At 41.8% G+C, this 57,671-nt stretch carries 51 protein-coding genes and 1 other RNA gene (2 of these 52 running past the window's edge); 27 read left to right on the top strand and 25 right to left on the bottom strand.

Annotated features, from left to right (window positions below; genetic code table 11):
• Nucleotides 1-619, top strand: the 3' portion of a protein-coding gene (locus tag MSG37_RS01035; protein ID WP_248468720.1) for a LysR family transcriptional regulator. The gene continues 305 nt to the left of window position 1, outside the view; only the last 619 of its 924 coding nucleotides appear in the window; its start codon lies beyond the left edge, outside the window; it ends in the stop codon at nucleotides 617-619.
• A 72-nt stretch (nucleotides 620-691) separates the two neighbouring features.
• Here the strand turns inward: MSG37_RS01035 and MSG37_RS01030 are convergent, their stop codons facing one another.
• From MSG37_RS01030 to MSG37_RS00995, 8 genes are all read right to left on the bottom strand, one after another.
• Nucleotides 692-1,207: a hypothetical protein gene (locus MSG37_RS01030; RefSeq protein ID WP_048617572.1), complete on the bottom strand. Its 516-nt coding sequence runs from the start codon at nucleotides 1,205-1,207 to the stop codon at nucleotides 692-694.
• Between the two features lie 511 nt (nucleotides 1,208-1,718).
• Nucleotides 1,719-3,956, bottom strand: a complete 2,238-nt coding sequence (locus MSG37_RS01025) for an acyl-CoA dehydrogenase (RefSeq protein WP_248468719.1) — start codon at nucleotides 3,954-3,956, stop codon at nucleotides 1,719-1,721.
• A gap of 439 nt (nucleotides 3,957-4,395) precedes the next feature.
• The gene (locus MSG37_RS01020) at nucleotides 4,396-6,135 is read right to left on the bottom strand and encodes an alkaline phosphatase family protein (protein WP_248468718.1); all 1,740 of its coding nucleotides are present in this window, start codon (nucleotides 6,133-6,135) and stop codon (nucleotides 4,396-4,398) included.
• A gap of 180 nt (nucleotides 6,136-6,315) precedes the next feature.
• On the bottom strand, nucleotides 6,316-7,446 hold the full coding sequence (gene rsgA, locus MSG37_RS01015) for a ribosome small subunit-dependent GTPase A (RefSeq protein WP_248468717.1): 1,131 nt from the start codon (nucleotides 7,444-7,446) through the stop codon (nucleotides 6,316-6,318).
• Nucleotides 7,447-7,943: 497 nt separating this feature from the next.
• Nucleotides 7,944-8,591, bottom strand: a complete 648-nt coding sequence (locus MSG37_RS01010; RefSeq protein ID WP_248468716.1) for an HAD family hydrolase — start codon at nucleotides 8,589-8,591, stop codon at nucleotides 7,944-7,946.
• 12 nt (nucleotides 8,592-8,603) lie between these two features.
• Entirely contained in the window at nucleotides 8,604-9,296 is a 693-nt protein-coding gene (locus tag MSG37_RS01005; RefSeq protein ID WP_248468715.1) for a CIA30 family protein, read from the bottom strand.
• Between the two features lie 535 nt (nucleotides 9,297-9,831).
• Complete coding sequence (locus MSG37_RS01000; RefSeq protein WP_248468714.1) at nucleotides 9,832-10,350, bottom strand: hypothetical protein; 519 nt, start codon at nucleotides 10,348-10,350, stop codon at nucleotides 9,832-9,834.
• Nucleotides 10,351-10,363: 13 nt separating this feature from the next.
• On the bottom strand, nucleotides 10,364-12,520 hold the full coding sequence (locus tag MSG37_RS00995) for an LruC domain-containing protein (RefSeq protein ID WP_248468713.1): 2,157 nt from the start codon (nucleotides 12,518-12,520) through the stop codon (nucleotides 10,364-10,366).
• Nucleotides 12,521-12,856: 336 nt separating this feature from the next.
• Between MSG37_RS00995 and bshA the strand changes: the two genes are divergently transcribed.
• From bshA to MSG37_RS00980, 3 genes are all read left to right on the top strand, one after another.
• The gene (gene bshA, locus MSG37_RS00990) at nucleotides 12,857-14,170 is read left to right on the top strand and encodes an N-acetyl-alpha-D-glucosaminyl L-malate synthase BshA (protein WP_248468712.1); all 1,314 of its coding nucleotides are present in this window, start codon (nucleotides 12,857-12,859) and stop codon (nucleotides 14,168-14,170) included.
• Nucleotides 14,163-16,373, top strand: a complete 2,211-nt coding sequence (locus MSG37_RS00985; RefSeq protein ID WP_248468711.1) for a cation:dicarboxylase symporter family transporter — start codon at nucleotides 14,163-14,165, stop codon at nucleotides 16,371-16,373. Before bshA ends, MSG37_RS00985 begins: the two co-directional genes overlap by 8 nt.
• An 80-nt stretch (nucleotides 16,374-16,453) precedes the next feature.
• Nucleotides 16,454-17,269: a hypothetical protein gene (locus MSG37_RS00980; RefSeq protein WP_248468710.1), complete on the top strand. Its 816-nt coding sequence runs from the start codon at nucleotides 16,454-16,456 to the stop codon at nucleotides 17,267-17,269.
• Nucleotides 17,270-17,289: 20 nt separating this feature from the next.
• Here the strand turns inward: MSG37_RS00980 and MSG37_RS00975 are convergent, their stop codons facing one another.
• Nucleotides 17,290-18,294, bottom strand: a complete 1,005-nt coding sequence (locus MSG37_RS00975; RefSeq protein WP_248468709.1) for a lipid A deacylase LpxR family protein — start codon at nucleotides 18,292-18,294, stop codon at nucleotides 17,290-17,292.
• A gap of 578 nt (nucleotides 18,295-18,872) precedes the next feature.
• On the opposite strand from MSG37_RS00975, the gene MSG37_RS00970 reads away from it, so the two are divergent.
• Entirely contained in the window at nucleotides 18,873-20,405 is a 1,533-nt protein-coding gene (locus tag MSG37_RS00970) for an EAL domain-containing protein (RefSeq protein WP_248468708.1), read from the top strand.
• A gap of 75 nt (nucleotides 20,406-20,480) precedes the next feature.
• Here MSG37_RS00970 and MSG37_RS00965 read toward each other — a convergent pair whose 3' ends face one another.
• Nucleotides 20,481-21,041: a CBS domain-containing protein gene (locus tag MSG37_RS00965; protein ID WP_248468707.1), complete on the bottom strand. Its 561-nt coding sequence runs from the start codon at nucleotides 21,039-21,041 to the stop codon at nucleotides 20,481-20,483.
• A gap of 311 nt (nucleotides 21,042-21,352) precedes the next feature.
• On the opposite strand from MSG37_RS00965, the gene nfsA reads away from it, so the two are divergent.
• The 4 genes from nfsA (at nucleotide 21,353) to MSG37_RS00945 (ending at nucleotide 24,503) form a co-directional block, all read left to right on the top strand.
• Nucleotides 21,353-22,075, top strand: coding sequence for an oxygen-insensitive NADPH nitroreductase (gene nfsA / locus MSG37_RS00960; RefSeq protein ID WP_248468706.1), 723 nt, complete (start codon nucleotides 21,353-21,355; stop codon nucleotides 22,073-22,075).
• Between the two features lie 229 nt (nucleotides 22,076-22,304).
• Entirely contained in the window at nucleotides 22,305-22,832 is a 528-nt protein-coding gene (locus MSG37_RS00955) for a YbhB/YbcL family Raf kinase inhibitor-like protein (protein WP_220782764.1), read from the top strand.
• Between the two features lie 109 nt (nucleotides 22,833-22,941).
• Nucleotides 22,942-23,751 carry an AraC family transcriptional regulator gene (locus MSG37_RS00950; RefSeq protein WP_248468705.1) on the top strand — a complete coding sequence of 270 codons (810 nt, stop codon included), beginning with the start codon at nucleotides 22,942-22,944 and terminating at the stop codon, nucleotides 23,749-23,751.
• A gap of 410 nt (nucleotides 23,752-24,161) precedes the next feature.
• Nucleotides 24,162-24,503: a zinc ribbon domain-containing protein YjdM gene (locus MSG37_RS00945; RefSeq protein WP_248468704.1), complete on the top strand. Its 342-nt coding sequence runs from the start codon at nucleotides 24,162-24,164 to the stop codon at nucleotides 24,501-24,503.
• A gap of 317 nt (nucleotides 24,504-24,820) precedes the next feature.
• On the opposite strand, the gene MSG37_RS00940 is transcribed toward MSG37_RS00945, so the two are convergent.
• The 6 genes from MSG37_RS00940 to smpB all read right to left on the bottom strand — a co-directional run bounded on the left by MSG37_RS00940 (nucleotide 24,821) and on the right by smpB (nucleotide 29,349).
• Nucleotides 24,821-25,594 (bottom strand): hypothetical protein, encoded by a 774-nt coding sequence (locus MSG37_RS00940; protein ID WP_248468703.1) that lies wholly within the window; start codon nucleotides 25,592-25,594, stop codon nucleotides 24,821-24,823.
• A complete protein-coding gene (locus tag MSG37_RS00935) occupies nucleotides 25,591-26,136 on the bottom strand; it encodes an integrase (RefSeq protein ID WP_248468702.1) in 546 nt (181 codons plus the stop codon). Before MSG37_RS00935 ends, MSG37_RS00940 begins: the two co-directional genes overlap by 4 nt.
• Before the next feature lie 2 nt (nucleotides 26,137-26,138).
• Nucleotides 26,139-26,795 carry a hypothetical protein gene (locus tag MSG37_RS00930; protein WP_248468701.1) on the bottom strand — a complete coding sequence of 219 codons (657 nt, stop codon included), beginning with the start codon at nucleotides 26,793-26,795 and terminating at the stop codon, nucleotides 26,139-26,141.
• 28 nt (nucleotides 26,796-26,823) lie between these two features.
• The gene (locus tag MSG37_RS00925; protein WP_248468700.1) at nucleotides 26,824-28,014 is read right to left on the bottom strand and encodes a BRCT domain-containing protein; all 1,191 of its coding nucleotides are present in this window, start codon (nucleotides 28,012-28,014) and stop codon (nucleotides 26,824-26,826) included.
• 374 nt (nucleotides 28,015-28,388) lie between these two features.
• Nucleotides 28,389-28,744, bottom strand: a transfer-messenger RNA (tmRNA) gene (gene ssrA / locus MSG37_RS00920).
• Nucleotides 28,745-28,854: 110 nt separating this feature from the next.
• Nucleotides 28,855-29,349: an SsrA-binding protein SmpB gene (gene smpB / locus MSG37_RS00915; protein WP_248468699.1), complete on the bottom strand. Its 495-nt coding sequence runs from the start codon at nucleotides 29,347-29,349 to the stop codon at nucleotides 28,855-28,857.
• Nucleotides 29,350-29,543: 194 nt separating this feature from the next.
• Here smpB and MSG37_RS00910 point away from each other — a divergent pair, with 194 nt between their 5' ends.
• Nucleotides 29,544-29,975 (top strand): SRPBCC family protein, encoded by a 432-nt coding sequence (locus MSG37_RS00910; RefSeq protein ID WP_248468698.1) that lies wholly within the window; start codon nucleotides 29,544-29,546, stop codon nucleotides 29,973-29,975.
• Nucleotides 29,972-30,304, top strand: coding sequence for an RnfH family protein (locus MSG37_RS00905; RefSeq protein WP_248468697.1), 333 nt, complete (start codon nucleotides 29,972-29,974; stop codon nucleotides 30,302-30,304). The genes MSG37_RS00910 and MSG37_RS00905 overlap by 4 nt, the downstream gene beginning before the upstream one ends.
• Before the next feature lie 124 nt (nucleotides 30,305-30,428).
• Here the strand turns inward: MSG37_RS00905 and bamE are convergent, their stop codons facing one another.
• Entirely contained in the window at nucleotides 30,429-30,923 is a 495-nt protein-coding gene (bamE, locus tag MSG37_RS00900; protein WP_248468696.1) for an outer membrane protein assembly factor BamE, read from the bottom strand.
• 416 nt (nucleotides 30,924-31,339) lie between these two features.
• On the opposite strand from bamE, the gene MSG37_RS00895 reads away from it, so the two are divergent.
• From MSG37_RS00895 to MSG37_RS00880, 4 genes are all read left to right on the top strand, one after another.
• Entirely contained in the window at nucleotides 31,340-32,146 is an 807-nt protein-coding gene (locus MSG37_RS00895) for an SAM-dependent methyltransferase (RefSeq protein WP_248468695.1), read from the top strand.
• A gap of 90 nt (nucleotides 32,147-32,236) precedes the next feature.
• On the top strand, nucleotides 32,237-32,449 hold the full coding sequence (locus MSG37_RS00890) for a hypothetical protein (RefSeq protein ID WP_248468694.1): 213 nt from the start codon (nucleotides 32,237-32,239) through the stop codon (nucleotides 32,447-32,449).
• Nucleotides 32,450-32,455: 6 nt separating this feature from the next.
• Nucleotides 32,456-34,243, top strand: a complete 1,788-nt coding sequence (locus MSG37_RS00885) for a GGDEF domain-containing protein (RefSeq protein ID WP_248468693.1) — start codon at nucleotides 32,456-32,458, stop codon at nucleotides 34,241-34,243.
• Nucleotides 34,244-35,956: 1,713 nt separating this feature from the next.
• Entirely contained in the window at nucleotides 35,957-37,276 is a 1,320-nt protein-coding gene (locus MSG37_RS00880; protein ID WP_248468692.1) for a malate synthase A, read from the top strand.
• A gap of 278 nt (nucleotides 37,277-37,554) precedes the next feature.
• On the opposite strand, the gene MSG37_RS00875 is transcribed toward MSG37_RS00880, so the two are convergent.
• The 4 genes from MSG37_RS00875 to MSG37_RS00860 form a co-directional block, all read right to left on the bottom strand.
• On the bottom strand, nucleotides 37,555-37,995 hold the full coding sequence (locus MSG37_RS00875; RefSeq protein ID WP_248469125.1) for a nuclear transport factor 2 family protein: 441 nt from the start codon (nucleotides 37,993-37,995) through the stop codon (nucleotides 37,555-37,557).
• 181 nt (nucleotides 37,996-38,176) lie between these two features.
• Nucleotides 38,177-39,001 carry a M90 family metallopeptidase gene (locus MSG37_RS00870; RefSeq protein WP_248468691.1) on the bottom strand — a complete coding sequence of 275 codons (825 nt, stop codon included), beginning with the start codon at nucleotides 38,999-39,001 and terminating at the stop codon, nucleotides 38,177-38,179.
• A 230-nt stretch (nucleotides 39,002-39,231) separates the two neighbouring features.
• Complete coding sequence (locus MSG37_RS00865; RefSeq protein WP_248468690.1) at nucleotides 39,232-39,675, bottom strand: CopG family transcriptional regulator; 444 nt, start codon at nucleotides 39,673-39,675, stop codon at nucleotides 39,232-39,234.
• Entirely contained in the window at nucleotides 39,635-40,378 is a 744-nt protein-coding gene (locus MSG37_RS00860) for an AAA family ATPase (RefSeq protein WP_248468689.1), read from the bottom strand. The genes MSG37_RS00865 and MSG37_RS00860 overlap by 41 nt, the downstream gene beginning before the upstream one ends.
• Nucleotides 40,379-40,973: 595 nt before the next feature.
• Between MSG37_RS00860 and MSG37_RS00855 the strand changes: the two genes are divergently transcribed.
• From MSG37_RS00855 to MSG37_RS00845, 3 genes are all read left to right on the top strand, one after another.
• The gene (locus MSG37_RS00855) at nucleotides 40,974-41,198 is read left to right on the top strand and encodes a DUF3820 family protein (RefSeq protein ID WP_108944029.1); all 225 of its coding nucleotides are present in this window, start codon (nucleotides 40,974-40,976) and stop codon (nucleotides 41,196-41,198) included.
• 170 nt (nucleotides 41,199-41,368) lie between these two features.
• The gene (locus MSG37_RS00850; RefSeq protein WP_248468688.1) at nucleotides 41,369-41,671 is read left to right on the top strand and encodes an NrfJ; all 303 of its coding nucleotides are present in this window, start codon (nucleotides 41,369-41,371) and stop codon (nucleotides 41,669-41,671) included.
• Between the two features lie 285 nt (nucleotides 41,672-41,956).
• The gene (locus MSG37_RS00845; protein ID WP_248468687.1) at nucleotides 41,957-42,457 is read left to right on the top strand and encodes a GNAT family N-acetyltransferase; all 501 of its coding nucleotides are present in this window, start codon (nucleotides 41,957-41,959) and stop codon (nucleotides 42,455-42,457) included.
• 27 nt (nucleotides 42,458-42,484) lie between these two features.
• Here MSG37_RS00845 and MSG37_RS00840 read toward each other — a convergent pair whose 3' ends face one another.
• Nucleotides 42,485-44,251 (bottom strand): bifunctional metallophosphatase/5'-nucleotidase, encoded by a 1,767-nt coding sequence (locus MSG37_RS00840; protein WP_248468686.1) that lies wholly within the window; start codon nucleotides 44,249-44,251, stop codon nucleotides 42,485-42,487.
• Nucleotides 44,252-44,434: 183 nt separating this feature from the next.
• Nucleotides 44,435-45,505, bottom strand: coding sequence for a hemolysin family protein (locus tag MSG37_RS00835; RefSeq protein ID WP_248468685.1), 1,071 nt, complete (start codon nucleotides 45,503-45,505; stop codon nucleotides 44,435-44,437).
• Between the two features lie 160 nt (nucleotides 45,506-45,665).
• Between MSG37_RS00835 and MSG37_RS00830 the strand changes: the two genes are divergently transcribed.
• From MSG37_RS00830 to der, 8 genes are all read left to right on the top strand, one after another.
• Nucleotides 45,666-46,787 carry a bifunctional tRNA (adenosine(37)-C2)-methyltransferase TrmG/ribosomal RNA large subunit methyltransferase RlmN gene (locus MSG37_RS00830; protein WP_248468684.1) on the top strand — a complete coding sequence of 374 codons (1,122 nt, stop codon included), beginning with the start codon at nucleotides 45,666-45,668 and terminating at the stop codon, nucleotides 46,785-46,787.
• Between the two features lie 32 nt (nucleotides 46,788-46,819).
• Nucleotides 46,820-47,608 carry a type IV pilus biogenesis/stability protein PilW gene (pilW, locus tag MSG37_RS00825; protein ID WP_248468683.1) on the top strand — a complete coding sequence of 263 codons (789 nt, stop codon included), beginning with the start codon at nucleotides 46,820-46,822 and terminating at the stop codon, nucleotides 47,606-47,608.
• Nucleotides 47,608-48,624, top strand: a complete 1,017-nt coding sequence (locus MSG37_RS00820; RefSeq protein WP_248468682.1) for a RodZ domain-containing protein — start codon at nucleotides 47,608-47,610, stop codon at nucleotides 48,622-48,624. The genes pilW and MSG37_RS00820 overlap by 1 nt, the downstream gene beginning before the upstream one ends.
• 14 nt (nucleotides 48,625-48,638) lie before the next feature.
• Entirely contained in the window at nucleotides 48,639-49,754 is a 1,116-nt protein-coding gene (ispG, locus tag MSG37_RS00815; RefSeq protein WP_248468681.1) for a flavodoxin-dependent (E)-4-hydroxy-3-methylbut-2-enyl-diphosphate synthase, read from the top strand.
• 137 nt (nucleotides 49,755-49,891) lie between these two features.
• On the top strand, nucleotides 49,892-51,166 hold the full coding sequence (gene hisS, locus MSG37_RS00810; RefSeq protein ID WP_248468680.1) for a histidine--tRNA ligase: 1,275 nt from the start codon (nucleotides 49,892-49,894) through the stop codon (nucleotides 51,164-51,166).
• A 15-nt stretch (nucleotides 51,167-51,181) separates the two neighbouring features.
• A complete protein-coding gene (locus MSG37_RS00805) occupies nucleotides 51,182-51,802 on the top strand; it encodes a tetratricopeptide repeat protein (protein WP_248468679.1) in 621 nt (206 codons plus the stop codon).
• An 11-nt stretch (nucleotides 51,803-51,813) separates the two neighbouring features.
• Nucleotides 51,814-53,001, top strand: coding sequence for an outer membrane protein assembly factor BamB (bamB, locus tag MSG37_RS00800; RefSeq protein WP_248468678.1), 1,188 nt, complete (start codon nucleotides 51,814-51,816; stop codon nucleotides 52,999-53,001).
• 85 nt (nucleotides 53,002-53,086) lie between these two features.
• Entirely contained in the window at nucleotides 53,087-54,559 is a 1,473-nt protein-coding gene (der, locus tag MSG37_RS00795; protein WP_248468677.1) for a ribosome biogenesis GTPase Der, read from the top strand.
• Between the two features lie 87 nt (nucleotides 54,560-54,646).
• Here der and MSG37_RS00790 read toward each other — a convergent pair whose 3' ends face one another.
• Both MSG37_RS00790 and xseA read right to left on the bottom strand, forming a co-directional pair.
• Nucleotides 54,647-55,321, bottom strand: a complete 675-nt coding sequence (locus MSG37_RS00790; protein ID WP_248468676.1) for a hypothetical protein — start codon at nucleotides 55,319-55,321, stop codon at nucleotides 54,647-54,649.
• A gap of 186 nt (nucleotides 55,322-55,507) precedes the next feature.
• A complete protein-coding gene (gene xseA / locus MSG37_RS00785) occupies nucleotides 55,508-56,845 on the bottom strand; it encodes an exodeoxyribonuclease VII large subunit (RefSeq protein ID WP_248468675.1) in 1,338 nt (445 codons plus the stop codon).
• A gap of 120 nt (nucleotides 56,846-56,965) precedes the next feature.
• Between xseA and guaB the strand changes: the two genes are divergently transcribed.
• Nucleotides 56,966-57,671 carry the beginning of an IMP dehydrogenase gene (gene guaB / locus MSG37_RS00780; RefSeq protein ID WP_220781142.1) on the top strand. The gene runs 767 nt beyond the window's last position, so 706 of the gene's 1,473 nt are visible here — the first part of the coding sequence; the start codon lies at nucleotides 56,966-56,968; its stop codon lies beyond the right edge, outside the window.

Raw genomic sequence — 57,671 nt, 5'->3', positions numbered from 1 at the left:
GCCATTTGCTGATAATTTTCTGCAAAAGATGGCAATTGAGTTTATGCAGCTTCACCCAGAGGTCACCGTCACCATTCAATTTAGCGCAGGAACAGAGCGTTTCTTTGATGAGCAGATTGACCTTGCGATTGTGACGACCCCACCTCATGCCAATCATTTAATACAGCGTCAGTTGTTTGAATCATCATTAATGCTAGCGGCATCACCCAGCTATATCGAAAAACATGGTCAGCCAGAACGAGCAGAAGAGTTAATTAACCATCAGCTACTCTCAGGTAATAACTTGCCATATTGGGAGCTAAAAGAAGATGGCAAGGCGATCCGCATTCCCTATCAGCCTCGTTACTCAATCAGCAGCCTGCGTTTAAATATTGATGCGACAATAGCAGGAGCAGGGATCTGCATGATGCCAAGAGCAGCCTTTGAAAAGCATGCAGAAAGAAAAGAGTTAATAGAGGTATTACCAGAGGTTGAATGCCCAACGGGTAAAGCATTTTTGGTGTGGGCAGACAGAAAATTGATAGCAACCAGAGTGGTCGCCTTTAGGGACATGATTTTTGAACAGTTTGGTCAGTCGGCAGAATTTTTGGCTTCAATTCACTCAGAGCGAAACTCGTAGTTATTGTATTTATGAAATGAAAAACGCCAGACTAGACGAACTAATCTGGCGTTTACTTTGTAACTTTAACGATTACTTTTTACGAATATATAGGAATGCATTTAACCAAGCTAACCCAAGAATGATCAGTGTCATTACCGGTGGTTTAGACTGAAGCGGTAGCACTTCGGCCGGCACACTTGGCAATAGGTGAACATACACCGCGACGATCATAATTGCGGTCGTTAATAGCGTTGATAATTGCATCGCTTTATCTTTAATCGGTGCTGCGAGCGCCTTATCACCAATCATCACCACCAGTAGCAGTAAACCTGCAAAAATCTCACCTAATTGACCCGCCCAACGAGACAAAGTTGGGAAAGGCAGTTCGCTCAGTGCAATTTGTTTTGCAAACATAGTCGTGAACGGGTCAAAGAATTTTACCGTTCCCGCCATCACCATAAAGGCACCAAGAAGACCCGTTAAGATCTTTTGAACTTTCGTCCCTACGCCATCGGTTTTGTCATAGCTACGGACCAAAAAAACACCCGTAACGAGTAGCATTGTGCCGATAAGAGATAGCTCAAGAATTAGTTGTGATGTGCTCATAGGAAACCTTCATTATGTGTTAGCAAGTTGATGGCGCTATTCTACGAAACACAATAGAGTTCAAAAATAGACAGGCTTGATTCTTATTCATTCAAAAATGAAAGGTTGAATTGGTTATATATTTACTTCCTAGACCGTTTTGGGGCATTTTCTAGTTAGAAACTAAACCTCTCAGCCGAGTGAGTACACCAATTATCCCGTGTAGATACGGATGCGGGCTTCGGTTTCAGGGATGAAACCGCAGAGCGTATAGGGACACTTTTCCATTATAAAGAAGTACAGCGTCTCGCAGCTGTGTCTGCACATACGGTCGTTCCTTCACATCCATGTGATCACGACATTCGGACATCCTGTCCAGCACCCGCTGCCGGCGATTAATCACGCTAAAACGTCAGTTTAGAGCTCATTGCCATATAACACCGAGTAAAAACAAAAAATTCAATTAGCTTATTTCGAAGCTAAAAAAACCACCTTGCGGTGGCTTTTTAGTGGCTACTTGTAGCCTTATCGATTAGTTAGCGATTTTAAGCTCTGCTCGGTCGCTAATTAGATTTAAGTCAAAATCAAACTCATCGATGCGGATGGCACGTTCACGCTTAAGATTATAATCTTGTAGCAATTTATGCTCAGTATCGCTAATGACCTTAGCCTCAAGTGCGGCATCTAAGGTGAGTGCAAAACGAACGCCTGGCTTAAATGTCTTGGCTCGAATCGCTTTTTTAACCTTAGCGAGTAAAGGCAAACACTCGATTTTAGCAAGGTAAGCTTGCTCGTTAATGTCGTTACCGTCGCCAGCCGTTGGTTTAACCAGATGCGTTAGATGTTTCTTAAACTCAGTATTAAGCTGCGCTTGCTCGGCTAACTCACGTACTAGGTCATCGTTGATTTTTGGCATCTTGGCTGAGTAAGTCACCGTGATTAAACGCATAAACTTACGTGTCGCTGAAGATGGGAAGTTATCTAAAAAGTCTAGTAACGCTTTTTCAGCTTGGCACAGTGACCAGCGGGTCGCGTAATGGAAATATGGCGCGGCTTCTTTTCGCTCGGCAGCAGTTAGCTTTTGCTCGTAGTAACGAATTGACGCCATAGCAGCATATAAGTAGCTCATTACATCACCTAGACGGGCTGACAGCATCTCTGCTTGTTTCAGTTTGCCGCCAAGTACCAGTAACGAGAAGTCGGCATAGACAGCAAGCTTAGAAGCTAGCTTATGTACTGATTGCTCGTAAGGTTTTACTTCGGCAAGCGTTGATGCTGCTGAAGCGGTAAATGGTAATAGACCCAGCTTAAAGGCGCGTAGGCTGTTACCCACACTGTAACCAACCGTTTTACGTAAAATGCCATTAAAGACTTTATCGGCACTTTTCTCGTTTGAGTGGATAGACTCCACCATAGACTGCAAGTATGGGTGACAACGCATTACACCTTGACCGAAAATCATTAGGTTACGGGTAAGAATGTTGGCGCCCTCTACGGTGATCGCAATCGGCTGCGCTACGTAACCTGAAGCTAAGGTATTTTGTGGACCGCATTGAATCGCTTTACCGGCTTGAATGTCCATGGCTGAATCGAGTACATCGCGGCCAAGCTCTGTCATGTGGTATTTAGCAATAGCGGTTACAACAGATGGCTTCAAGCCAAGGCCGAGACCTTCGGTTGTCAGTACGCGCATCGCTTCTTGCAAATAAGTTTTACCGGCAATATCGGCAAGCTTTTCTTGAATACCTTCAAACTTACCAATCGATAAACCAAACTGCTCACGCACTGCGGCGTACTCTGCTGATGATTTAAATGATGCTTGGCTGACTGATACGCCCAGTGCTGGCAGTGAAATACCGCGACCGGCACCAAGACAAGCCACTAGCATTGCCCAGCCGCGACCGATATTCTTTTGGCCACCAATGATAAAGTCCATCGGGATAAATACGTTTTCGCCGCGAGTAGTACCGTTATAAAAACGAATACCCATAGGGTCGTGACGATTACCTAGCTGCACACCTGGGTGCGACTTTGGAATAAGGGCGCAGGTGATACCAAGTTGCTCTTTACCGCCCAGTAGGCCATTTGGATCTTCTACTTTAAAGGCTAAACCTAATACGCTGGCAATCGGGGCGAGGGTAATGTAACGCTTGTCCCAAGTTACGCTTAAACCTAATACTTGCTCACCTTGGTATTCACCCATGGTAACGGTACCAATGTCTGGAATACCGCCGGCATCTGAACCTGCCTCTGGGCTGGTGAGTGCAAAACATGGGATCTCTTGCCCGTTAGCTAAGCGTGGTAGCCAGTAATTTTGCTGCTCTGAGGTACCGTAATGCATGAGTAGCTCACCCGGGCCGAGTGAGTTTGGTACCATTACGGTAACTGCTACTGCTGAACTTTTAGCGGCGATAGTCCCCACGATAGTTGAGTTGGCGTAAGGGCTGAACTCAAGACCACCAAAAGATTTTGGAATGATTAATGAGAAGAACTTATGCTCTTTTAAGAAATTAAGAATGTTATCTGGCAGATGCTTGCTGCGCTGAATTTCAAAGTCATCGACCATGTCGAGTAGGGTGGCAACGGGGCCATCTAAGAAGGCTTGCTCATCAGCTGTTAGGCTTGCTAACGGAATATCACGTAGGGCTGCAAAGTCTGGTACACCTTGGTAAATCGAACCTTCTAACCACACATCACCGGCATCGAGTGCCTCTTGCTCTGTAGTAGAAATGCTTGGCAGTACTTTTTTTAGTTTAGTTCTAATGCTCATATCAATGCTCGTCCGACCAGAAGTTATGCTTCACATTACGTCACAAAATGAGTCACAGATCAAATTTTCAAACGATAAATTTAAACGCTTGTTTGGATTTTGTTTTGCTCGGTGTTTAGTTTTGCGCTTTTAGGGTAAAAATTTCATAAGCTTACGCGTGTACGCTTAAATGAATTTAATTTTTTAGTTCAATGGATTAGTAAAGCTAAATTCACCGTAATTTTGCTTATAGGCAAAAATAAAGCAGGGAGGCTAGTGCAATATAAGTGCAATGTTAGAGCGATATTTAGGGTGATAGTTATTGCTGTAGTAAGTGTGATAGTTATTGAAGTTTTAGTGCGATAAGGGCAAATAAAAACGCTGCTAAATATACATTAACAGCGTTAACGATGAACTCAATTTTTAATGAGCCCTAAGTGATCTAGGGCTTGGTTAATAGCTACTCTAAGACTTCGGTTAGTACTTTTCCGTCGCTGCCAGATGGTTGTTTTGTTCCTGCTATCGTAGCGAGTGTGGTAGCAATATCCACGGTTTCCACTGCCCGAGCTACTGTTTGTGATTCAATATTTTTGCCAGCGAAAATTAACGGCACAAGTGTATCGTAACGCCAGGGGGAACCATGGCTTGAAGCGACACTTAAACCGTCAAATTCATTAATAAAATAGTGAGGTTTAAACACGATATAAATGTCACCAGAACGCTGTGGATGATGGTTGTTAGCAACTAATTTGGCGACATGAGTATTGGGCAATAAGCTTTGGTTTATATCGCTGCTGGTGGCGCTAAATGCTACCCCTTCAAGTTTAGCTATTTCATCTGCTACGGCGGTTTGCACTTGCTCAGTGTTAAGTTGATATTTGGCGATTGTGTCGCTGTTTAAGTACAAATACGGCGTTTGAAACTTATTAATAAGCGGGTCTTTCTCGTCAATCTTAAAGCGCTGCTTTATTTTCTCGATTGCGGCGTTGCTGTGCCACTCTTTTGGATGCACGTATTGGGCATCAATTCCCATTGCGCGCAAATACTCTGGAGACTCTGGGCTGCCGTGATCAGCGGATAAAACAATGACAGTGTTATCTAAGCCGACTTTGTCGTCAATAAAGCTAAGCAAATCGGCTAAGGTGCTATCAAGATGAAGCAGATTATCTTCGGCTTCTAGACTCGATGGGCCAAAAATATGGCCGACGTAGTCGGTAGATGAAAAGCTTACCGAAAGGTAATCGGTGATCTCGTCTTGGCCAATGGCTTCATTCTCAATCAGCTTCTTGGCAAAGTCAGCAGTTAACTCATCACCGGCGGGGCTCAGGGTTAAAAATGTTGTGAAGTATTTACCATCTCTTGCACCATATTGATGGGGAAAGACTCGGCCAAAGCCGGGAAAGGCGACTTCCCATTCTTGGTCATCGTTGTCGGCAAAAAGGTAACTGGCTTGAGGCTTAGCAAGCTGCCATACTTGGTTGGCATATTGCGCTGTGGGCTCACCTGCATTATACCGTTTTACCCAATCTGGATAGTCTTGATAGTAAAACGCTGAGGTGACAAATTCCCCTGACTTTTTGGAAAACCAGAATGCTTTACCAGCATGACCGGCCATAGCGACTGCGCCTCTGTCTTTTACCGAAACGCCGAACACTTTGGCTTTGCCGTTATGGGTTAACGCTAGCTCGTCACTAAAGGTTGAAACGAGAATGTTCATCGGCGACCGACCGGAACTGCTGGCAGTTTTTTGGGTGGGATCGATTTCTGTTTTTTTGTTCACATCGCCATCGGCAGACAGCAAGGGATAGCGCGCATCTTCAATGTTATAAACTGAGTGACCTAAACTGCGGTCAAACCAAACATTACCCACCATGCCATGGTTGGCAGGGTAAGCGCCGGTTGATAAGGTGGTATGGCCGACAATAGTTTCGGTGTTGGCATGGGCATGCTGTGCATTTTTATAGACCACACCGTTATTAAGTAGATAGTTAAAGCCGTCTTTAGCAAATCTATGTTGATAGCGGTTCAGCATATCGCCGCGTAATTGATCTACCGTGATCTGTAAGATAAGTTTGGGTGTTTCTTGCTCTGAGCTGGCCACAGCGCTTAATGGCATTAACATTACACCTAAGCCAAGAGTCAGTGTTTTTAGTCGAGAAGCTGTGTTGATGCAACGCACGCAGTCTTGCAATGTTAGCATTTGAATTCCTTATCTTTGTGCTACTGATGACAATTTAATAAGCTTACTCTATGAGCAAATAATTGCTTATATAAATAGTGAGATGCAATAAATAATAGCCATAAAAAAAGGGCAATGATTGCCCTTTAATATTGTTAATAATCTTTATGATATAAAGTCCGGTTGCATGATATATCCAGCTTAGCCGCGTTTGTTAGCGCGAGCATTTCCTTGAACGCGTTTATACATCTTGCTCAAGCTTTTACCTTTAGCTCTTTTCTCTGCAATGCTTGCTCCATTGAGCGCTTGTTCACGCATCAACTTTTGAAAGCTTTGCAAACGTCGCTCGGTTAGCAAGCCTGCTTCAATGGCTGCTTGCACGGCACAGCCAGGCTCTTGTTCATGTTGGCAGTCGATAAACTTACACTGCTGCGCATACTCAACTAAGTCGGCGAAAGTTTCGTTTAATCCCTCTTCACAATCAGCAAGTTGTAGCTCACGCATACCTGGGGTATCGAGCAACAAACCACCACTGGCGGTGATATGCAGCGAACGGCTGGTAGTTGTATGACGGCCTTTGCTGTCATCTTGGCGAATAGCCGAAGTTAACTGGCTTGCGTCGCCAAGCATGGCGTTAACTAAGGTAGATTTACCTACACCCGATGAGCCGATAAAGGCAACAGTTTTGCCGTCAACGCAATAGCTGCTTAAAGCCTTTGTACTTTCACTATCTAGACCGTTAACGGTTTCAATAAGCAGGTTGGCGTCTAGTTCTCGCAGCGCTTCAATAAATGGACTTAAGTCATCGCATAAATCGACTTTAGTTAACACGATAACGGGCGTGACTTTAGCCTCATTCACTAGGGCTAAATAACGCTCGATACGGTTTACATTAAAGTCATCATTTAGTGATGAAACGATAAATACCCAATCTAGGTTAGCGGCGATAAGCTGTTGCTCGACCTTTGAACCTGCAGCCTTTCGACTAAAGAGTGAACTGCGCTCAAGTAGTGATACAAAGTTATGTTGCTCATCTACAAGTACCCAGTCGCCTACTGTCATTTCTGGCATAGCTTGATGGATAGCTAGGCTTGTTTCACCGTTCTCGGTTAGCAGTTGATATTGACTACGGTGGTGAGCACTTACTCGTGCAACATAGGCATATGCTAGCGACTCTGTAATAAGCTGCTGCTGAAAAAATCCGTTCCAGCCCATTTGCTTTAAGCTTCTTAATGGCGCTGTTGATTGAGCTTGTGCAGGTGTACTGCTAGCGGCAGTTGTTTTGGTAAGAGTGTTAGATTTTAAGTGGTTAAAACGATTTGATTTGGTCATGTAAACCCCAGCGCAAAACGCCTGAATATTGATTCTGGGGGACTTTAAATAGATAAGTTCCCGGTATTGTTGTGCGGTACCGGGCAAAGCGCTTTATTGGAGACAAATTTTAAAAGGCGAATAATTGGTTGTCGCTCAATTTAAAATATAGCAGGTGCTAAACGGCTTTTAAGTTTAGCAAAAGTGGACCGTTAAAGTGCTGAAGCTGCCCAGTAAGGGGTTAATACAATCATCAAGTTCTCCATGTTTATTTTAGATTAGCTATAAATACAGTGCGGTTTTTGTTTCGAGGTAATTTAGCAATTACTTAGTCAAATGACCACAATATCCGCACTGAAGCGCAAGGATTTGTGGTCATTCTCACATATCTTATTGGCAGTATGATTACAGAGCTTTGATTATTCAGTAAAGAGCGTTCAGCAAAGATGACTCAGCAAAGAGCATTCAGTTAACCGATTTCATTTTAGCTGATTGAGCCAAAGCGATTTACCACAAGCCTACGCCTTGGTTGCTTGGGTGAGTTGCGCTTGAAAATAATCGATAAGCGCTAGGTAGCAGCCACAAACGATATTGGCAGTTGCGCCATATTCAGGTGTGATATTTGGGCTATAAAGTACGCTTTTGGTGCCAGCATTATTGGCTGTTTGTAAGTCAAACAGATAATCACCAATAAATAGAATACTATCTGCATCGACTTGCCATTGTTTACAAATTAACTCTACGCCTTCAGGGTGAGGTTTGGCCTTGGCATCAAAGCGGGTTAGCAATGGGTCAATATCAACACCGATTGAGATCCCTAGATTGGCCAAAGTGATATTGGCAGCTTCTGGCATGTTGCGAGTTAATATTGCTTGCGGTAGCTGTAGCTGTTTAAAAAAGCTAATTAGCTGCTCAGCGCCAATAATCCATTTTGCATTGTGCGAGCTTTCAAGCTCGTAGCGCGAAACCACAGCTTGAGTCTGTTTTGCTAGCGTAGGATCGATAATGGATTCAACATAGGCCAAAATATCGGTGGCAGGCTTTATGCCAAGCTCAGTTCTTAAGCCCTCAAAGTTGGGGTTTGAGTTGGCGAGGGTGCCGTCTAAATCAAAAATTACCCCTTTAATTTGGCTAAAATCAAAATCACTATTAATGGTAATGCTCACTCGAGTTTGTCCTTAATCTGCGGAAATGAAATTGATATCTTTAAATGATAGTTCGAAGGCGCCAGCCTGCTTATCGGCAAGTAAAAAGCCCAGTTGTTTTACATTTTCAAAGTTGAGCTCTGGAGCATTAACACTGCGTCCTCGATAAACTGCAGTAAAGTCGTCACGACTAAACTCAATATTTATCCAGCTATCCTTTTGAGTGCTGAAGTTCGCCGAGTAGGCGTAGGAGTCCCACTGGTTATCGGTTCTAAGCCTTAGTTGATAGTCTCTGCCGTCTCCTTTCACCTGCAATCTAATCAAGTCGATATTTTTTGCTAATGGCTCATTAATTGAAGTGCGAGTTGAAGCAAAACCGCCATTTTGCTCTAGCGATAAGTTGCCATAAAATCTAGCGACATTATTATCGCCACTGTTATCGGAACTGTTATCACCGCTGTTATCGGCATTGTTATCAATGGATACTTGGCTAGCGGAAATCCCGCCCATAACAGTATCATTGATTGTGCGCCAATCTTGTGTTGCAACATTCAAGGGGTGAGTATTGCTTTGTATTTGATTATCGGCAAATTGTTGTGCGATAGCTTGATGGTTTAGCGGCATAATTAGAATACTCATACTGAAATTGATAATAATCGCAAAGGCAAAACTTGTTAGCAGCGCAAGAGACTGCTGCTTAACTAGGTTAGGTGAGTGAGTCATCATAGCGCGTATTTTTGGACTTGTACTTATTGATACTAGTTTGTTTTTATTGTGCTTATTACTAACGCGGCTTTGGAAACGAGAGAGCTTTAGCCTGCACATAGTTTAGCCCTTGATATCATCGTAAATTAACTAATACGTGGTAGATATAGCTTTGGATTACTGTTCAGACTTTTTCGAGATAGTAAAACGTGGCTGTAAAAGTGAACGGGTAAAAAAAAGCAGCGGTAAATGGAGAAGTTCACCGCTGCTAAATAGGTATAGTTATCCTCTTTGCTAACTTATATTGCAGCGCTAACTTATATTGCTGCTTAGCCCCTAGCGAGGTTAGCGTTAACAATTGCTCAATTATGCAAACTGTTGTGGCTTAGATTAGTTAGGCTCTTGGTCAGTGGCCCAACTAAGCTTGGCGATTCACTTTATTTTCTACCTCCTGATTATCTCTATCTATAATTTTCAGTATTTAAGTTTTTGCATCGCCGCATGATTAATGATTTTGAAAATCATGCGGCGTACAATTAACTTAATTGGGCTCGCATTAGTTCATTGTGAGGATCTGTGTTTCAGCATCCTGCTTATATTGCCACTCGGTATATTGCGGTGCCTGACCGTCATAAAACCAAATTACCGCAATTAGCTGGCTTTCATGGTTGGCGACCTTCACATCTTTAGACAATTTACCGTCGGTTAATGGTCCTCTAAATAAACACGAGTTGAAGTTAACGTTATAGCCACCACCATTGGCTTGGTAATCATCGCAAAGCGAGAAGTAGCCGCGATTACTGTTACCCTTATTTACATCGACTGTTAAGGTGTACGCTGATTGCAATTTGTTATCTGCATCAACCACTAAGTCGTCCAATGATGTTGGATCGGGTGCAGGATCAGGATCCGGCGTTGTGGTCGCAGGTGGTGGTGTCGTCGCTGCTGGTGCAGAGGTTACTGGTGTTGCAGGAGCACCGTCATCGCCACCACCGCCACATGCTGTCATTAGAAAAGCGAAACATACCATCATGCTAGCTGGGCGATTAAGCAAAGTGTTATTTTGAATATTCATAGTATGCTCCAGATTAGTTATTGAAAATTAGTGAGTCGTCGGCATTTTCATACCAAGTCGGGTTAGTGTTACCTGTGCTGTCAGCTGCAAAGTCAACAAACTCGGTATAGGCATTATCTAAACGCTCTTTTTCTTTAGGGTGCTTCCAATCAACTGGGATCTCGATTGCCCAAGCCATACCGTTTTCATCTTGGAAGTATTGTCCCGCGCCAGGATTTGACGAATCGTCACGAGCACCAAAGTAGTTGGTTGAGAATTTGTCTGTAGGTGCTTGGTTCTTTAAGTGGATTTCAAGCTGTCTACCAGGATTGGCGCCCACTACGTTTTTAGCCGCTAAACCATGGTCTGTATTTGGCGTTGCGAAAATAAACGGATCGTAAGGGAATGCTGGCACTAAGCTCTCATCTACAGGGCTTTCAAATGGAATATCAAATGACCAGGTGGTTCTAAATGCTGATTCACAGCCGGTTTCGGTACGTAAATATTCACAGCCTTGCTCAAGGGTGACAAAGTCAGACAGATCTTGAGTAAACACGAATACCGCATTAGTTTGCCCAGTTTCTAAAGGTGACTCTGTTTGTTGGATATTATCAATCGACCAACTGATAAGAGACTCTTTGATTTTATTACGGCTAACACCAGGTAAATGCACTGCAAAACCATTATGGTAAGCGGCGCCCATTGCTGCGAGTTGAGCATCAAAGCCAATGCGTCTTACCTTGTTGTTCTTAACATATTCAATGATACGTAGCTGGACTACAACGTCATTCATATCAAAGTCACCTTGGTCGGGATAAAGATCCTCATACGCCAGCGTGGTAAATGTAGATGATGATGGGTAGTAGTTAATCGTAACGCCAGTTTCGGTTAAGGTGACTTGGTAATCCTCTACCTCACCATCGCCGACACCACCAGTTGGTGCAATATCACGTTGAGTACTTAGGCGGAAACGTGCCCATGTTGGCCCAGGTGTTGCCCAACTTGGCACTTCAATGCTGATGGTGTTCTGGCCATCATCGATGCGCTCGCCAAGAATAATTTGTTCTTCTAAATCAAAGGTGCCGTTTTGGTTCCAATCAAACCAAGCATTAAGGAAGCCATCGCCACCAGTTGCGTTAACGAGCAAGATAGCACTTTCACCAAGCTCAAAACCTGTTGGCATTGAAATACCATCTTCATCATCTGAGGTATCGCTTGCGTCATCAGATAACGGTGACGCGTAACCATCTGATTCGTTATCAACGCTGCTACCAAGATATAGATTGTTGCTAATAGTATGTCGTGCGCCGTTCGAATCTAACAGCGTACCGTAAGAGTCTGGTGCATCACCAAAGTCGACTGTGTCGCCAACAACAACCTCTGCGAGGGCGCAGCGGGCACCGTCATTACTTGAAGAGGCAGGACCATAGGCAAATAGCACTGCAGTAGGTGATGCAGAGTCAACATTGACTTTGTAGATATTACCGTTGCTGTTGTTGCTCACATATAAGTTGCCGTCGGGATCAAAGAACTGTGCGCCAAAGATAAAGTTGCCTGAAGTAGAGGTGATAACGGCACCTAAATCAGTTGCTTCTGCTGAGGTTGGGTCAATTCGCAGAAGCTTACCGGTAGAGCCATTGCTGATACTGTACATGTAGCCGTCGGTTGGGTGAAAGGCTAAATCGGTAATGTTGTAGGTGGCATTATCCTTACTACCAGGCACTAATGTCATATTATAGCTAGCGGGATTATCAAGAGGGATTTTGAATAGGCCCTTACCCTTACGGTAGCCGTACCAAGTGTTCTCGCTAATCGCGACATCACCGACATAAAAGTTGCCCGCTGTTGCTGCTGATGCGTCTTTGTTAACGGTGAGAGCAACAATTTGATAGTCATCACCTGTACGGCCTAATGAGCCAGAGGCGTAATCCCATCCGTATAAGTAATTATCATGGTAGTTAAACCCTACACCGTTATAGCCGTTGCCCGTGCCCATATCATTAGAAAGCACCACGTAGCTACCGGTAGCTAAATTCACACCATAGCTTTTGGGCGTATTAGATTGCTTTTGAATCACAAACGCTTCAGTTGGACACGAACTAAAGGGATCGGATGCACTAACATTGGCTGAGATCAGTACGCTTAAAATCAAAGGGGAGCAGCTTAATGGAATAGTTTTGGATATTTTCATAATGCATCTCTCACTGTCACGTTATTAATATATCCAGATAAAGCATAAGCTGTGCCATAAAATATTAACCTTTATTATCAGTGGTATAGGTGTTTTTGTGTTTGTATCTATCGTGAGCTATTTGCATTTTGCAAATCAAATCCCAGCTCCATAGCTAACGCTATAAAGTGTTTTGCTTGATAAAACTCAAGTAAAAGAGCAATTGGCTATGAGCCAAATAAACCCGTTTTAGCTTATTAAATGATTAACTTGGTTTAGTTGATTAATAGTGCTAAGTTTTCATGGGTTTAACATTCTTTTAACTGTTGTCGTAATAGTGAGGGATTTATGTTGAAAATGCGCATAGGGATAGTGTGTCATCCCAGTATTGGTGGTTCAGGATTGGTGGCTACAGAGTTAGGACTAGGCCTTGCTAAACTCGGTCATGAAGTCCACTTCATCTCAAGCGTACGACCATTTAAATTGATTGAAGATTCAGAACGGCTATTTTTTCATTCCGTTGAAGCCATTAATTATCCTTTATTTTCAGACCCCCTTTATACCTTTGCTCTTACCGCCAAAATTGTTGAAGTCGTTGAGCAGTATCAACTTGATATTGTTCATGCTCATTACTCGATCCCGCATTCGCTATGTGCGTATCTCGCGGGAGAAATTACCGAACATAAGTTCCCTACTATTACGACGATTCATGGCACCGATGTGACGATTGTTGGACAAGATAAACCCTTATACCCGCTTAACCGATTTAGCATACATAAAAGCAGTAAAGTCACGACTGTGTCTAAGTACCAACGTAACTATATTTATAGTCATTTTGATAAGAGTAAAACCATTGAAGTTATCCATAACTTTATTGATTTAGATGTGTTTTCGCCAAAGTTAGCTGATATTGAAATGCGCCGTAAAATGGCTAAAGACGATGAAAAAATCGTTATGCACGCCTCTAATTTCAGGGCACTAAAAAATAGCGATACTGTGATCCGCTCATTCTATCTATTACTTAAAAAAGTTAACGCACGTTTGGTGTTACTCGGCAGTGGGCCAGAGGTTGAACCGATTAAAAAGTTATGTGACAAGCTTGGTATTTTAAAACAGGTCACCTTTATGGGAGATGTTACCCATGTTGAGCATTACCTGCCGAATGCTGATTGCATTATTCAACCCAGTTATCGTGAATCATTCAGTATGGTGTTGCTTGAAGCGATGGCTTGCAGTGTACCCACGGTGAGTAGCAACATTGACGGCATACCTGAAGTGGTAGCGCAGGGTGAAACAGGCTTTATGTTTGACCCTGATGACGCCCTTGGTATGAGTTTGGCGATGGAGCAGATATTAACTGAGCCGTTAACTCAAAAACGTATGGGCGAGGCTGGCCGCGAAAGAGCTGCAAAGCTATTTAATCCGCAAGATAAGATATTGCAATACCTTGCTTGTTACCGCGATGCGATTAAAGAGAATACCGGTATCAGCCGTGACAATATTCAAACTACCCCTTCTCCAGCTGCAAAGATGGCTGCGACAGCAAAAGGAACTTGCCAATTAGCGGACATTGAATCAAGAGACATTCACCAAACAGGGATTCAACAAACAAGCAATGAACAAATTGCATTGAATAAAGAGACATTGAGCAAGGAGGCATTCAATGAGTAATAACACAGATGCGGTAGAATCGGATGCCGTAGTTGAGGCAACTAAACAAGCCAAACCTAAGATGAGCATGTCGACGTTGGTTTTGCTTTCTTTCGCTGCCGGAATTGCTGCAGGGCTGTTTTTTGGTGAAATGCTTGCCTGGATGTCAGTGATTGGTGATGCATTTATCAAGTTACTACAGATGACCATTATTCCTTATATCATTGTCTCGCTTATTTCCAGCTTGGGTAGTTTGAGCATGGAGCAAGCTAAGTCACTGGGGGTAAAAGTTGGTAAGCTCATGCTGGTGATCTGGGCCTTAGGCTTACTCACTATGTTTTTAATTAAGTACACTTTTCCTGATTGGCAAGCGGGGGAATTTTTTAGCCTTACAGCTCTAGAAGATCCTAACTCGGTTAATCTGCTTGATGTCTATATTCCATCGAACCCATTCTTCTCTTTATCAAATAGTTATATCCCTGCCATTGTTCTATTTTGTGTTGCGACCGGTATTGCGTTGATTTCAATTGATAATAAAGAGTCATTGATGAAGCCTATGCAATTGTTAGGGGAGTCTTTTAATAAGGTTACCCAAAGCATTGTAAAGCTGATGCCCATTGGCATTTTTGCTATGACGGCAGCCACTGCTGGCACCATGGATTTTGATGAGTTTCAAAAGCTACAGGTATATTTTGTCGCGCATGTAGTGATGACGATATTACTGACATATTGGGTGTTACCCGCAATTTTAGCGGCAATAACCCCATTTTCTTACCGAGATATTAGCGGTATAGCTAAAGACGCAATGATCACCGCTTTTGCGGCTGGTAATATTTTTATTGTTATTCCAATACTGATTGAGCGCACTAAAGAGCTGTTTCATAAATATAACCTTGGCAGTAAGCAAAGTGATGATTACGCCAATATCATTATTCCAGTCGTGTTTAGCTTTCCTAATTTGGGTAAATTGCTAACCATAGTATTCGTGCTGTTTGCTGCGTGGTTTTCTGGTAAAGACATCGACTTTTTAACCTATTTGCCCATGTCGCTAAATGGATTGGTCAGTTTGTTTGGCAGTGTCTATTTAACCATTCCCATGTTACTTGACTCACTTGAGTTGTCGTCAGATCTGTTTCAGCTGTATATGGTTTCAAGTTTGTTTACCAGCCGTTTTACTTCGTTATTAGCGGCGATGAATATTTTTATTCTTGCCGTTGGTGGCACCGCAATGCTGGTGGGCATAGCAAAGATTAGTGTTAAGCGATTACTGGTTTATAGCGCACTCACCCCTGTGGTATTCGGTGTTAGTTTGCTCGCTGCGAGTTGGTTGTTAAGTTCGATTGTAAATACTGACTATGAGATGGATGAAGTTGTGGCGCAAATGAGCGCTGCAGAAAAGTTACCGACCCAAGTTACTGAATATAATTGGCAGGATTTAGCGACAGTTACCGGTCCTCGCACTGTTGAGCAAATTCGTCAAAGCGGCGTATTAAGAGTCGGCTATAACCCCATTCAAGTGCCTTTTTCGTTTTTTAATGCTGAGCAAGAACTCGTTGGTTTTGACGTTGAATTAATGAAAAAACTTGCTTTAGAAATGGATCTAAAAATTGCCTTTGTGCCTTATACATTTAATAACGTGTTAGAGGGTATAAATCAGGGACAGTTTGATATTGTAATATCTGGCCTGCAGATGACCACTCAGCGTATAGAAAAGGTGGGGTTCACGACACCTGTGCTCGATTTGCACTATGCATTTGTGGTTAAAGACCACCGCGCCGATGAATTTAAAACCGACAAACAAATACGCGAGGCTGAAACAATCCGCATAGCATCGGTAGGTCGTTACTCAATTATTCCTCACTTAGAGGAGAAGTTTCCTAATATTGCTTTTGAAACGATTGAGTCTGACCGTTTATTTTTTGAAGATGATGGCGATAATTGGGATGGCTTAATGATTAGCCTCGAAGCAGGCAAAACCTGGACAATCTTATATCCAGAATACACCACGCTTTATAACCGTGAAGAGATTAAATCTTTTCCTGCCTCTTATGCGATTGCTCGCGATAACATTTCATTGCAATCATTTCTGAATAGTTGGTTAGCGATTCAAAAGTCATCAGGCTATGTGGATAAACTCTATAACTATTGGATTTTAGGAGAAAATGCTAAACCGAAACAACCTCGTTGGTCGGTAATAAAAGACGTGTTACATTGGGTTGAATGACATTAATAATCATAGTCTTACATGGTTAGTTTACAGTGAGTTTTTTGTAGATTTTCAGTATAAGACAAGGAGTATTGTTGGTGAAAAAACTAAGCTTACTGTTAGTTTCAATGTTTGCGAGTACGATGGCCTATGCGCAAACTGAATATGACATTGGCCCAGACACCTATGAGCAAGACGATTGGAACTACTTAATTGCATTTCCTATGGTTTGGGCGCCGGATATATCGGGCTCTATACAGGCCGATACTGAAAGGCTCGATATTGATGTACCGTTTAAAAATATTATCGACAACCTTAACTTTGGCGTGATTGGTGAGTTATATGCGCAGAAAGGTGATTGGTTATACAGTTTGCGCATCAATTATCTAAGAATAAAAAGTGACAGCAATACAGAGGGGCTAATTGGGCCGATAACCGGCGGTGTTATCTCTCCGGGGCACAATATTGAAACCGATATGCACCTTGCGGTAAACGATTTTCTAGCCGGATATGAAGTTGCACCGGGCTTACGCTTGTTTACAGGAGTACGGCACGTATTTAGTAAAATTGATTTAAATATTAAGCCGCTTAAAGATGATGGCCTAATCAATATCAATGCCCAAGTGCCTATTGCTGACGAGCACCTGTTTGACTGGCTGGTGGGAGCGACTTATCGCCACTGGTTTACTGAGTCTTGGGGCGTATCTGTAGGTGCTGATACTAAGATCTACGGAGATAACGACAGAGACTTTGGCTTTAATGCATCGGCTTTATATCGTTTTGGTGATTTGCATAATGTATGGATTGGTTACCGTTATTTGCAAATAGGTAATGATTCCGAAGTTGAGGGCGTAAAATATGAAATGGACTTTATTGAAAAAGGCCCGCAAATAGGCTGGGCCTTTAGCTTTTAATGTTTACCGCGAGTGTTGAGCTATAGCATCATGCTGTAGTTCAGCACGCCGTAGCCATGCCAACTATCTGGATCTGACTGATACTCTTTTGTGTATAGATTAAAACTCCAACTGACCGACCAAGTGGGAAACGCCCAAATCACCCCTGTGCTGGCTTGGGCTTGAAGGTGATTAATGGCAACGTAAGATTGGTAGGGCAGATCGCCATCAATTGTGAGGTCATTAAAACGGTAACCAGCTTGAGCCCTTGCATACACTAACCAATTACCATGTTTACTCGCGTTGGCACTATATTGGCCAAAATGGCCTGGCTGATTACTTAGCTGACCAAATGATGAGGCTAAGTTATCCCCCCAACGCAGTGTCATTCCTAAGTTAGTTTCTGAGCGGAAATTGCCGATAGCGCTATAACTATGGCCGCTGATCTCCCACTGTTGATTCGAGCCGCTTTGCCAGCGGTTGAGTAATGTATCTATTTCATAGGCAAACTGAGCGGTAAATTGATTTTCGACTTGATATTCCCAACCGTTTGGTGATGTTGACGGAGTGATTTTGTGCACCAGTTCTTGCATGGCTTGTGCACCCGATGCTGGACCAATAACACCGATACTAAACCAGTTTTTTTGGGCTAAGGTATCGCTAAAGTGGCCTGTAAAACTCTCTAACTCCAATAGCCCTGCATATGGTCTGTCATAAGGTTGCGGCTGATCGGCTTCGATTGCGATAGGCGTCCACATTCTTTGGTAAACCTTTGCCCCCCATTGGCTTGTTTGTTCACCTGTTGCAATAGGTAATGTCAGCATTTTTTGCCAATTGAATAGCCATGTCGCGTCACTAAAGTCAGCTTGCGGTACTGGCTGCCAACCAAGTGCGACTCCATTGGAGTAATCACCATCTTGACCAATGACCACATCATTATCGAAGCTTAAATACCATTGTGAAGCGAAAGATTGAGTTGGAATACATAACAAAGCAGCTAAAACGCTGAATGGCTTGAGGGCGCTACGCGAAGATAGGAAGGTCAATGTGTGACTCCTTTGCAGTTAGGTGTATCTATGATTTCAGGCAAAATATACATAGATCTAACCCTTTCAGCATAGCGGTAAACCTTTTGTTTACGCAAACATAAATAACGGTGTTTTGTGATTTTTTGTTGTCTATATAACGGTTGTTTGAGTCATTTAATTTGGCCATTGCTAATTTTCAGCGTGTTGGCTTTTTTGTGTTTAATTCTCATTTAAAGTGCTGTTTGGAGCTTTTAGCTGTTCACAATGACTGGTTTGTCCGAATTATCGTGTTGTTGCTCTATTTTTATACAAATTTATATTGACCTACATTTTAAACAGGCGTAAATTCGCGCTCCCTTGAATTGGCTAATTTTTGACTTGTATTGTTTGAATCAAATTAGCATTGAAATTATTGATTTAACAGATGCTTATATTGATCTCATTAAGTGGCAAAAGGCGCCTCATTGGATTGAAGTTAAGCGACGTGTAGAAAGCATAAACAGGTACCTTTTTATGGGTATCTTTTGTGGCTAGTTTCAAGCGCCTCTCTAAGTGGCACTTGGTAGACATTAAACTATTTTATTTGGCACCGCTTAATGCTCAAGTTTGACCATGCTGCTAAAAAGAAAGATCTTCCATGGCTTATCTTTGTCATGGTTTTGTTTTGCCTAGTTATTTCTTATTACCTAGTTCACTACCGCGTGTTTACGACCTTTTCTGCAAAGGTCATCAAGCTTGATAATCTTTATGTTGAAGGTTTAGCGACAGCGAATAAAAATTTGTTATCTATTCAAGATGAACTTGAAGCAATAGAAACAGAAGCTTGCTCTGCAGAAACGGTGAATGTGCTTCGTAATCACATTCTAACCTCTACTGAGCAAGATATTGTTTGGATTAAGTTTATTGATGAAAAACTGATATGTTCAGCGTTAGGTGCAACTGAAGTTAATGGACCGAACTACTTTAGAATTGATGAATCTAAAGAGCATGGTTTACATATTTACCAACAAGGTAACTGCAGTAACAGTGAGGCACTGTGGCCGATATACGTTGCTCGGATGACCAGTCAGTATCAACTGTTTGTAGGTGTTGATGCTGTGCAGGATATGGCCGATATTTTACCTTATGCGACATTGTCTGATGGTTTAAGTATTGATTTGGACAATGGTAATAACCTATTGAGAATTGATCATGGCGATCCAGACTCAGAGACAATGAAGTTTCATTCGCGGGTAACGGATTTGCGTTATTGCTTTTCAATCGACTCACTCGCTAAGAATTTGCTTTGGTTGAATTACTTTCTATTTTCAATGCTAGCTTATGCGTTAGTTTTGTTTATTGGCTATTTTCTGCGAGGAGCGGCGAAGCAAATATACTTGAATCGATCTTTTAGGCAGGCATTGAGAAAAGAGGCGTTCTTTTTAGCGTATCAACCCATAGTCGATACCTGTGAAGATAAGGTTTTTGGTGTAGAAGTATTGCTAAGGTGGCGCAATGCAGATGATAGTATTCGCAATACTGGCGATTTTATTGGTCAGTTGGAACTGTCTCCGGTTATGCCAGAAGTTACCCGCTGGATTATGCTAACGGCACTTAATGAGCTAAGAGGTTTGCTAAAGCAGCAAATGATTGCTTGGTGCAGTATTAATATTAGTGCCAAAGAGATTGAGCAAGGGTTAATGCATCAGTTTCTACTCGAACTCGCGGAGCAGGGTTACCCAGTTGAATATTTAAGTTTTGAATTAACTGAGCGCATCCCGATTTCTGACTGGGACAAGCTCAAACAATTTGTAGATGTTTGCCAACAGCTTGGTTGCAAAATAGAGCTTGATGATGTGGGGACTGGCTACGGCGGAAACCTGTGGTTGCAGAATTTAGATTTTGACTATCTTAAGATTGATCAGCAGTTTGTTAGCCGGCTCGGTAAGCCTGGGAATAAGCTATCGCTAATTTTATCTTATATGGCTATTGCTGAAGAGCTAAATATTAGTGTGATAGCTGAGGGGGTTGAAACCCAAGCTCAAGCGGATATTTTAAACTCATTAGGCGTTAATCTACATCAAGGTTGGTTGTATTCAAAAGCGTTACCAGCACTTGAGTTAGAGCAATACTTATATGACAACCGATAAGGTGCTAGCCTTTTAAATATTGAGCCCCTGCGACTTGTATGTTGCTGGGGCTTTTTAATGTAAAGCTGATTGGTATTAACGTGTTGCTTTAAATATTTGTGAGAAAGAGGGTGGCTGATGAATATCAATTGGCACATTTAGTTTTCTGGCAATATCGTTGGCGGCAATGAGGCCGCGTATATGATGAAGCTCGTGGTCAATCACCAGCATATGGTGTAAGCCGTTCTCTTGTAATGCTCTGACGATATCGCTGACATTGGCGGTAGCCACTTGATGATAATCTAGTGCCATAAGCTCATTTTTAGGTACCATGAGTTCGGTAACTTGAATATCGTTGATATGGGTTGAATTTTTAGCAGCAAGTTTCATCATCTTGCTGTGGGACAGTTCGTATTGAGTAATAATGCCCAAGAAGCGATTGGTTTTATCAACGACAAGACGCATAAAAGCGTGGGTTTTTACCATGATTTCTGCGGTATCAACAGCGCTGGCTGACGAGTCGATAACCATAGGTTGGGAGTGGTCAAAGTCGGTGAAGATAGATAGAGCAGGTGAGTCGAGGTTTGCTGAATACTCTTTTTGTGACCACATTAAGTGATCGATTGACGCTGTGCTAAATAGTTCTAGGTTTCTCATCAGAATACTCCATGAATATTAATGGCTGACGGAGATGGCGAAATGTGATCTCTGTACCAGATATTTATTAACCTATTCCTGTAGTAGGTGATGGTCAATAAAGATGAATTACATTTAATTTTAGCTAAGCCTGCGACTGGTCCGTTTGTTTTTTGTTCGCAATTCGCGATTTGTACTAGCCGTATTCATTTCGCTACCAAGATTATCTAGCTGTATTTTTAACTAAAAAATCTTTATTTTTAATCGATTAGCTTGCGACAGTGTTTTAAGGTAAGTAGGCTGTTATTCAAAACACTGCCAGTAGGTCAATCATGAATCACACCATAAAAACCATACTTCAGCACCGCTCTATTCGTCAGTTTACCGAGCAAGAAATTGAGCAAGATAAACTGGAGTTAATTTTACAGTGCGCAAATGCAGCCTCCAGTTCCAGTTTTATCCAATGTAGCAGCATTATTCGGGTAACCAATTCCGAAACTCGAGCGCAGATTGCCGAGCTCGCTGGTGGGCAAAGTTATGTTGAAACCGCAGCTGAGTTTTTAGTCTTCTGCGCTGATTTTAATCGTCATTTACAAGTAAGTCCCAATGCGCAATTGGGCTTTACCGAGCAAACGCTAATAGGTGCGATTGATACCGGCTTGATGGGCCAGAATGCATTGCTGGCTGCAGAATCTATGGGGCTTGGTGGCGTCTATATTGGCGGGATCCGTAATAATCCAGATAAGATGACTTCATTATTAGGACTACCTAAGTATGTTGTACCTTTGTTTGGTATGTGCCTTGGTTATCCTGCGAAACTTCCTGAAACTAAACCGCGTCTACCTTTAAGTATTTTGGTGCATCAAGAGCGCTATCAGGCAATCGACAGTGATGAACTCGCGCAATATGATCAGCATATCCGTGAATATTATGCTGCAAGGAGCAGTAATAATAAGCAAATTTCATGGTCTGAACAGATAAGTGCAACACTCAATAAAGAGTCGCGACCTTTTATGCAGGCATATTTAAAGGGCCAAGGCTTTAGTACTCGATAACTACGGTTTGCAACTTGAGTAAAGGCCCGCGCTAAGGCGAGGTTAAGCGTATTTTTGCTAACGACTTATCAGCATCAATAGTTGCAAGGAGCAATGCGTTTAACTGTTAAAATAAACTGTAACTATCAAAATGGATGTTGAATAAGCTTATTATGATAGTTTTGGGTAACTTTTATATTGTTGATTAACTAAACTAGATGTACATTCACAAAGACATCTAGGATCCATTATGAAGCACATCGGTTTATCTATCGCGTTACTGGCGTTTTCGGCTCACAGCTATGCGTTAGAGCTAACGAGTAATGACATCAACGAAGGGCAGTTGATGTCATCTAAGTTTGAATATAATGGTATGGGTTGTAGTGGTGGCAATTTATCGCCGCAGTTGTCTTGGAAAAATGCCCCTAAAGGCACTAAGAGCTTTGCGATAACCGCTTTTGATCCTGATGCACCCACAGGCAGTGGCTGGTGGCATTGGACGGTACTTAATATTCCAGCAGACACCACATCAGTTGCGCAAGGCGCATCTGGTAAAGTCAATATTGGCCTTGAAACAAGAACCGATTATGGTAAGCCGGGTTACGGTGGAGTTTGCCCGCCTGAAGGTGATGGCATGCACCGTTATCAATTTACGATTTGGGCATTACCACAAGCTAAAATCGATTTACCTAGCGACATATCTCCTGCTGTAGTTGGCTTTACATTGAATAAAATGGCAATAGATAAAGCTGTATTAACAGCAACCTATGTACGTTAAGTTAGTATCTTAGTTAATGCAGCATGAGCTAGATAAGCCTAAGCGAAATCAACCTGATTTCGCTTAGGCAGTTTAATGATAAATGTTAGCTTGCAGTTGAGGAATAATAGTGAGTTCACTGCTGAGAATTGATCGTTACTTTGGTCATAAGGCGCAGCCGCTGCGTAATGTGCCAGTATTAACCCCCAGTATTATTGTCGTGACCGCAGGCGTTAAATATCTGCAGTGGCAAGGTGAGGCAATAGCCTTTAATCGTCATAACTGGTTACTTGCGGCAGAAAACCAACCATTGACCTTTATCAATGAGCCTAGCCAAGATAAGTTTCAGTCAATTCAGATTTCATTTAAATCTTTGCCGTCAGAAGCACTGCTTAAACAGTTATCTGCAGCGGCTATAGAACAAAGCGATTTACTCAATCCGCCAAGCCTTGCTGTTAATGATAGCCTTAATTTTGCGTTGTCGCAGTTGATTGCCATGGCAGAATTGCCATTAAGCACTGCTGCACAGCAATGTTACCTTGACGGATTTTACCAACAGCTATTTGAAGCAGGGGCTTTGTCGCAACTGTTTGCCCATCGGCAATTATCCTTGCGACAAAAACTCAGTCGTTATCTTGCTATTGATCCAGCGAGCAACCACAGCATTGAAAATACTTGTGGGCGATTTGCCATGAGCCAAGCAACCTTTATGCGTCATTTAAGTAAAGAGGGCACCTCGTTTAGAGAAGTATTAGCCGAGGTTAGAATGTTAAATGCCATTAGTGTGATGCAAACCGTTAATGCACGTAATGAGCAGCCGCTTACGCAGCTTGAATTGGCATTTCGCTGCGGATATCAATCTGAAAGTCGATTCAGTCAGCGCTTTAAGACCCAATTTGGGATCTCTTTAAAACAATATGCGCAAACTATCACATGTTAAAACTATCACTCGTTAAAAGTACTTAGTGCTTTGTTCTTGGCTAGTGAGTGCTAGATACAGTTGTAATCGCTTTTATTGGCTGAATGACTACACCGTAATATTAGCGAGAGCTGTATCAAGCTCTAGCGCTTGCTGTGATCAAAGTGGATATATCAAATGGGTAATAAGATTCACTACGCTAAAACTGTAAGAAATCGCTGGTATTGTGTGCGATTTGACTGGTGTTTTGTTATCAAGATCAAATGCTGAAAATAGCAAAGACTAGTGGGTTCACAAGACGGCTTTTTGAACCTAGCTGATAATAGAAAATTTTATTATAATATGTCTTTAAAAGGTGGATCGTTTAATGGTCGTTAAAAACGGCGCATTGAGTACGATCCAACAATTTATCTATTCAAAGAGAAAATGCCATGAGCGCTATCCCACCATGCCCAAAATGTGAGTCTATCTATGTATACGAAGACGGTACAAACCTAGTTTGTCCTGAGTGTGCTCACGAATGGAATCCAAATGAAGTTATCGTAGATCCAGATGCGATTATTCTAAAAGATGCAGTGGGTAACTTGCTAGCCGAAGAAGACAAAGTTACGCTAATCAAAGACCTTAAAGTTAAAGGTACCTCGCTAGTACTTAAAGTTGGTACTAAAGCGGTAATTAAGCGTTTTGTTGATGCTGACCACGATATCGACTGTAAAGTTGATGGTCACGGCCAAATGATGCTTAAATCTAAGTTTGTTAGAAAGCAAAACTAATCAACTGACTTTGAAGTATAAGCTGCTTTAAAACATAAGTTGATATGAAGAAACCTGCCAAGTGCAGGTTTTTTTGTACCTGAATATCTATGTGAGATTAAGTTCGGTAAACAACAGATACCAAAAAGCCGCTAAATCCACCTGGTTAGGATTTAGCGGCCTTTGAAGGTTATTGCTAACCTCGTGTTGGTGGGATGTTGTCCTGACGGGGCTCGAACCCGCGTCCAAAAAGCTTACATCCTACACGCCACCTATATTTTCAATGGTTTACATTCATTTCAAAGAGTTACATGCGCATAGCTATACGTATCTACACATCACTGTTGGGCTGTGTGGGCATTAGTGTGTTGAACTAAAGACCAATAGAAGTTTTTATAGTGATTTTCAAAACCTAGATAGTGCTCAGATAGTTCACTGGTAAATGAATTATTTTCAGAGTTTAATTCAAATGCATCTAGGGCAAACTCGAGAATTGTGTCTTTCTGGAATCTATTTACTGAACTTGGTCTTAAGTTGGTTGCAGCTGTTAGATATCGAGTGTTTAGTGTAATTAAATTATTCACCATTTTTTGGTCGTAGTAGCCGAGCAGACGACATTTTTCTATTTTACTTTTCATTTCAGTAAATAGTTTGTAGCTTTCTTTCGCTCTAGCTTCAAGTAGCACTTCCCAATATTCTTCGCTACCCTGACGATACCATTTATAAAAGTCTTGGTACTCAGTGACCTTACCACCGTTTAGAGAGTCTCTATTGAAAGTTATATAACTATGCCATGTGGCCGCTGCTTGTAGAGCCTCTAATATAGAGGTTGTCGCCAAGTCTTGATGTTTTTGTTCCCGCCATTGATTTGCAGACTGTTCTGCTGATTTAGCTGATTTTTCCGCTGAATGTGCAGACTTTCTTGCAAACCAAGCTGTAAAAGCTGTAACCAAAAAGACCATAGCCGTAACAACAGTGTTTAATCTGGTTAGGAGATCTTCCGGCAGAAAAAATATCATAGCTAGTATAAAAATTGACGTAAATAGTGCGTAAACAAAGCCTAGATATACTGCTGTTACAATGTCTGATTTAGATAGCTTAAGTATCTTCATTTCTTTGAAAAATCCATATTCGCTATTGGTTTTTTGGTGATTGCGTCGTCCAGGTGAGCGGGTGCGAAGTGGCCGTAACGCATGGTGTCTTTGATATCGGAGTGGCCGAGTATCTGTTTCTTCTCTTTATTGAAAAGAATAATATTGCCGCTGTTCATCATAAAGTAGCTGGCGAATGTGTGGCGTAAAATGTGGGTCATCTGTTGATAATTGGCAAAGTCATTAACGGTGCTCTTGCTGGCAATCGGGTAATCCATGCCGTTGCAAATCAAATCTAGCTTTCGTTGTCGTTGTTCTGGGTGAGTTAGTTGTTGGCCATGGAGTTCGTGCCAGCGTTTAATTAACTCTGATAAGCGGCGGTTATCAACCTTTTCACCCAGCCAATGTTTATCATCGACCTTTTTTATGGTGAATAATTCAAAGGCGGTAGCTTCACCGCGCGTGGCAAACTTTTTACGTATACGTTTACCGTTGCGGCCATTAGGGTAGCATTCGCAAAGGCAGAGTTTGTTGCTGCTGTCTTTTATGTTACGAATAGACACTTCTACATCACACTTCTTAGTGAGTCTGCTGTTAATGCAATGACTTCAACTCCAGGGAAATAGCTAGGGAATTTAACAAGTATCAGTAGAACATAAAAAGCAACAATAAAAGCTCCAATGCAGAATTTGCCTAAATACTTAAAGTTCCTATATCGCCTTTCCCCAAGTTTAACTCGCTCCCATTCAGATTTTAGGATTGAGTGGCTTTCTGATTCTATTAATTTATAAATTTTAGAAACATCTTTAAAATGAGTAGTGTATTTTTTCTCATGGTTAACGCTTTTGCCAACAAGCTCTAGAGCGGAGTTAAGTGTTGATATGAATCTTTTATCTTTTTCTGGGTTAAGCTTTAATTTTATCAGAATTACCTTTAACTCGAATTCAGCGAAAGCATCATTGCTTAGCTCTATATGCTCATTAGCTTTATCTAAATCTAGTTTCTGTTTAATAGCTTGTGATTTATGAAAGCTAGACGTGAAAGCATGTTTTAATGCTAAGGCTATATCGATTTTGAATTCATTAATCCAAGCTTGCCTGAACTCAGATATTTTTTGTTCTTTGGCTATAGTTGCAGTTGCAACAGCAACTATCAAACCTATGATGGATGCTGTTACTACAGCAACCGCACCTATGACGGCAACAGGTACATCTGCTGACATGGTTTATTCCTACTTCAATTTTTATTATTTAGATAGCCGTTAACCACTGTTCTTCAGATATGACATAAATTTTATGCCCCTTTTCTTTTAGTGACATAGCCTTTTCAATTTTTCGGCCATGGCTTAGGTACTTCCAATCTCTGCTGGCTAGAGTACCAATGACTACAAACTGAGTAGAGAGCAGCACACCTTTACTTGTAATAGCACCAAGACTTTGAGCTTTAGACTCTACAGTTTTACGGCTACCAGATTTAAACTTTCCAGTGAAACAAAAACCAATGTTATCGTGCGGGATCTCGCTTATATCATCAAAGCATTCGGTAGTGGTGTCTGTTACATCACCCGTTTCACAGAAACGATTACCAGTGACTTTCTGCACTGTTAGCAATAAGTCTTTCTTTTCATCTTCGGTGATGATGCCATCTTCAAAAATTTGACATAGTTTTGATGTAACAACATTAGCAGGCCACTTATCTAGGATTTGATGATTCTCATCTAGCCAAACAGCTAGCGCATCAATTTCTTTTTCGTTGATTTCGTTATCAGCTGAAATTCCCTGAAGTAGGCCAAGTAGTTGGTTTACCTGGTTATGGCTACTTGGTTCATTGAATCCGCGTACATTATTCACATCATTTATTAAGCAGAATAAATCATCATGTTCATCTTCATCAATAATTCCATCCTCTAATACGTCATTTAGCACATCGACGATATCAACCATATCTGGATCATCTGAAACTTCGCCATGAGTTCTTAACCACAAATCGAGGAAGGCATGTTCGGCTGGCTTAAGTTTGCTATCGGCAGTGATCCCTAGCAAAATTCCATGTAGCGAAGCAATCGCTTTTTCGATATTAGCAGCTTGATTAAAGCGGCCATACGGCTGGGCATCCTTGTTTAAAAGGACATCATTAGGTTTTTGTTGCTTAGCTTTAATGGGAGTTCTGGATTCAACTAGGTTTAGTATTTGTTCTACTGTAGTTTGTGGGAGTTCACCAGTTTCAGCGAAATGTACAAATTGAGATTTGTCGATAATTACCGAACCGCCTTCGCGAGCTTTATCTATTTTACTGGGGCCAGCGTTCTCACCAATACAAAGAATATGAAGATTCTTGGTTACGCTTTTTTTGACCGATAGACCTACCAATTCAGCTTGTGTTTCTAACTCATTTCGTTCAACAGCGTTAAAACCCGTAAAACAAATTTCAAATGCTTTCATAACCAATCCCTTTAATTATTTATGCATGATGCGTTATCTGCGATTACCTTCGTATCTGGTTAGATGCTTACTATTGATACGACTTAGTGTGAGGCTAGAATTTCCTCAGAGGCGTAACTCTATATAAGGTGGGTATTGTCATCCATAACAACTTATTAATTTATTGAGTAATATAACAATTCTTTGATTTGGTGCAATCTTTAGCGGCATAAAGTTAAAGGTTTTGAATTTTGGGAATGGCTGTAAAGATAAATTTTGGTCAGCAAAAAGGATAGGTATGAGGCTGCAGAATCAAAAGTTGCAGATACAAAAAAGCCGCTAAATCCACCTGGTTAGGATTTAGCGGCCTTTGAAGGTTATTGCTAACCTTGTGTTGGTGGAGGCGGCGGGGCTCGAACCCGCGTCCAAAAAGCCTACATCCAAGGCGCTACATGCTTAGTCTCTCTTTTGGTTAACCAAGTACACTCCGAAAGACAGGATTGTAATTGGCGAGTCCAGTACTGTTTCGCGGTTCACCCCTGAACGTGGTTCCCTCGCTATCAAATGTAAAGGTGACCATCTTATTACTCTGCCCATTTGAGAAACGTGAGCAAGATGGCTAGCTAGCCTAAGCTGCTAGAGCGTAGTTATCGTCGTTTGCAACTATAACTTTGCGGCTTTTTACGAGGCCAACCGCCCCTCGGCATGCTCCCAGGGTTTCGAGAATCTTGTCGAATCCAGAATCGCCCCCAAGTACAATTTGATTGTAACGCGTCATATCTTGTTTTAACAAGGATAAAAACCACATTACGAATCGATTGTTCGTTATACGACCATTATCAGTAAGAAGTTTGTGCTAACTTACTGTTGAACAGCCTTTTTCATTGTGCGAGATTTTTCAATCTGCCATTCACGGTCTTTGGTATCTTCACGTTTATCGTGATCTTTCTTACCTTTACCTAAACCAATTTGGATTTTAACCCACGCACCTTTTTGCCAATACATCGAAATTGGTACGATTGAGTAACCTTTACGGTCTACCAAACCTTGTAACTTATCGAGTTCTTTACGTTTTAATAGTAGCTTACGTGAACGCATAGGATCACAGACTACATGGGTTGATGCTGTATTGAGTGGTGCGATAGTGCAACCATACAAGAAAGCTTCGCCTTCTCTAAGGAAAACGTAACTTTCTGACAAGTTGACCTTGCCCATACGAATAGACTTAACTTCCCATCCCATTAAAGACAGGCCGGCTTCTAGCTTCTCTTCAAACTTATAGTCGAAGTTAGCACGTTTATTACGTGCAATAGTCGCTGAATCGTTTTTTGAATTTTTTGCGTTTTTCTTAGCCATAGGACAGTCATTATACTCACGCCGGGTAAATATGGAATTGGCGATATCAATTTATTAGGTGTTTTCTATTGTAATTAGGCGAGTTTGTTTGCTTTTTAGTCGCTTAATGCCAGTCTATTGTATCAAAGATGCGTTTTTTTGTGTTCATGCTAAAATCGACTTTTCGAATTTAATTTATCGAGTACCTACCGTCAATGCCGCAAATTTCTCGCAGTGTCTTAGTTCGCTTTAGTGCGATGCAGATGTATGACTTAGTCAATGATGTTGAGTCTTATAAAGAGTTTTTACCTGGTTGCGTGGGTGGCAAGGTTATTGAGTTTGATGGCAAGACCATGGTTGCCTCGGTAGATGTCGCCAAAGCTGGGATAAGCAAAACCTTTACTACTCGTAATCAAGTGGTTCCGGGCAAGAGTATTCAATTACAGCTTGAAAATGGTCCTTTTAAAGAGTTATTTGGTGAGTGGAAATTTACTGAACTTACTGAAGATGCTTGTAAGGTTGAGTTTGAACTCAGTTTTGAATTTTCTAGCTCTATTGCCGATCTTGCGTTTGGTAAAGTGTTTAAAGAATTGATGGCGTCGATGGTGACAGCATTTACTAATCGAGCAAAGGTGATTTACAAATGAGTACTGAACAAAGTGGTTTTTTAGTTGAAGTCATTTATGCCTTACCTAAACAGCAAAAGCTTATTAAAGTCCATGTACCACCAAAAACAACTTGCATCGAAGCTGTAAAATTGAGTGATATGCAGCAATACTTTCCTGAAATTGACTTAGATACAGTGAAGTTGGGCATTTTTAGTCGTTTGGTTAAACATGATGAAGTGCTTTTGCCTGGTCAGCGAGTTGAAATATATCGACCTTTGATTGCCGACCCTAAAGATGTGCGTCGTAAGCGTGCTGAAAAAGCAAAAGAAGACGGTCGAATTAATAAGATAACTGGCGGCAAGCTATAACATATTTGAAATGGATGATTCATAAGTAGTGGCTATAAACATAACTGTTCAGCTATTTTATCCATAAAAAAGGCGAGTAACCTAAGCGGTTCTCGCCATTTTTTTACACTAGAATAAGTGTCAATTATTCAAACTTTTCAGATAACGTTTCTGGTTGAGTTTCTTTCTCTTCAACTAACGGCTCTGCTTCTGGGCGTTGCTCAGGAATGAGCGGGTCATCCTCAGGAATATTCACTTCAGGCAAACGGCTTTGTTCTAGCGGCGTATTAAAGTCACCGCTTAGCTCGTAATCACCGCTTACTTCTGTCAGCTTGTCACCATCGAAGTTTAGGATCAGTTCTTTATGAATGATGCTGGCGTCACGTCCACTCTTATAGTGATAAACATAATACCAAGTATCGTCAGAAAAACTGTCACGAAGTACTGGACGACCTAAAACGTATTCAACCTGTTCTTTGGTCATGTCGATACGGAGTTTTTCGACTTGTTGTTTTTCCATATAGTTACCCTGAGGGATATCAGGTTTATAGATTAAATAGTCAAAAACACCACAACCAGTGATTGATAACGAGAGCGCAGCAGCGCCCAAAAGGGTAAGACTTTTCTTTTTAATTGTCATTGAATGCGCTACTTCATAAAAATCTGTCGGTCATAATACCCAAGCAGTCCCCCTTATGACAAGGGCAATTGCGTTAAGGTGTGCTTGGGTCATGATTCTATACATTAATTACAGGATTTAACATTAATCTCTGCGTGTAAATCTATTGAGTCTAAAAAACGCATTTAGTTCAGTGAGTAAAGTTAAATGCTTTGTAGGAGAGGGCGTAGTGAACATCATTATGCTTTAACTGTTTAGTTTTAACGTATTTCATTGCTATTGAAAATGCCTAATAGAGGCATGAATTTTAAATGTATCTTATTGTTTGTATTTTAGTTGTTCAAATGTTGTGTTAACTTGGCACTACTTTGTGCAGCTACTCAATAGTGCCAAGTGTTAAGGTCATGACAATAAATGAGAACATAGGTAGTTAAGCAATGAATGCGGATTGTAAAGGGACTTTAGTGTGCGTCGGTACAGGCCTAAATTTAGCTGGCCAAATAAGCGTATTGAGTAAAAGTTACATAGAGCATGCCGACGTGGTGTTTTCTTTGATGCCTGATGGATTTGCTCAGCACTGGCTTGAGTCACTTAATAAAGATGTGCGTAGCCTTCAACCTTATTATGCACAAGATGGCGAAGTAAAAAATCGTCGTGACACTTATAAGCAGATGGTAGAGGCTATTTTAGAGCAAGTGCATCTAGGCAAAAAAGTGGTTTGCGCACTTTATGGGCATCCCGGTGTATTTGCCTGTGTGTCTCACTTTGCTATTAAGCAAGCTAAAGAAGAAGGCTACTCGGCGCATATGGAGCCGGGAATTTCTGCTGAGGCTTGTTTATGGGCCGATATCGGTATTGATCCAGGAGCTTCTGGCCATCAAAGCTTCGAAGCGAGTCAATTTATGTTTTATAAGCATACACCAGACCCAACAACCCACCTTTTACTGTGGCAAATAGGTGTTGCAGGTGAGCACACCTTGACTGAATTTCATACCTCATCTGATAGGTTGCAAGTATTAGTGGAACAACTAAACGAGTGGTACCCGCTGGAGCATGAGATTATTTTATATGAGGCACCGAATTTACCGACTCAAACGCCTAGAATCGATCGTATTTCACTAAAAGAACTGCCATTTTCACAGTTGTCTTCAATCACTACTTTGCTCATTCCGCCGTCGCGGGAGCTTGAGTTTAATCATCAAATATTGGCTAAGCTTGGGATCACCGTTGAAGATTTAGGATAATCAAGCACTAGATTGTCTAAGAGTAGATTAATGCCAGGAGCTGGCTAAATAAAACCAACCAAAGATGTTCTTTAATTTAAGGGAGTAAAAATGTCAAAATTTAATGATTTTTTCGAAAAGTTAGGCTCAGATGCAAGACTGTTAGAGGAATATAAGCAAGATCCTCAAGGTGTAATGCAGGCTCATGGTTTAAGCGAAGATGAAATCAAGGCTGTAATATCTGGTGATGCTAGCAAGCTTAAGTCATTGTCTAAGGGACAAAACTATAATTCACTTGTTCTAGTTTGGGCATCAGATAAGTAATTATTTATGAAGACTGGTATTTTCTTGCTGTTGTTTTTTATATTCTCTCCAGTATTAGCGAGTGAAAATAAATACGATCTTGCTCTGGCAGAAATAGAAAAGTCATTAAGCTCTTCGCCGCAGCAAGTTGATAGTTTACTTGCTGACTTGTCGTCTTCTTGGGAGGATTTATCTCAGGAACAGCAGGTTCAGTTTGTGATCTACCAAGCGATAAAAGAAAGTTACAATGGCGAATACCACTCTTCTCAACGTTTATTAGAACGTCTCGAAGAGTATGGTAATGTCGCTCAATTCTCAGAGCGCATATATCATTATCAAGTGGTTAATTTAATTGGTTTAAGGGAGTATGAGGAAGCTTTCAAGCTTTTAGATGCTTATCTTAAAAAGGTTATAGATGTTGATGATATAAATATCAAAGCTAAAGCCTATATGAGGATGGCAAACTTAGCTTTGAACTTACAAGCCTATGATGAATTAGGAGACTTTGCGTCAAAATCGCTGGCTTTAAGTCAGGGGCGTGATGAGAAAATTCATTGTTTCTCCCTCATCCTATTGTCGTATGCGGCATTAAAACAGTCTAAATATAATGAAGCCAAGGAAGGGTTTAATCAAAGCAAGTTATTTTGCGAAAGTAATACTCTACCTTTATTTGGTTTTGTTTCAGAAAAAGGTTTAGCATTAATTTCAATTCAGCAAGGTGAAGTCGAAAGGGCTAAGAACCTGCTTGAACAGGTATTGGCTGGATACAACAAATATAACTATAAAATAGAAATTGTTAGTGTTTATGCTTTACTAGCAAAAGCAAGCTTAATGTTAGAACAAGCCTCAGAAGCTGAACGTTATGCTGAAAAAGTCATGGCTTTAAATGACGACCCAAGCCATATAGAACATAAAGCCATTGCTGCGAAAGTATTGTCTCAGCTTTATCTGGAGTCTGAACAACTTAAACTTGCTTATGACTATCTTGAATCGCATCAACATTACTCTAAGTTGATGCTAGATGATACGAAGGCTAAGGCTAATGCCTACCAAATGGCGAAATTTAAGCACCGTGAACAAGCAAGAGAAATTGCGCTATTAAATCAAGAACGTCGATTGATGGAAACGCAAAAAGAGCTTGATCAATCTGATCAAGTTAATAGTTTTATGATTGTTACGATTTTGGTTGGCAGTATATTTTTCTTATCCTTATTTTTATTCTCGAGTCATAGGCAAAAAATTCGTTACCGTAAACTTGCACTTATCGATAGGTTAACTGGAGTTTATAACAGAGGAGCGGGGCAAGATTTTGCCGAAAATGAGTTTGTGCAAGTCTGTTTACGCAATGCAAATTTTTCAATTGTGCTTTTTGATTTAGATTTTTTCAAAACCATCAATGATAGCTTTGGTCACGCAACCGGAGATTGGGCGCTAAAGCATGTGGTTGCGGTTGTAAAACCTCTTATTAGGGATGGTGATATTTTTACTCGCATGGGCGGGGAAGAGTTTGCACTATTCTTACCTTATTCTAATGAGCAAGCTGCAGTCGATATTGCTGATCGTTGTAGGAAGGTCATCGAAGAGATTGATAGCAAGTATTCTGGGCATCAGTTTAACCTTAGTGCAAGCTTTGGTGTGTCGAGCAATCTAGTTGATGATCTTAGCTTGGACCCGATTCTTAAACGCGCTGATCTTGCTTTGTATGCATCTAAACATGCAGGCCGAAATAGAGTCACTGTTTACAGTGACGACCTAAAAGGAATGGATTGCCATAAAGAAAGCCAAAGCGTTAGGCAAACACCCTTGTTGAGTTAGTACTTTGGCAACTTTTATCCTGCACCGTACTGCATACATGTTCTATCAATGAGCTTTTTTAGAACTAGCACTAGCTATTGTTATTGTTATTGTGTTGCTGCTGCGTTATTGCTCTAGTCACTGTGTATGTATGCCAACTTATCAACTGCCTTCCAACTCGAGAACTACACCATTGTAAAGCGTATCATCGCTCACTATTAATACCAATCAGTATAAGAATTTGATCTACTCAGAGCGGTTTTTGGCAAACTAATTCAAGGCGAATAGCTGCAATAATGGTTATTCCCTTATCAAGTTATTCAACGCAGAAGTAGGCAGCTAAAAACGCTCCAGAATGACAAATTTTAGCGATTCTGATGCTGTGACTCTTAATAAGAAAAGAGGGAGCTTGAACCTAGTTCAACGATGCTCTTCACTCGTTGCAAGCTGCATGGTCTTGCATGTTCCAGACATACAATAAGACATTTCCTCCATCCTTGGAGGTCAGATGTGGTGAATGTCATTAAAGCAGGAGCACTTAATGACCTTGCCTCAAAACCGCTAAACTCTCGCTGAGTGACTAAATGTTTATACTGATTGGTATATATCGTTTATGCATTAACTGAGCTTGAGTTGAGTGTTCGGCTGCTTTGGCAATGCGATGTTTACCAAGAAGTGGTTGTGTTAGCTGATTTTTACCGTTCAATAAAAACGCCTGCATATATTGCATGAGGTTGATTTCACCTGAATTGAGCTGTGGATTACTTAGCAATAGTGGCTAATATCTCCAATTAAATGACTCTCTGCATTCTCTTTCCATACTGTTTTAACAGCCCTTAATAGCCCTCTATACGGGCTATATACCAGCTCGATAGAGGGTTTAAATATGTAACTCAAATAATGGCATAAAGGCTGAGTGGGAGAGGAACTAACGAATTTAGTGTCTAGCTCTATATAAATTCGCTACACATAGCATCAATAACTACTCATTTAGTCAATTTTTTAGCCTAAATGATAGAAACTATCTATAAACTAAAAATAAATTACTGTTTAACCAATGTTTTTTTTAATGTTGGTCATCAATTATCACACTGATAATTATTCTCTGAATGCAGCCGTAAGATTACTTTTACGTAAACGTAAAAATTAAACGGTTGTTTGAATTTAGTTTTTTAGCTTGTTAGATTAACCACCTGTTTTATTTGAAATTTATTTGTTTACTCATAGGTTAGTGATAAACGCTGTAATAAAAATTTATTATTAGGTTTAGCGTCTTTTACTGTAAACAAATTGTTGCGTTAGGTAATTTTATAACGAAGCTAACTTTGCTGCAGAGTCCTTGGTCAATTTGTCTGACTAATTAGGGGGAAACACCCATTTTTTTTCCATTAGATATTTTTAATTGTTTTTATTCAGTGGCTTAGTCTATAACTCTGCCTCCGTTAGCAATAGCGTTTTGATCATTTTTCATCAGCTTTTATCAAGACTTGTCACTGATTCAAACTTGCAAGCATAACTTTTAATCCGTAGTTTTTGTGGTAAATCAACATTAGCTAAAGCATCACTTGCAGTGATTTTTTAATGCAAACAGCTTTGTTTAAAGCGCAGTCGTAGCCAAGCATAGGTATTTGCTATCAGAGCCAGCCATCATCATTAGCGGTTAGGCCTTTGGTGTTTGGTTAAAGCACTATTATCACAGGCTTTAGTAAGGTAGTTAAGTTTTAGGAGATAAAAATGACAGGGTTACTAGCAGAACTATCAACACCAGAAATACAACTGCCGCCTAAAGCTCAGGTAACAACAAATCTGTCTGAGGAATTACGCAGAGCAGAAAGAGCAGAACTTAGAGAGTTATCGTTTTTAAATGAGCCTATTGATGGACTGCAGGAATTACTATCTGATGGTGTTAAATGTTTACTTAAAGCTTTATGTCAGCAATTTGCTTCTGAAGTTAGCTCATTACTTGAGGCTCGCCAGCTAAAACAGCAACGTTTATCGCTCGGTGAAAAGCAGGACTTTTCAACAGAAACAGCTTCTATTCGTCAGGGGCGTTGGCAGATCCGCGCAGTTACTGAAGCTCTGCAAGATAGGCGTGTAGAGCTCACCGGAACTGTAGCCAAAAAGAGCGTGACTGACACAGGTATCCATACCGATGCGAAAGCTTTTGTTGTTGAGTTTACCGACGCACAAAATTGGCAAAGCATTATACAAGGGCATATTGACCTTGCTGGCTTGGTAACCCGTAATATTGGCTCCAGCAAGGTTAGTGACGATAGTGAGTTGCAGCTAGACAGGAGTTCTGCTGCAGTCATTACCTGCAAAGTGCGTAGCTTACATATCAAACAACAGCAGATTGAATTTGCCGGTGAGCCTATCCCCGCAGGGCTATTTGATTTTTGCGTATATTTTTATAACAACTATCGTCAACTGCTGAGTAATGGCAGTGGACCCTATTTTTATATTCCTAAACTAGAATGCCACTTAGAGGCTCGTTGGTGGGCAAAGGTATTTGCATTTGTCGAGGCTCGCTTTTGTTTACAGCCTGGCTCGATTAAATGTACTTGTGGCATCGAAACCATCCCCGCCATGTTGGAGATGGATGAAATCTTGTATGAGCTGAGATCAAATATTGTCGCGCTAAATAGCGCTAACTTATTAAGTATTGTGAGTGCAGCTCAAATCGATGAAATACAAGGTGGTAAGCCATTGTCTGATAGCCGCTTGAATGCCGATAGCGTAAGTTTAGACGCGTATCAACGCCTATTGGTTAAAACCTGTCATAAGCGTGGGGCATTAGCGCTAGCTACAATATTCATTGATGAGCTTACTCAGGTGAGCTCAGTGGATAATGCAAAGCTACTTAGCATCACGCGTGACTTGGAATTAAAAGCACGTAGTGGTTTTGATGGTGTCAATGTAAATAATGCTTGGCTTGCTGAGACAGCAATGTCGGTATTTAACCGTTACATAGGTGAGAACAATAGCAATCAATTACACATTACCCGAGACGTTGATGCGCCAATTCATGCTCAAGATCTATTGCCAGCCGTATAAGGTGATGAGCTTAATTCATGTATCTGTTTAGAGCGTGATTAGACGCTACCAATTTCTAAAGATAGTTGTTTTATAGAAAGTGAAAGTTTGGCTACATTTTGTAGCTTGTGTCCCCCGCACGGTATCCCTACGTGCCGTGCGGGTTTTTATTTACGTTTGGTTTTCCTACCATTTATTTGCTTGTGATTAGCGACTCTTCGGAGTCGCGTTTTTTTAGGTAAGCAAGCGTAAGCTCAATTTATTAAAATGACCTGTTACTTTTACAACCAATAAATGCGTTATTGGCTAGCGATTATTTGCTTGGTTATCGACTTCGCAATGTTGTTTGGAATAGGGAAACTCAAATGGTACTGGGCGATTCTCCAAGCGCCATTGGTTTTAATCAGTGTTCCGGTTCCACGGCTAACACCATAAGATGGGCTAGACAATACTTCATCAAACCAAATTACATCGCCGCGTTGTGTCATTTCTCTGCTGGTTAGATCATAACGCCAGCCTTTTGTTGGGCGAGCATATTGTTCAAACTCTGCCTTTGACCAATGTTCACTAACATCTGTACCAATAAATATGCCGTCATCAGCATATAGAGCAAAATAGTTGTCCCAATCTGCTGTCGATGAGTATTGGTTTAGTGCATTCAAGACGTTGGCTGCTTGTTGTTTATCTTGGCTTAGCTCATGGGCTGCTAATGTATGGCTGGTTATCATAGTAAATAGCATGCAAAACGTAGCGAAGGATTTTACCAAGACTTTATGTAAGCTGATGTTGAACATTACTTTATTATCCTTTTATTGGTTATAGTTCGTTTGGCTCATTGAGCCTAGTATCAAATAAAGTTACTTCCGCTTAGGAGTTACCTATATAAGAGTATTTAGCTCGTGAGCTTTATTGAGATAGTCATTATTGCCAATTTACAGGGTCAAGCTGATAAAAAGAACTTAGCTCAGCATATAGTGCAGGGTGATTAGAAATAAACTCATGGGGCTGCTCAAAAAAGACTTCGCTTATTACTGCAAAGAATTCCGCAGGATTTGTGGCGCCGTAATAGCTAAAGAGTGAATGTTCACCATGCTGGGCGGCGTTGACTAATACTTGATACTCTTGCATTAATATTGCTGACCACGATTGGTAGTCAGCAGTATTTTTTAAGATAGGTGCGCCATTAGCATTACCGCCTTCTTGATCTAATTGATGGGCAAATTCATGGATCACCACATTGCTACCATCATCTGGAATAGCCGCATCATGCTTGGTTGTTTGCCAGGATAAAATCACTCGACCATTTTGCCATGATTCTCCAGCTAGCACTCTACGTTGCTCTGATACAACTCCGGCGCCATGTTGTTGCTGGTTTTCAACGATAAATGCTGACGGGTAAATTAAAATTTCTTTTAAGTTGGGGTAGAAATCAGTTTTGCGGTTAAGCAGTAATAAGCATGCTTGGGCTGCTACAGTCACTCTAATCTCATCGTTGATCTGTAATCCATCACAACCGACAAAGCGTTTCTCTGCAATAAAAACCTGAATATGCTTTTTTAGCTGCAATTGTAAATCAGCTGGTAGCACTCTAAAAAATGGTATGCGGCGTTTTAGTATTTCTCGCCACTGATGGGGAAAAGGCTGTTTAGTAATGGCTAATCGACGTTGCTTAGCGCGCCATGTCGTGCTGGCAATCCAGAAAATTGCTGCGCCACTCAGTAATAAAATTAAAACAATAGCTATCATAGCCGTCCTTTTTAAATCCATGTATAGGTTTTGATATGTGGTTTGATGCGCGAAATTCAACCACAGCTGATAATTATTGCGCTTAATACTTGAGGATTAATCATGAGGTTGGTTGTTGGTTGTTGGTTGTTGGTTGCAGCGATTAAAGTGATATTTTGAATAAAAAATGCTGACAGAGTAATACTTCAAAAGAGTTCCAACTACTGTCAGCCAAGGTCAGGACGGGAGGGTTATTCTACGATTATGCTTTGCTCCTTTTGTTTACGTTGTTCTGCCGTTAGGTTGAAATGGTGTTCAATCAAAAAGCGGATTAGTTTAGATTTAGCTATATCGCAGTCATCTGCGAGTGTGGCTAAATGAGCAATTGCCGACTCAGTTAAGGTAAAAGTTGCCTTTCTTACCGGTGCAGGCCCTTTTTTGACGGTTTTAATATCGCTGGTTTCGGGTTGACTTACAGTTTTTATCGCACAGCTTGTTGCTGGTTTAGCTGCAACGAATGCGAGATCTGCAAGTGTATTTTGCTCTGAGGTCACCACTTGCTGACCAAGAGCATATCGGTTTGCGTCATTAATAAAATCATCAACTAGCGAGTCGAGTGTTAATTGATGAGGTTGTACTTTATTCTTGGGGGTTCTAGACCGCGTAGAGCTTTTCTTGAGATCTGCCAGACCCATAATTACCTCTCATCTTTTTCATCTGTTTTTCGGCAAGTCGGTTGCGGATCTCGGTCGCGTTAGTCACCTGAAGCATTTCACACGCTATGCCTCTTATCTCGTTAGCAGCTTTTCCTTTAGGTTCAATTTCAAGTACAGATAAACCAGACTCTTCACTATCATCGTATATGTTGCGGCTATAGGTAATCGCGTCTAGTACATTGATGTCGTAGGTTTTACAAACTTCCTTTGCTTCAAAAATACGGCTGGCTTGATTGGGAAGGCTAGGGCATTGGGTAATGACAAAAGTGGCCCGCATCTTAGGGTTTATCATCATGCATGTTGCTACGATATCGTCCATATGACTGACGGTTTTTAAATCTCTGCGCTTAGGGCGTAGCGGCATTAGCACATGGGAAGCAACCGACATGGTTGCACGTAGCGCTAAATTGTCTTGGCCACCACAATCAACAAGTACATAGTCGTAATGTTGCTCTAAGCTAAGAAGATCATTACGGATTTTGCCATAGAGTTGTACACAATTGATGCTAGGTAATTCAGTATTATTGTTACGCGCATGGATCCAGTCAGATGTTGTACGTTGAGGATCGCAATCGACCATGATAACTGAGGCTTGGCATTCTGCGGTTAGAAACACTGCTATGTTTTGGGCTAGGCAACTTTTACCGCTGCCACCTTTTTCGCCACCAACGAGTATGATCATATTGTTTTCCTTTTGTACGCGGTTATTTATAGCTTTTATTGTGTGAATTAAAGGGCGACAGATTGCGTACTTGTTTAGTGCGGTGTTGAGCCTAAAACCTACTAAATCAACGTTGAGCCTAAAACCTACTAAATCAACTCGGTCGCAGTAACTTCAATCGAGTGTCATTTTAATCTAGGTCGATAAACCTAGTTCGTCAACGGTACAAATTTTGGCGCTTTCTTGAGTCATTGGCAGGCGTTATTTTGTTGACGCCGAATGTAGATTTGATGTTTTTTTGACGATTTAGTGAGCAACTTATGCAGGTTGTTATTCGCTAATATAATTAACCATTTAGCGCTACTATTGCGTAGTAAAAGTTGTTTTATGTCGTTCAAATGTTGAACTCCCGATGGCAAAAGGATTACTTTAATTGTGTTTCTGTTATGTTAATGGCTCTGCTTATAAGAAATAGGTATATCGTTTTAGTTGCGCGGGAATAGTCCTTAAATAGAAATAGAGGCGTTTTAGTGGCTAACAAGGCAGTAGTTTTATTGAGAGGCTGATAGAATCTAGGTTTACTATTTCAGATTTTTTATATTGAGGCTTGCTCATAATGGATGAAAAACTCCTACTAGAAGCTATTACCCAAAAAATGCCGTTTGGTAAATATGCCGGAAGGCGCTTGCTTGAATTACCCGAACCTTACTTAGTTTGGTTTCACTCGAAAGGCTTTCCTGAGGGGAAGTTAGGCCAGCAATTAGCCTTAATGTATGAAGTTAAACTTAATGGTCTTGAAGGCATGTTGCAGCCTATATTAGATGAAGCGAAGCGTTCGTAGTTAATTCTGACAAATTTACTGGAAATAAGCTGTATTTTATAAAGTTCCGTGCTAGGTAAACAAATCTTTGGTTCTGAGAGTTGGATCTAATAGTTGCGACTAATTAGAGATTTATAATCTATTGCGTGCTTTAATAATGAAGAATTGATAACTTTTAAAGGAAATGTCCGATGATAGCTAAATTAGTTAAATTGGCTGCGGCAGCAACTCTAGCACTAGGTATTTCAAGCGCATGGGCACAAGGTGTTATGCATGAAGGTACTGTAATGGATACTATGAACGGTGGTGGTTACACTTACGTTCAAATTCAAGAAGCTGACAAGACTTTCTGGGCTGCGGGTCCACAAGTTGAAGTGAAAAAAGGCGATACAGTTGTTGTTCAAGAGCAAATGTGGATGAGCGATTTTAGCAGCAAAACGCTAAACCGTACCTTCGACAAATTGCTATTTGTTGGTCGTATCGACAAGAAATAAATGCTGTTGTTGATTGCTTTTAGTTAGGCATCAACCAACAGGCATTGAGATTAAGCAATCTATAAACAGCTAGAATTTTTAATGGCGTAGACTAACCTCTACGCCATTTTCTTTTGTTTTAAATCATGGTTTTTACTGTCAATCGTATTGCTTTGAGATAGTCATTATTACAGCGATTCGCCTCGAATTAGTTTGCCAAAAATCGTTCTGAGTAGATCAAATTCTTATACTGATTGGTATAAGATACACAACTCGTTATAAACCATTAGAAAGTATCATCAGCTTATGTTGACCTTAATCCCTTATCAAAAAGCATATGCACAAGACGTTGCTAACCTTTGTCATTTAGCGATTCAAAGCATAAGTGAATCGATATACAGTGCTGAAGAAAAGTCGGCTTGGTCTTTTGCGCCAAGGTCGGCTTATCATTGGCATAAGCGTTTATCAAAATCACAAGCTTGGTTAGTTGTTGATGGGGCTATATCTATATCAGCAAAGCCAGTGTGTTGCGGCGTGATCAATGTGGAAACCCGCTTTGATAGTCAAGGTTACATCGAGAGCTTGTATGTTGCGCCTAATTATCAACTGCGCGGTATTGCTAAACAGTTATATCAGGCTCTTGAACTATGGGCGCGCCAGCAGAAATTTGCCGAACTAACTGTTGATGCCTCTAAAGTATCAAAGCCGTTATTTGAATCACAAGGCTTTAAGCTCAGGCATCGTAGTTATCAAGAAAAGCGTGGTGTCATTATTATGGGGTACTACCTGAACAAGCCTCTAAGCTAATTGCTATAAAGGCTTAGGCTTTGGGAGTTAAAGCGGCGTTAGATGATGACTAGTATAGTGAACCTGCGGTTCAATAGTTTCATCTAAGGTTTGCATCTTGCTGATAAATTGAGTAAACGCCTGCGGTAAGCTTAAACCTTCAATATCTTTACTCCATGTTGCTTGGAGTATCGCATGGTATCCCTCTTTACCCGATGCGGTGTAAGACGAGGATACGCCTTTATAAAAACTATTTGGGTCAACATCTAACCAAGTATTCACACCAGCATTTGTGCGCAATATTTCTAGTTTGATGATCCGTTGTCCTAGCTGTTGCTTACCATCGTAAAAATACTTAAGTCCATAGGTGTATGGAAAGCTGCCAGCTCCGGTACCGATAACACTGTTGTTGGTTGCGCCATTAATTGCAGACTCAAGCAATTGGAATAAGTATTTTCCTTGGATCTCATACGCAACCAAAGGAATATCAAACGGTAAAATACGCCCAAGCACTTCAGCTAAACTGACTTCACCTTTATCAAGTGACTGACGAACGCCGCCTGCATTATGCAGGGCAAAGTCTATCTCTATACCTGACTCAAGGGTTTCTTGATACATACTACGGCTCACCCAGGGAGCAATTTCACTACCATGGGGTAGGGCTTTGCTAGGTAAACGAGTATGAATTAAGTTTCTTGGTACAAAGGCCAAGATCTTGTTATTCATTGCATCTAGGCTAGGGCGATACCTTTGCGAAATTCTGGCTTGAATGCAGGGATCTTCCTCATCAAATAAAATGAAAGGGTGAGACTCTAATACGTGGCGTACGTTTAAATAATCCTCTGGGCTGACATCGTTAGATGATTGCAGAATAAACTGCTGATCTAACATAAAGTAGTTTCCGCCGCTAAGAGAGGTTACTTGCCCTTGAGCATCAAATTCGATATCAGCCAAGCCAAGAGTTTCTGCGTACTTACCTGCATGTAAAATAGCCGTGCCATTAACACGTTCGCCATAGGGCATATTGGATAAGCCCAAGTCTTTAAAATCGCCTTGTAGAGTATGTGAGTGGCCACCAACAATCACGCTAATATGATCGACTTCTTGAGCAAGAACCTTATCTTGATCTAAGCCGAGGTGGCTTAACACGACTATATGGTCGATACCACTCGTTTTTAAAAGCTTGACTGTGCGCTTGGTAGTTTCAATTGCGTTGATAAAGTTAATATCTTCATCGGGCCCTGCAATTTCGGCCATTTGATCTAATGTGATCCCTATTATAGCCACTTGCTTATCACCAAGTGGTTTAAGCAATACTTTTGCGGTTTGAGTTTGTGGGTTTAGATCAAACAGGTTTGGATGGCCATTCAGTCTTGCACGTTTTTTTGGGCATTCTTGACTGAGGTCCATATTGCCTGCAAGCAAAGGGAATTTGATATCATTGAGAAAGTCTAGGACTGGCTCATTACCAGCGTCAATCTCATGGTTGCCCAGCACCATTGCGTCGGGCTTGAGCATATTAAGTAGGTCTGAATTGGCTTTACCTTTAAATTCATTGAAGTAAAGCGTGCCCTGAAAGCTGTCACCACCATGCAGAAATAAAAATGTTTGCTGATTATTTACAGCATCTGCCCTTGCCTGATTTAGCTGGTATCCGATACGAGCATAACCACCAGTATGGCTATATAAAGTTAGCTCTTTTTGCTGTTGAAATAGCGTAAATTGAATTCGATTTGCATCAAAGTGAGAGTGAGTATCGTTAATGTGGGCAAGTTTTAATTTATATTGCGCGACTGTAGGGTGTGCTGTTGTCATCTTATTCCTCTGGACCAAAGAGGGATTATAGCATGCAGAAGGTGACCAATCACAAGCAGATTTGTTGCTGTTTTATAGTGTAATCGTAACTACGCTGGTATGTTAAAGGCACAAAAAAGGGAGCCATGCTCCCTTTTTTAAGTGTTAATTTAACGAGATAGTTAATGTGGCTACTTAGCTAAATTAATTTTTTTCTTGCTCAAAATCGCCATCATCAGATAAGACAATACCTTTATCTTTCATACGACGGCTCCATAACTTACGTGCAAATTGCTGCATATCCGTTACTGGGTCATTTGAGTCGACAATTTCAAGGCCGAGTAAAGATTCAACGATATCTTCCAAGGTAACAATACCTTCGTTAGAACCGTATTCATCTACAATCATCGCAATCTTAGTATTTCGCTTAATCATCAGCTCAAAAAGAGGCAAAATTTTAGCAGTCTCAGGGATCACTAATAAGTTCTTTTTAAGCACTGCGATAGACTCTTTTGGAGTGCTACGTTCAGCAAGCAAAATATCATTTCTATTAACGTAGCCAATAATGTTATCTGGATCTTCGTCATAGACAGGAATTCGAGTAAATGGCTTAGCCATAAATTGGCGCGTAAAATCAACCTGAGTCAAATCTGTTGGCAGCCTGAACATAACCGTTCTTGGGGTCATGATAGCGGTAACTGGCATCTCTTTAACCGATAGCATTTGAGTCAAAATTTTCGACTCTTGCTCATCAAGTTCACCTGATGCACGACCAATTTCAGCCATGGCGCTCATTTCTTGACGGATATATTGACCTTCGTCGCCTTTACCCATTAGCTGGGTCACTTGCTTGGACATCCAAATAAGTGGCAAGGTACTGCGTTCCATCCAAACTAATGCGATAGAAACAACAGGTGCTAAAGAGCGCCAGTAGTTTGCACCTAAAGTTTTAGGAACGATCTCTGAAAAGAAGAGAATTAAGAAGGTAAGAACACCAGAAAATACGCCTAGCATCTCATCGCCGAATACCTTTGCCGCTTGTGCACCAGCAACCGCAGCACCTACGGTGTGGGCAATAGTGTTTAGCGTTAGGATTGAAACGAGAGGAGATTCAACGTTCTCTTTTTGCTTACGTAGTCTGTCAGCTGCAGCCGGATTAGTGGCGGACAATGACGCAATGTAACTTGGTGTAACCGACAGCAATACAGCTTCAAATACACTACAAAGAAAAGAGACGGAAATCGCGACAAATATTATAATGATAAGAGTTATCATAAAGGTGAAATTACACCTCCACATGGCAGACCAAAATTAGTCTGCGCGGATTCTAGCACAGGTTTAGATCTTTGGTGATAGCTTGCTGGCTAATATTTGTTAAGATCTGTATAATTCGCCGCCCACAAGCTGGTTTTAGGTTTTTTTGAGGTTAGACAAAATGAGTGAAAAGAAGATCAATTTATTAGATCTTGATCGTAAAGCATTAAGAGCGCTATTTACCGAAATGGGTGAAAAGCCATTCCGTGCTGATCAATTAATGAAGTGGATTTATCATTTTGGCGTTAGTGACTTTGAAGAAATGACTAACATTAACAAAGCATTGCGCGCTAAATTAGCGGCTAAATGCGAGATCGTTGCGCCAGCTATTTCGAGTTATCAAAAGTCTGCAGATGGCACGATTAAGTTTGCTATTAATGTAGGTGATGGCCAAGAAGTTGAAACCGTTTATATTCCAGAAGACGACCGTGCAACGCTTTGTGTATCGTCTCAAGTAGGTTGTGCACTTGAATGTACTTTCTGCTCTACTGCACAGCAAGGTTTTAACCGTAACCTCACAGTTGCTGAAATTGTTGGTCAAATTTGGCGTGTTGCTGATTTTATCGGTTTTGTTAAAGACACTGGTGAGCGTCCAATCACTAACGTGGTAATGATGGGCATGGGTGAGCCGCTACTTAACCTTAAGAACGTGATCCCAGCAATGGATATTATGTTAGATGACTTTGGTTTTAGTTTATCTAAGCGCCGCGTAACCGTATCGACTTCGGGTGTTGTGCCTGCGCTAGACAAACTTGGCGATGCACTAGATGTGGCGTTAGCTGTAAGTATTCATGCGCCAAATGATGAGCTTCGTGATGTGCTAGTTCCTATCAATAAAAAGTATCCGCTTGAAGAGTTCTTAGCGGGTATTCGCCGTTATATTGCTAAATCAAACGCTAACCGTGGCCGCGTTACACTAGAATATGTAATGTTAGACCACATTAATGACAGCACAGACCAAGCCCATGAACTGGCTAAACTGATGAAAGATACACCTTGTAAGGTTAACTTAATTCCGTTTAACCCATACCCTGGTTCACCATATGGTCGTTCATCAAATTCACGTATCGACAGATTCTCGAAAGTGCTGATGGAATACGGGCTTACCGTTATTGTGCGTAAGACGCGCGGCGACGATATTGACGCTGCTTGTGGTCAATTAGCCGGTGACATTCGCGACAGAACTAAACGTTTAGCGAAAAAACAAATGCAACAGAGTCAAATTTCGGTCACAATGAACTAACTCTTTGTATCTACTGATAGATGGGCTTAACAATGAATCAGAGAAAGGTGGTATTACCGCTGGTATTTATCTTGTCATCAATGGTGACAACTGGGTGCGTAACCCAAGATACCTACACGGGTACTGATACACCGGTTTCTGAGCGCAAAATTAACAAAGAGGCTGCAGCGCGTCAGCGAGTGCAACTCGGGTTAACCTATCTACAAAAAGGCAATAGTGAGCAAGCAAAAGCTAACCTCGATAGAGCAGAGGCTTTTGCTCCTGACTTGGAAGAAGTTCATATTGCCTTTGCTTATTACTATCAATCGGTAGGTGAGCTAGAAAAAACAGAGCAAGCATATAGAAAAGCGATCAATACCAGTAACGTCACCGGTGATGCTTATAATAATTTTGGTGCTTTTCTATGTCAGCAAGGCAAATATGCCGAGTCTGAAAAGATGTTTTTAGCAGCGGTTGATCAACCTCTGTATACCCGTTCGGCTTCAACTTACGAAAACTTGGGAATTTGTAGTCGAAAAGCAGGTCAAATTAGTCAAGCGCAGCATTATTTTGCAATGGCGCTTAAGTACGATCCTAGAAGACGCACCTCGCTCTTAGAATTGACAGAAATCGATTTAGAAGAGGGAAGATACGCTGAGGCAAAAGAGCAGCTATCTCGTTATCATCGAGTTGCGTTGGAGTCAGCGACCAGTCTGGCATTAGGGATTAAAATAGAACAAGGTTTGAGTGACGAAGACGCAGTAAGACGATTTGGTATCTTACTACTGGCAAAGTTTCCACAGTCCATTCAAGCCAAAGAATATCGGGCTAGTATGCATTAATGAAAAATGAACAGAATCAAGCGCCCAATGTAGACAATGAAAGCCTAGTGGATGAGCCTACGCTCACACTGGGCGTTTTGCTAAAAACAGCCCGCGAAAGCAAAGGCTTATCGGTTGAGGCTCTGGCGTCGCAATTACATTTACGCCCAGCAATCATTGAGCAAATCGAGGCAGATAATTTAGCAGAGGTCGGTGCGGCCACATATGTGCGTGGTTATGTTAAAAACTACGCTAGAGCCGTACAGGCTGATCCGTTTGCGGTTAAAGAGTGCTTAGACAAGCAACTTGAAGATGATGAAAAGCCATCAATGCAGAGCTTTTCACGTAAGACCACTCGACAAGCTCGTGATGGCCGTTTAATGGCGCTAACTTATATCATTGTATTCGTGCTGTTGGCACTTATGGTGCTGTGGTGGTTCCAAAAGTCATCAATGGAAACCGCAGTTGATTACTCTAAGCCGACAGTGGAAGAAGTTGCGGCCTCAGTAGAAAGTGGTATGCCTAGCCCTGTTGCTGCGCTTTTAGAAAGTAATAATGCTGAGCCACAAGCAATTGAGGCTGAAGATAATGCCGCCCCAGGTGCTGAACTAAATTATGCCAGTGAGTTAACCGAAGGTGACGCTGCACTTGCTGTTAGTCAAGCTCTAACGCCAGACACAACTAACGATACGCAAAACCAGAACTCAAGCCAGCAAGCAACTTCAAGCGAAAACGCATCGCAAGTGCTAAACCCTGTCGCTTCACAAGCTGACGCTGTAACTGATTCAAATCTCACATTGACGTTAACGGGTGATTGCTGGATTAAAGTCGCAGACGCTAGCGGTAACATCTTAGTTAGCGATCTTAAGCGTTCAGGTAGCCAAATTAATCTTGTTGGGCCAGAGCCATTTGCGGTAACGCTAGGTGCCCCGCAAGTCGTCAACATTCAACTTAATGGCGCAGACATTAGTTTAGATGCGCAGAAGTACCCTCGCGGTAAAGTGGCAAGATTAACCTTGCCACTAGCAGAGCAATAACAGAGCACAACACCATGTATAACGAATCTCCTATTATTAGACGCAAATCAAGCCGAATTTATGTTGGCAACGTACCTATTGGTGATGGTGCACCAATTGCTGTTCAGTCGATGACCAATACACGCACTACAGATGTTGAAGCAACCGTTGCTCAAATTCGCGCGTTAGAAAATGTTGGTGCCGACATAGTACGTGTTTCTGTACCTACAATGGATGCGGCTGAAGCATTTAAGCTGATTAAGCAGCAAACCAAAGTGCCGCTAGTTGCAGATATCCACTTTGACTACCGTATCGCCCTTAAAGTGGCTGAATACGGCGTTGACTGTTTACGTATCAACCCAGGTAACATCGGTAATGAAGAGCGTATTCGCAACGTAGTTGAATGCGCCCGTGACAAAAATATCCCTATCCGTATCGGAGTTAACGGCGGTTCATTAGAAAAAGATCTAATGGACAAATACAAAGAGCCGACTCCTGAAGCCTTGCTTGAATCTGCAATGCGTCACGTGGACATTCTTGACCGTTTGAACTTCGATCAGTTTAAAGTCAGTGTTAAAGCGTCAGATGTATTCTTAGCGGTTGAATCATACCGTTTATTGGCTAAGCAAATTGTGCAGCCATTGCACCTTGGTATTACTGAAGCGGGCGGCGCACGAGCTGGTTCAGTTAAGTCTGCAGTAGGTCTAGGTATGCTACTTGCTGACGGTATTGGTGACACGCTACGTATTTCATTAGCTGCAGACCCAGTAGAAGAAATCAAAGTCGGCTTTGATATCTTAAAGTCGTTACGTATTCGTTCTCGCGGCATTAACTTTATTGCCTGTCCGTCATGTTCACGCCAAGAGTTTGATGTGATTTCAACGGTTAACGAGCTTGAGCAGCGCTTAGAAGACATAGTAACACCAATGGATGTATCGATTATTGGCTGTGTAGTAAACGGGCCTGGTGAAGCTTTAGTATCGGATATCGGTTTAACTGGTGGTAACCGCATGAGTGGCTATTACGATGATGGCGTGCGTCAAAAAGAGCGCTTCGACAATAATAACATTGTCGACTCTCTTGAAGCTAAGATCCGCGCAAAAGCTGCAATTGTTGCCGGTCGAATTCCAGCACAAGATTTGAATAAGTAAGTACAATGTCATCACAAGCCCGCTCTGCAGGCTTGTGATTTTTTATGGCTGAATCCAGCTGTTGTACGTTTAGTCCCGAAACGCCTATAATGCGAGGCGTTTTTTAATTTTTATATAGCAAATTTACGAGTCGAATAGTGGCAAAACAGATCCAAGCGATTCGCGGAATGAACGACATTCTGCCTACCCAAAGTCCTTTATGGCAAAAACTTGAAACCGTATTACGTGACACTGTTGGGTCATATGGTTACAGCGAAATTCGTACTCCTATCGTTGAAAGTACAGATCTCTTTAAGCGCTCTATCGGTGAAGTTACTGATATCGTTGAAAAAGAGATGTATACCTTTGAAGATAGAAACGGTGACAGCTTAACCCTTCGTCCTGAAGGCACTGCGTCTACAGTACGTGCTGGTAACGAACATGGTTTGCTATATAACCAAGAGCAACGCCTTTGGTATATGGGTCCAATGTTCCGCCACGAACGCCCACAAAAAGGTCGTTACCGTCAATTCCACCAATTTGGTGTTGAAGTTTACGGCATCCCAAGCGCTGATATCGATGCAGAAGTGTTAATGCTATCTGCCAAGCTATGGGAAAAGTTAGGTATTACTGAGCATGTAACGCTTGAGCTAAATACGCTGGGTGATACAGAAGAGCGCGCAGCCTACCGCGACGCGCTAATTGCTTTCTTAGAGCAGCATAAAGACGTATTAGATGAAGACAGCCAACGCCGTATGTATTCTAATCCGCTGCGTGTTTTAGATTCTAAAAACGCTGACGTACAGGCACTTTTAGCTGATGCTCCTGTATTAATGGATTACTTTGGTGAAGACACGCGTTCACATTTTTCACATTTATGTGAACTCTTAGAGGCTGTCGGCATCCAATACACAATCAATCCTCGCCTAGTGCGCGGTTTAGATTATTATAATCGCACGGTTTTTGAGTGGGTCACATCAAGCCTAGGCTCGCAAGGTACGGTACTTGCTGGCGGTCGTTATGATGGTTTAGTGGGTCAACTTGGTGGTAAGCCAACACCTGCAGTTGGTTTTGCTATGGGCTTAGAGCGCATCGTATTGCTACTGCAAACCCTTGAGCTTGATAAAGACATTGGCCCTGCGGTTGATGTATACGTGACAGCAATGGGCGATAGCTGCCGCATTGAAGCATTTAAGATTGCTCAAGAGCTAAGAACAAGTTTGCCAAATGCGAAAGTGATGAGTCACTGTGGTGGTGGCAACTTTAAGAAGCAAATGAAGCGAGCTGATAAAAGTGGTGCATCTGTAGCACTTGTTATTGGTGAAGATGAAGTTGCAAATAACCAAGTTGCAGTGAAACACCTTCGCGAAGATAAAGCACAAGAATTGGTTGCCCGTGATGCATTGGCGGCTTATATTGCAGAACTGATTTAAAAGGGGAAGACTGAAGTGGAAATCTATAGCACAGAAGAGCAACAAGTAGATGCTATCAAACAGTTCTGGAAAGATTACGGCACATCAGTAGTTATTGGTGCTGTTGTCGGTTTAGGTGGATTATTTGGTTGGAACTATTATTCTGACCACCAAGTGGCTCAAGCTGAAGCAGCGTCTGAGTCATTCCAAGCATTAAGCAGTCAAAATAGCGCAGATGCAGCTATGTTAAGCGCTGCAGAAAACTTTGCTAAAGAGCACGGTCAAAAAGGTTATCAATCACTACTTGAGCTTTTAGTGGCTAAATCAGCGGTTGAAACTGGCGATTTGGCTAAAGCAGAAGCAACATTAAAGAATGTGATTGCAACGAATGCTGATGCCAGCATTAATTTGATTGCGACTATGCGTCTTGCACGTGTACAAGCCGAGCAAGGTCAATTTGCAATAGCGATTACTACGCTTGAGCAAATTACTGATGCCGCTTCAGCAGCGCAACGAGATGAGTTAAAAGGTGATTTCTTAGTTCGCCAAGGCGAAACAGAAAAGGCAAAGATTGCCTATCAAACAGCAGTAGACAATGGTGGCACTATGACTAGTCCAACATTACAAATGAAGCTTGATAATCTGAACAAGGCATAAGGAATCTGCCCATGAAGTCTTGGTGCAAAACATTGCTCGCATGTGGAATGAGCATAGGCATGTTGTCTGCTTGTTCTTCAAGTGATGTAGAAGAAGAACCTATTACTCCGCTTAGCGAAATTGAAGCAAGTGTGTTCCCTGAAGTGACTTGGAGCGCAAATGTTGGTAGTGGCGTAGGTGATTACTATTCACGTTTACGTCCAGCTGCGCGTTACGACAAGCTATTTGTCGCAGATCGCTACGGTAAAGTAGAAGCATTTGACGAAGTAACAGGCGAGCGCGTTTGGGAAAATGACTTTAGCTCTGCATTTAGAGATAATGCACTGGCTAAAAACAAAGGCGCACGTTTGGCGGGTGGCGTAACGGCTGCACGTAACAAGATTTTTGTGGGCGGTGAAAGCGGCCTATTAGCGGCATTTGATGAAGCTACTGGTGAAGCTGTTTGGCATGTCATTGCTGGCGGTGAGCTATTATCAGCACCAACAGTGGGTGAAGATGTAGTGGTAGTGAATACTGGTGCAGGCACATTAGAAGCGTTTGACGTAGATGATGGCAGCTTGCAATGGGTTTACGAAAACCAACTACCAACTTTAACCTTGCGTGGTACTGGTGCTGCTTCTTATGAAGCCGGTGGATTCTTTGTTGGTACTGCTGATGGTAAAATCGCAGTAGTGATTAAAAATAATGGTCAGGCAGCTTGGGAGCAAGCTATCTATACGCCAGCGGGAGGCAACGAGTTCTCACGCATGGCTGATGTAGATATGAAGCCGCTATTAGTAGGTGAAAACCTATATGCTGTTAGCTATAACGGCAACTTGGTATCAATGGAAATGCGTACTGGCCGAATCGTTTGGTCACGTAGTTACTCAAGTTTCCATGAATTAGCCTATTCAGGTGCAAGCCTGTTTGTGGTTGATGACCATAGCCGTGTTTATTCTGTTGATAGACGAAATGGTCTAGAGTTATGGAATAACGCAGAGCTAGCTAACCGCAGTTTAACTGCAGCCGTTTCTTTTAAAGATTACGTAGTTGTAGGTGATTTTGAAGGCTACCTTCACTTTTTAAATAAGTCAGACGGTAAAATCGTTGGACGTGTAGAAGTGGATAGCTCTGGTTTATACAGTCAGCCATTAGTTGTTAACGACAACTTATATGTGCAGACTCGTGGTGGAAAAGTGATTCGAGTAACACTTCCGTAAGCCAAGTCGATTGAGATGATAAGGCCCCTGGATGTGTGTCCGGGGGCTTTTTAGTTATTAGAAAATGAGTAATAGAGGCAATTAAATGATTCCTGTTGTGGCCCTAGTTGGGCGACCAAACGTTGGTAAGTCGACCCTTTTTAACCGACTTACCCGTACCAGAGATGCGCTTGTCGCTGACTTTCCTGGGCTAACTCGGGATCGTAAATACGGCCGAGCACATCTTGCAGGTTATGAGTTCATCGTAGTTGATACCGGCGGTATTGACGGCACTGAAGAAGGGATTGAAACTCGCATGGCCGAGCAATCTCTAGCTGCGATTGAAGAAGCAGACGTAGTGTTATTTATGACCGACGCTCGCGCGGGTCTAACTGCTGCCGATCTTGCGATTGCTCAACATTTACGTAGCCGTGAAAAAACGACTTTCGTTGTTGCTAACAAAGTTGACGGTATCGATGCAGACTCTGCTTGTGCTGAGTTTTGGTCACTAGGCCTAGGTGAAGTTTACCAAATGGCAGCGGCTCAAGGCCGTGGCGTGACCAACATGATCGAGTATTCTTTAGCGCCATACGCAGAAGCGATGGGCATTAAAAAAGAAGAAGACGGTGATGATGACGAAGAAGAGCGCGAGTTTACTGAAGAAGAAGCAGAAGCTGAGCAAAAGCGTCTGCAAGACTTGCCAATTAAGTTGGCAATTATCGGTAAGCCAAACGTAGGTAAATCAACGCTAACTAACCGTATTTTAGGTGAAGAGCGCGTTGTTGTTTACGATGAGCCAGGCACGACTCGTGACAGTATTTATATCCCAATGGAACGTCAAGGCCGTGAATACGTATTGATTGACACTGCGGGTGTGCGTCGTCGTAGCAAGGTACATGAAACCGTTGAGAAGTTCTCAGTAATTAAAACTCTTAAAGCGGTTGAAGACAGTAACGTAGTGTTATTGGTTATCGACGCTCGTGAAGGTATTGCAGAGCAAGACTTAGGCCTATTAGGCTTCGTGCTTAACGCTGGTCGTGCACTAGTGATTGCGGTGAACAAGTGGGACGGTATTGACCAAGGCGTTAAAGATCGCGTTAAGAGCGAGCTGGATCGTCGTTTAGGTTTTATCGACTTCGCACGTATTCACTTTATCTCTGCACTTCACGGTACGGGTGTGGGTCACTTGTTTGAGTCAATCGAAGAAGCGTATGACAGTGCGACACGACGTGTTAGTACTTCTATGTTGACGCGTATCATGCAAATGTCACAAGACGATCATCAGCCACCATTGGTTAACGGTCGCCGTGTTAAGCTGAAGTACGCTCATGCCGGTGGTTACAACCCACCAATCGTGGTTGTACACGGTAACCAGGTTAAGAAGCTTCCAGACTCTTACAAGCGCTATATGATGAACTACTTCCGTCGTTCACTGAAAGTGATTGGTACCCCAATCCAGTTGCGCTTCCAAGAGGGTGGTAACCCGTTTGAGGGGATGAACAGCAAGAAACTGACTGTGAGCCAAGAGCGTCGCCGTAAGCGTATGGTTGGTCATATTCGCGACAAGAACAAAGATTAATTTGTGTTCTAGTTTCAGCTTGCTTGAACTCGCCGAATGATAGTTAAAAGGAACCTCAGGGTTCCTTTTTTGTTGAAGTCGTTTAGCTTATTTTGCACTTTGTTGAATAACATCTATTAGTCGTTGTCTCAATGGTTCGCTCATAGGGAACGTAAAGCTGGCACCTTGCATTATTGTTACGGGCTCAATAACCTGATCTTCCTTGTAAGCCACAACATAGTCATTGTCGCTCACCATCTTTTGGTAATGTGTTATCGCATAAATAGCTGTTTTTCGATCAAGGTCTTTATAGGTGAACTCAGAGGTGTGAGATAACACGTATTCCGTGTCTCTTTGTTGTTGAAAACGTCTATCTGTGCGACTGACAAAGCCGCGCATGCCACCGGTTTCAATATAAGAGTTACTGGTGCCTTCAATTCGATTGACGCTAATACCGTCTGGCGTAGTGATTTGATGACCACTCCAGAAGTTAATTTGCTTATGTTTTAAATCAATTCGGATATCGTTTAACTCTACATGCTTATACATATCGTTATTGGTAGTGCGAGTATTGTAGCGATATTGCACAATTAAGTTTTCAAAAGGGCCGTCTTCACCTGAATGGTGACAAGTAATACTGACAATATCAGGCAGAGGCTCGCATAACCGATTTACCAACTCACCGTTAAAGCCATGCTTTGTTGCTGCAGCGGTAAATGTGTCAGAGATGACGACTTTGCTCTCTGTTGTTGCATAGGCATTTAGATTTAGTGCTGCCAGCATGAGGCCTGCTGACCATTTTATCGTGTTGCTGATGTTTATTTTCATATAATTATTAGGCTTGTTGATTATTTCTAATTGATTAAAACTGACGGCAATATTGAGTTGCCGTCAGTGATGCGAATATTTTGTCTAGCAAGCGTTGATTACCTGCATACGAGTTGGAAGTTTGCTAAAAACAACTCTGAGTTAACTTACCTCAACCACAGTTGAAGTCACATTGCCATCGCGTAGGCGTGTGGTAAGGGTATCGCCAACGCAGGTATCTGCTGGAGACTGCACCACTTTACCATCTCCCGTTAAGGTAATGCTGTAACCACGGCTTAGGGTAGCGAGCGGACTAACGGTTTCTAATTGTTGTGCGCGGTGAGCAAGGCGCTGCTCACTCATCTTTAATTTATCATCCATGGCATCATTAAGTTTGGCGCTTAAATAGCTCAACCGCTGCGTTTCAAGAGTAAGGCGATGCTGCGGCGATTGATTAGCTAGACGGTTACTTAAATTTTGCTGTTTTAAAGTATGTGCATGCAGCTTAGTTTGCATCGCTTGTTGTAAGCGCAGCTGCATTTCATCAAAGGTTTGCTCATACATCTGTAGGCGACGCTGTGGATCTTGCTTTTGTAGGCGATGCTCAACAGTTTGTACTTGGCTTTGTTTCTTTAATTGATAATGTTGCCAAGCCTGCTTTAGGCGGGAAAGCTGTGCTAACAGCTTTTGCGCTTTATTGTCGGTGTCTTTTGATAACAGCTCTGCGCCTGCTGATGGCGTTGGCGCACGAAGATCAGCCACATAATCACTGATGGTTATATCAACCTCATGACCAACGGCAGACACAACAGGAATACCACTGTTATAAATAGTGTGGGCTAACCCTTCGTCGTTAAAGCTCCATAAATCTTCAAGCGAACCACCGCCACGAGTCACCAGCAATACGTCAACTTCGGCTCTGAAGTTAGCTAGATTGATGGCATCGCAAATGCTTTTGGCGGCATCAGTGCCTTGCACTGGAGTGGGGTAAATAATGACTTCAATTGATGAGTCTCGGCGAGCAAGTACATGCAAAATATCGCGGATCGCAGCGCCAGTCGGCGAGGTCACTACACCAATTTTTTGAATGTTAGCAGGAAGCGGGCGTTTAGTGTCAGTGGCAAATAACCCCTCTGCTGCTAGTTTCATCTTTAACGCTTCATATTGCTGGGCGAGTAATCCATCACCGGCCGGTAGCATAGATTCAATAATGAGTTGGTAATCGCCGCGAGGCTCATAAACGCTGATATTACCTTTAACCAATACTTGTTGACCGTTAGCAGGGCGAAAGGTTACTGCCTGATTGCGGCCTTTGAACATGGCGCAGCGTATTTGTGAGAAATTGTCTTTAAGCGTTAAATACCAGTGGCCAGAGCCCGGCGCCGCAAAGTTTGAAATTTCAGCATTGAGCCAAATTCGGCCTAGCTGACCCTCTAAAAGTTGTCTCACTTCGCCATTAAGGCGAGAGACGGTATAAACATCATTTTTTGGGGTTTTCATAATTTTTTTATACACAAATGCGATTTAATGTCTATTTTCCATTTACCAACCCAGATATGCAAGGTATAATCTCGCCGCAATATTTCACCTCTAATTCCTACTCTCTTGGGGAGATGTTGCATGTTAAGATTGAAAAAAGAAGCGTTAACTTTTGATGATGTGTTGTTGGTTCCAGCGCACTCTACCGTCCTCCCAAATACAGCTGTTTTAAAAACACGCCTGACGAATAAGATTGAGTTGAATACTCCAATCGTGTCTGCCGCTATGGATACCGTTACCGAAGCTCGTTTAGCGATTGCTATCGCGCAAGAAGGTGGCCTTGGTTTTATCCATAAAAACATGACGATTGAGCAGCAAGCTGAAGAAGTTCGCAAAGTAAAAATTTACGAAGCGGGTATCGTTCAGCAGCCAGTAACAGTGACACCATCAACCACATTAGCCGATCTTAAGGCATTGACCGAAAGAAATGGTTTCGCAGGTTATCCTGTCGTAAACGATGCTAACGAACTTGTTGGTATCATTACTGGCCGTGACGTACGTTTTATCACTGATTGGTCACGTACCGTCGATAAAGTGATGACGCCTAAAGAGCGTCTAGTAACCGTTCCTGAAGGCACTAAGCTAGATGAAGTTCAAAAACTGATGCACTCTCACCGTGTTGAGAAAGTATTGGTTGTTGATGACAACTTTAAGCTTAAAGGTCTTATCACTGTTAAAGATTTCCAAAAAGCAGAGCGTAAGCCTAATGCATGTAAAGACGAATTAGGTCGTTTACGTGTTGGCGCTGCCGTGGGTGCAGGTCCTGGTAACGAAGAGCGTGTTGATG

Origin of the sequence: Shewanella sp. 1CM18E, from assembly GCF_023161665.1 — a bacterium.
Classification (GTDB): Bacteria; Pseudomonadota; Gammaproteobacteria; order Enterobacterales; family Shewanellaceae; genus Shewanella.
Note: the sequence above shows the minus strand (reverse complement) of the source record. Positions and strands in the feature narration are given on the sequence as shown.

Excerpts from the sequence above, each read along its gene's own strand:
- MSG37_RS01030 (WP_048617572.1), bottom strand. The coding sequence starts at position 1,207 with ATGAGCACATCACAACTAATTCTTGAGCTATCTCTTATCGGCACAATG.
- MSG37_RS01025 (WP_248468719.1), bottom strand. The coding sequence starts at position 3,956 with ATGAGCATTAGAACTAAACTAAAAAAAGTACTGCCAAGCATTTCTACT.
- MSG37_RS01020 (WP_248468718.1), bottom strand. The coding sequence starts at position 6,135 with ATGCTAACATTGCAAGACTGCGTGCGTTGCATCAACACAGCTTCTCGA.
- rsgA (WP_248468717.1), bottom strand. The coding sequence starts at position 7,446 with ATGACCAAATCAAATCGTTTTAACCACTTAAAATCTAACACTCTTACC.
- MSG37_RS01005 (WP_248468715.1), bottom strand. The coding sequence starts at position 9,296 with ATGATGACTCACTCACCTAACCTAGTTAAGCAGCAGTCTCTTGCGCTG.
- MSG37_RS01000 (WP_248468714.1), bottom strand. The coding sequence starts at position 10,350 with ATGAATATTCAAAATAACACTTTGCTTAATCGCCCAGCTAGCATGATG.
- MSG37_RS00995 (WP_248468713.1), bottom strand. The coding sequence starts at position 12,520 with ATGAAAATATCCAAAACTATTCCATTAAGCTGCTCCCCTTTGATTTTA.
- bshA (WP_248468712.1), top strand. The coding sequence starts at position 12,857 with ATGCGCATAGGGATAGTGTGTCATCCCAGTATTGGTGGTTCAGGATTG.
- MSG37_RS00985 (WP_248468711.1), top strand. The coding sequence starts at position 14,163 with ATGAGTAATAACACAGATGCGGTAGAATCGGATGCCGTAGTTGAGGCA.
- MSG37_RS00970 (WP_248468708.1), top strand. The coding sequence starts at position 18,873 with ATGCTCAAGTTTGACCATGCTGCTAAAAAGAAAGATCTTCCATGGCTT.
- MSG37_RS00965 (WP_248468707.1), bottom strand. The coding sequence starts at position 21,041 with ATGAGAAACCTAGAACTATTTAGCACAGCGTCAATCGATCACTTAATG.
- nfsA (WP_248468706.1), top strand. The coding sequence starts at position 21,353 with ATGAATCACACCATAAAAACCATACTTCAGCACCGCTCTATTCGTCAG.
- MSG37_RS00955 (WP_220782764.1), top strand. The coding sequence starts at position 22,305 with ATGAAGCACATCGGTTTATCTATCGCGTTACTGGCGTTTTCGGCTCAC.
- MSG37_RS00945 (WP_248468704.1), top strand. The coding sequence starts at position 24,162 with ATGAGCGCTATCCCACCATGCCCAAAATGTGAGTCTATCTATGTATAC.
- MSG37_RS00940 (WP_248468703.1), bottom strand. The coding sequence starts at position 25,594 with ATGAAGATACTTAAGCTATCTAAATCAGACATTGTAACAGCAGTATAT.
- MSG37_RS00930 (WP_248468701.1), bottom strand. The coding sequence starts at position 26,795 with ATGTCAGCAGATGTACCTGTTGCCGTCATAGGTGCGGTTGCTGTAGTA.
- MSG37_RS00925 (WP_248468700.1), bottom strand. The coding sequence starts at position 28,014 with ATGAAAGCATTTGAAATTTGTTTTACGGGTTTTAACGCTGTTGAACGA.
- smpB (WP_248468699.1), bottom strand. The coding sequence starts at position 29,349 with ATGGCTAAGAAAAACGCAAAAAATTCAAAAAACGATTCAGCGACTATT.
- MSG37_RS00910 (WP_248468698.1), top strand. The coding sequence starts at position 29,544 with ATGCCGCAAATTTCTCGCAGTGTCTTAGTTCGCTTTAGTGCGATGCAG.
- MSG37_RS00905 (WP_248468697.1), top strand. The coding sequence starts at position 29,972 with ATGAGTACTGAACAAAGTGGTTTTTTAGTTGAAGTCATTTATGCCTTA.
- bamE (WP_248468696.1), bottom strand. The coding sequence starts at position 30,923 with ATGACAATTAAAAAGAAAAGTCTTACCCTTTTGGGCGCTGCTGCGCTC.
- MSG37_RS00895 (WP_248468695.1), top strand. The coding sequence starts at position 31,340 with ATGAATGCGGATTGTAAAGGGACTTTAGTGTGCGTCGGTACAGGCCTA.
- MSG37_RS00890 (WP_248468694.1), top strand. The coding sequence starts at position 32,237 with ATGTCAAAATTTAATGATTTTTTCGAAAAGTTAGGCTCAGATGCAAGA.
- MSG37_RS00885 (WP_248468693.1), top strand. The coding sequence starts at position 32,456 with ATGAAGACTGGTATTTTCTTGCTGTTGTTTTTTATATTCTCTCCAGTA.
- MSG37_RS00880 (WP_248468692.1), top strand. The coding sequence starts at position 35,957 with ATGACAGGGTTACTAGCAGAACTATCAACACCAGAAATACAACTGCCG.
- MSG37_RS00875 (WP_248469125.1), bottom strand. The coding sequence starts at position 37,995 with ATGCTATTTACTATGATAACCAGCCATACATTAGCAGCCCATGAGCTA.
- MSG37_RS00870 (WP_248468691.1), bottom strand. The coding sequence starts at position 39,001 with ATGATAGCTATTGTTTTAATTTTATTACTGAGTGGCGCAGCAATTTTC.
- MSG37_RS00865 (WP_248468690.1), bottom strand. The coding sequence starts at position 39,675 with ATGGGTCTGGCAGATCTCAAGAAAAGCTCTACGCGGTCTAGAACCCCC.
- MSG37_RS00860 (WP_248468689.1), bottom strand. The coding sequence starts at position 40,378 with ATGATCATACTCGTTGGTGGCGAAAAAGGTGGCAGCGGTAAAAGTTGC.
- MSG37_RS00855 (WP_108944029.1), top strand. The coding sequence starts at position 40,974 with ATGGATGAAAAACTCCTACTAGAAGCTATTACCCAAAAAATGCCGTTT.
- MSG37_RS00850 (WP_248468688.1), top strand. The coding sequence starts at position 41,369 with ATGATAGCTAAATTAGTTAAATTGGCTGCGGCAGCAACTCTAGCACTA.
- MSG37_RS00845 (WP_248468687.1), top strand. The coding sequence starts at position 41,957 with ATGTTGACCTTAATCCCTTATCAAAAAGCATATGCACAAGACGTTGCT.
- MSG37_RS00840 (WP_248468686.1), bottom strand. The coding sequence starts at position 44,251 with ATGACAACAGCACACCCTACAGTCGCGCAATATAAATTAAAACTTGCC.
- MSG37_RS00835 (WP_248468685.1), bottom strand. The coding sequence starts at position 45,505 with ATGATAACTCTTATCATTATAATATTTGTCGCGATTTCCGTCTCTTTT.
- MSG37_RS00830 (WP_248468684.1), top strand. The coding sequence starts at position 45,666 with ATGAGTGAAAAGAAGATCAATTTATTAGATCTTGATCGTAAAGCATTA.
- pilW (WP_248468683.1), top strand. The coding sequence starts at position 46,820 with ATGAATCAGAGAAAGGTGGTATTACCGCTGGTATTTATCTTGTCATCA.
- MSG37_RS00820 (WP_248468682.1), top strand. The coding sequence starts at position 47,608 with ATGAAAAATGAACAGAATCAAGCGCCCAATGTAGACAATGAAAGCCTA.
- ispG (WP_248468681.1), top strand. The coding sequence starts at position 48,639 with ATGTATAACGAATCTCCTATTATTAGACGCAAATCAAGCCGAATTTAT.
- bamB (WP_248468678.1), top strand. The coding sequence starts at position 51,814 with ATGAAGTCTTGGTGCAAAACATTGCTCGCATGTGGAATGAGCATAGGC.
- der (WP_248468677.1), top strand. The coding sequence starts at position 53,087 with ATGATTCCTGTTGTGGCCCTAGTTGGGCGACCAAACGTTGGTAAGTCG.
- MSG37_RS00790 (WP_248468676.1), bottom strand. The coding sequence starts at position 55,321 with ATGCTGGCAGCACTAAATCTAAATGCCTATGCAACAACAGAGAGCAAA.
- xseA (WP_248468675.1), bottom strand. The coding sequence starts at position 56,845 with ATGAAAACCCCAAAAAATGATGTTTATACCGTCTCTCGCCTTAATGGC.